Below are 57,671 nucleotides of genomic sequence, written 5' to 3'. Positions count from 1 at the left end.
TTAACGGTTGAGCCTTAGTGAACGCGCCCCGGACCCGCCCGGTGCAGTCACCGAAACCATGAAGCGGTTGGCTGGCCACGGCACCTGTCTTGTAGATTCGAACGAAAGACGAGGCTCTGAAACCTCGCGGAATTCCACCGGCAATACCAGACAGCAAAGAACGGCGGGCGAGGTCATGCGGCTCCGCGCACTCCTGGACACCCCCTCCCTGGGCCTGCGGCTGCTCGGGGGCGAGGACGAGCTGGACCGCACCGTACGCGGCGTGATGACCACCGACCTGCGCGACCCGAGCCGCTACCTCTCCGGCGGCGAACTGGTGCTGACGGGCCTGGCCTGGCGCCGCGCCCCCGAGGACTCCGAGCGGTTCGTCCGCATCCTGGCCGCCGCCGGGGTCGCCGGGCTCGCGGCGGGCGAGGCGGAGCTGGGCTCGGTCCCGGACGACCTGGTGGCGGCCTGTGTGCAGCACCGGCTGCCGCTGTTCTCGGTCGTCGAGGACGTCTCGTTCGCCTCCATCACCGAACATGTGGTCCGCCAGGTCTCCAGCGAACGGGCCGGTGACCTCGCGGCCGTGGTGGACCGTCACCGGCGGCTGATGACGTCGGGCCCCACCGGCGGCGGTCCGGAGGTGGTCCTGGACCTGCTGGGCTCCGACCTGGATCTGCGGGCCTGGGTGCTCTCCCCCACCGGACGGCAGATCGCCGGGTCGACGCTGGCCGGCACCGGGCCCGAGCTGTCCACCGAGCTGGCCGCCCGGCTCGCGGGGGAGCATCTGGCGGCCGCCCGCAGCGGCCGCCGCGGCCCGTACCGCGTCACCCTGGAGGGGGCCGGCGGCACGTTCTCGCTGTTCCCGATCCGCCACGACGGCCGTGACCTGCGCCAGACCCTGCTCAGCGACTGGCTGCTGGCCGTCGAGGCGGACGCCGGTGACTGGCCCGAGGAGCGCCTCGACCTGCTGCACGGCGTCACCCAGCTGATCGCCGTGGAACGCGACCGGCGCGACGCGGCCCGTACGGTCCGCCGCCGGCTCGCCCAGGAGGTGCTGGAGCTCGTCCAGACCGGCGCACCGCCGGCCGAGATCGCGGCCCGGCTGCGGGTGGCGGCCCCGGTGCTGCTGCCCGGACTGGGCACCGCGCCGCACTGGCAGATCGTGGTGGCCAGGGTCGAGTGGGAGGACGGCGACGTCCCCGGCGGCCCGGTGGCCCAGAGCCTGCTGGAGGAGGTGCTGGTCGACCCGGGCACCTTCGGTCCGGAGCCGTCCGACCGGATCGCCGTGGCCCACACCGGCGACGAGGCGGTGGCGCTGGTGCCGCTGCCCGTCCCGGACGAGCCCGGGGACTCCTCGGCGGCCGGTCTGCACGCCGCCGACCTGCTCGCCGTCGTCCAGGCACCGCTGGGCCGGGGCCTGGCGGACGACGGGCGGCTGACGGTCGGGGTGAGCGCCTCGGTGCACTCGGCGGAGGGGCTGCGCGGCGCGCTGGAGGAAGCCCGGCACGCCCGCCGGGTCGCCGCCGCCCGTCCGGGCCGGGTCTGCGCCGCCGGGCACGAGGAGCTGGCCTCGCATGTGCTGCTGCTGCCGTTCGTGCCGGACGACGTCCGCCGGGCCTTCACCGCCCGCCTCCTGGACCCGCTGCGCGACTACGACCGCCGCCACCGTGCCGAGCTGATCCCCACGCTGGAGGCGTTCCTGGACTGCGACGGCTCCTGGACCCGCTGCGCCGGCCGCCTCCACCTGCACGTCAACACGCTCCGCTACCGGGTGGGCCGGATCGAGCAGCTGACCGGCCGTGATCTGTCCCGCCTGGAGGACAAGCTCGACTTCTTCCTCGCACTGCGGATGAGCTGACGGCGGCGGGGCCGAACCCGTCGGCCCGGGCTGCGCCGTTCGGGGTCATCCGATCGGGCGGCATCCCGTTCGCGGCGGACGGGCGCGAGCGGGCGCAGCACCGCGCGGCGCGCCCGATCAGCGCCGCGCCCCCCGCCAGAACCGCACACCCGGTGATTGTGAAAACATTCACTCAGCCCCTTGGCCCCACGACGGAATCCGTGCTGAGATTCGCCCACGGTCTTGCAACTTCCAGCTCAATGGCGCGCTAGGGGAGGGCAATGTGGCGGATACCGCCATGTCAGGATCCGCGGATCCCGTGGATCCGGTCAGTTCAGCGGAGCCGGTACCGCTCGCGGTACCGGGACCCGCATCCGCACCGGAGGCACCGGCACACGGCACGGTCGAGGGGGACAGCCCCCTCGACCGTGCCGTTTGGCGACTGCGCTCCCGCGGCTGCTGGGACGACGCGGCCGCGCTGCTGGAACCACACTCCGTCCATCACGCCCCGTCGGCGCTCCGTCGCGCCGCGCTCCTGGTGGAGCGCTGCATGTTCACGGCCACCGGCTGGGCCGCGGCGGAGGACGCACTGCGCAGCGCCGAGGCCCTGGCGAGCGGCGACGACGAGCGCGGCGGCGCGGCCTGCGAGCGGGGCCACCTCGCGTACGCCGCCACGGTCCTGAGCGTGCGCGACCGGGCCGACGAGGCGCGTTCGGCGCTCGGCCGGGCCGCCGCGCTGCTGGCGCCCGCCGCGCCCGGCCGCCCGCTGCTGGACTTCCGCCGCGGGCTGATGGCCGAGCACGTCGCCGACAGCCCGGACTCGGCGCGCGCCGCCTACCGCCGCGCGCACGCCGGCGCCACCGCGCACGGCGACACCCTGCTGCTGTCCTTCACCTGGCGCCATCTGGCCGGGCTGGCGCTGCGCGACGGCGACGTGGCGGAGGCCCGGCACGGTTTCGCCGAGTCGCTGCGGATCCGCGAGGAGCTGGGCTTCCTCATCGGCACGGCACCGGCCCTGGCGGCGCTGGCCGACGCCGTCCCGGACACCGACGCCCCCCGGCTGCGCGCCGAGGCCGCCCGGCTCTTCCGCCTCATGGGCGGCGTCCCCACCTGGCTCGCGGACCATCTGTCCACCGCCGTCACGGCGACCTAGGGCGGCCACCGGGAAGCGCGGAGGACGGCCAACCACACGCCGAGGGCGAGCGGTTGGCCGTCCTCCGTTTGTCACCGCCCTTGCCCCTTCTTCTCACCGCCCTTGCCTCTTCACCCCCGCGCCGTCAACCCCCCGTAGTCGGCCATGCCCCCTCGCGCTGCGATTGGCCGGATCTGGACGGTCCCCGCGGCGGATCGGCCGGGGCGCGGTGGTTGCCATCCGCCCCCGCGGTCGACGAGCCAGCGGAACCATGAGGTGGGACCATGGGCGGAAGCCGGGGCCAGGGGTGTTCCATCGGGCCCCACAGGCCCCGAGAATGGCCGCAAGTCGCACTGTGAGGCGGCGGCAGGGACTTGGATGCTGGTCCGGGACCAGCTGGGGTCCCCACCCACTGGCACAGCCTTGACAGGAGGCCATAGATGACAGCAGGAGTGACGAATACGACCGCTGGAACGGACTGGGGCAAGGCAGATTTCGAGGCGATTTACAACTGCCCGGATCCCCGTCGGTACTTCACCACACTGAACCCCCTGGACTACCAGATTCCGCACCACGGCCAAGCGGTCTTCCGCGCCGTGGCCGAGACCCTCCAGCGGCACCGGAGCGACCGCCCACCGCTGAACGTCGTCGACCTCTGCTGCTCGTACGGGGTCAACGCCGCGCTGCTCAACCACCGGCTGTCCCTCTCGGACCTCTACGGCCATTACGCCGCGCCCGGCGCGGGCATGCCGACCACCCGCCAACTCCTCGAAGAAGACCGCACGTTCTTCGCCACCCGGAGAAACGCCGCGCCCTTCCGGATCACCGGCATCGACGTGGCGGACCGCGCGGTCGCCTATGCCCGGGCGGTCGGTCTGCTCGACCACGGATTCGCGGAGAACCTGGAGCTCGACGAGCCGAGCCCGGAGCTGCGGAAGGTCCTGACCGGCACCGACCTGATCACCGTCACCGGCGGCGTCGGCTACATCACCGCGCGTACCTTCGGTCATCTCTTCGACCATGTCTCCACACCGCCGTGGGTCGCCGCGTTCGTCCTGCGCACGGTCTCCTACCAGCCCGTCTCCGCACTGCTGGCCCGGGCCGGCCTGGTGACGGAGAAGCTCACCACCCGCACCTTCCGGCAGCGCCGGTTCGCCGACGGCGGCGAGCGCCAGGCAACCTTCGAGGCACTGGCCGGCCGCGGCCTGTCCACCGCGGGCAAGGAAAGCGACGGCTTCTACCACGCCGAGCTCTATCTCTCCCGGCCCGCCGCCGATGTCGCGGCGCTGCCCATGGAAGAGCTGCTCCCCGACTGAGCGGCTCTGGGACGAGACCCCCTAGTGCGGGTGCCGGGCCACCGAGACATGCTCGCGGGCGATCCGCTCGACGACCGCATACTCCTGGGCCACCAGGGCGTCGAGCAGCGCCGTGTGCTCGGAGGCGTCGGCCAGCAGCTCGGCCGTACGCAGCCGGGGGCCGCCGGCCGGCCCCTGGGCGCGGCGCAGCAGGTCGCCGGCGACCTCGGTGAGCCGGCGGTTGCCGGTGAGCGACATCAGGGCCACGTGGAAGGCGTGGTCGGCCTCGGCGTAGCCGGCCCGGTCCCCGCGGGCGGCGGCGGCCACACCCGCCACGGCGAGCGGGCGCAGCTCCTCCCAGCGCTCCGGGGGCAGCGCCCGCGCCAGCCGGACGATCGCGGGCACCTCCAGCATCCTGCGGACCTCGGCCAGCTCGGCGAGGTCGCGGGAGCTGCACTCGGCGACCCGGAAGCCGCGGTTGGGCACGACCTCGACGGCGCCCTCGCACGCAAGCTGCTGCATGGCCTCCCGGACCGGGGTCGCGGAGACGCCGTAGCGCTCGGCCAGCGCGGGGGCGGAGTAGACCTCGCCCGGGGTCAGCTCCCCACCGGCCAGCGCATGGCGCAGCGCGGCCAGCACCTGGCCGCGGACGGAGTGCCGCCGGGGCGCGGCGGGACCGGGCTGCGCGGGCACCCACGCCCGCGCGGCCGGCTCCTGTTCCGCTGTGCCCTGTTCCATGACGGATCCTCCTGACGTATCCCAGCACCATAGGCGGCGCGGGCCACAGTACAAATCCGTGCGCCGGTCCCGGAAGCTCACCGGACCGGCGGGACTGACACCGCTCGACCGCGGGTAACTTTCGAGTAAGGTAAGCCTTGCCTTCCTATCGATCCGCGATTCGGTGGTCTCCCCCATGACTTCTGTTCTCGCCGCCCCGGCCGCGACCCACCCCGTGGCCGAGGCTTACGCCCGGCTCTCCGAGGTATTTCCCGGGCTGCGGGTGACCACCTGGCACACGGCCCCGCCCAGCGGCGACGGCTGGGTCTGCGCCGCCGGGCTGGCCGCCGGCGGCGAGACCCTCGATGCCTTCCTCGCCTGGGACGCCGCCCAGATCATCCGCGACCACGGCCGCCCCGCCCGGCCGGACGTGGTCGCCAGCTTCGCGTTGCACCGCTACGCCTGGCCGGCCTGCCTCCTGATCACCGTCCCCTGGTTCCTGCACCGCCGGGTCCCGCTGCTGCCCGTCCAGGACGTCTCGATGCAGCGCGAACGGGGCCGCATGGCAGTGCGCATCAGCGCATTCGCCTGCCTCCCGGACGACCCGGCGGCGGCGCTGCCCGGCGCCCGAGTGGTACCGGACGAGGAGGCACTGCGCACGGAGGTCCGAGCCGCGGTGGCCGGCCATCTCGGGCCCGTCCTGGAGGGCTTCCGCACCCGGATGCGACGCGGGTCGCGGGCCCTCTGGGGGATGGCATCCGACGAGATCGTCGAGGGCCTCTGGCACGTGGCACAACTACTGGGCGAGGAGCCCCGGGCGCTGACCGCGCTGGAGCAACTATTGCCAGGCGCCACCGCCCCCTACGCCGGAAGCGCGGGCTTCCGCACACTGACCGGCCCCCGCGGCGAACCCCTCCCAACCCGCGACCGCGCCAGCTGCTGCATGTACTACACACTGCGCCCCGACGACACCTGCCTCACCTGCCCCCGCACCCTCGACGAGGACCGCGTCCGGCGCCTGACGGCTACCACCTGACGCCCGCTCAGTCCACGCAGGTGCGGGCCGCGGGCGAATCGGCGTCGTACGCCCCCGAAGAACTCCGCCACCGCACACAGCAGAGCTGCATCTCTCTCCCCCCGCAACGCTGCTGCCATGAGGGCGCCGGCCTCAAACACGGGTACTACGCTTCGGCCGGTGCGTGACTTCAACGGCTTCGATAAGCTTCCGGGCCGCCCAGAGGCGAACGCCAATCATGCGGGCGCGTCGCCGCACCGCTGGCGCCGAACGGGCAGCCACGAAATTGTGGGCTCTCGTGGCCAGATCCTTTCACGGTCTGTCCGCTCACCGCCTCGTCTCGCTGCCTTCGCCACTGCCAGACTGTGAAACATGACAGCCACCACCGGGATTACCGAGAATATGGATTCCATGGTGCGGAACTCTCAGTAATTTCACGGACTTACGGCTTCGCAGTAGGGGCACACGACATCATGTCGCATCCACGGATACCCTCCACTGCCTTCTCCACCTGGTGATCAATGAATTAACGAGTAATCGATATCGCCCTGACCTGGCCAGGGCGGACGCACAAACCTCAAGGAGGAACATCGTCATGGCACTTGGATGCCCGCACTGCAAAGGTGCCGATGAACGGCCGGCACAAATCATCTCGCAGCATCAGACATCTGCCGGCCTCACAGTGTGGACCCGCTGCGCATGCGGTTCACTACAGGCCCGCGTGGTCTCCTCCTCCGGAAACCGCGTGGTAGCACGCGGCCGGCCGGAACAGAACAGCTAGGTACTCAGCTGCCTCCCGGCTAGCTGGCTGAAGAATTGGGCTGCTTTGGAGACAGACCGGCCACCACAGGCCCCAGGCCCTCCCTATGCCCACAGCCGCAACGCAGAGCTTTGGCACATGCCATCCGAGGATCGGCCCGAAGCTGCCCGTTCTCCTGGCAGCGCTTGCCGCCAATGGGCAGCCCCGGGCCGATCTACTGTTGCCGAATTCAGTCGAGAGCGGCCTCGCTGAGCTGGCAGGGCTCACCCAGGTGCTCAGCCATCAGGTTCGCGAAGGATGCCCGAGGTAGTGGCGTGAAGTCACGGGCGGCGACGAATTCCGGACGCCTGTCCTGAGCAGCGATCGGCCCGGTGCATACGTTCTCAACACTGTTGAAAACGACGAACACATTGGCCCTGGGGAAGGGGGTGATGTTCCCGTTCGAGCCGTGCATGCAGTTGCAGTCGAAGACTGTTGCCGAGCCCGCCGGCCCGGTGAGAAGTTCGATTCCGTGCGTGTCCGCCAGGGTGGACAGGCTGCCGTAGTCAGGTGTGCCCACCGTCGGTTCGCGCAGCGACTCCTTGTGATAGTCCTGCGGAGTCTCTCCGGCACAGGAGACGAATGTCTTGTGAGATCCTGGCATGATCATGAGCCCGCCGTTGTGCTCATAGTTCTCCGTAAGCGCAATAGAGATACTTACGGCGCGCATACGCGGCATGCCATCTTCCGAATGCCAGGTCTCGAAGTCAGAGTGCCAGAAGAAGTCCCTCCCCTTGAACCCGGGCTTATAGTTGACCCGAGATTGGTGAACGTAGACTTCCGACCCAAGGATTTGACGAGCACGTCCGTGAACACGAGGGTCAGCGATGAGTTCCGCGAATACTTCACTGACCTTGTGGATCTCAAAGATGGATCGAACTTCATCAGAGTCTCGCTCCCTGATTGTCCGCTCGTCGCGCATGACGGTCTCATCCTGTGTCAGCCGCCAGAGCTCCGAGCGATATCGTTCCACCTCACCGGGCAGCAGGAGCTGTTCCGTCGACAGAAAGCCCTTCTGCTCGAAAAGAGATAATTCCCGTGAATCGAGCGGCCCGTGCTCCGGAGCGCCGTAGACGACCGGATCCTGCCGGCCGAGCAGGGCTGGTTCGCGTACCCGCGTCGGGTAACTGTCATCAGGACGAGAAGACGTTTCAGCGCGTACTGCCGTACTCATTTCATTCTCCTTCACGTCGAATGCGCGGCGCTACGTGACTGTGGCAGCTTGTCCGCTGATCACGACTCGTGTTCTGCAGTGGATTCAGCGGGCCGATCCGGAGAAGTACTTCGGGGTCATGGCCGGGCGGGAAGAGTTCTGGACCGAAGAGCGGCTCACGCCGGAGGGTGGCTCCTCGGGCGCGGGCGAAGGCAGACAGGAAACGATCGGATGCCATGTTGTCGGGTGTCACCGTGGCTTCAACGAATCGATAGCGATGATTGGCGAGGTGATCCACCATGCGTCGGGCGAGCCCTTGCCCTTGATGCGCCGCAGCCACTGCCGTTTGCCAGACAAAAAGTGTCTCCGGGTCACCTGGGCGCGCGAACGCCAAGGTGAATCCATGAGTGCCCTCCGCCGAACGAGCGACGACGGAACTAGCGGCGAAATCCCTGCACCATAGTGCATAAAAGTACGGCGAGTTGACGTCAAGTGTCCTTGCCTCGCGAGCCAGATTCCACAGGGCAGGACCCTCGCCTGCCCGTGGGGCGTCAAGGTGAACATGCGCAGATTTCAATTCGGGCTGATTCGCTGAATCAGGAGATTCCACTGAAGGGGCTGGGAGGGTGCGCTCTAACGACATCAGATTTCCCCCAAATGGGTCAGCACGGGCTGTCTATGTTCTGGCACTGGCATCAGAACATAGACAGCCGATGCAGCCAGGCATTTCTTAGAATGGTTCAGACCAGTCGCATGCTACGGGTCAAGCAGCCGGCCGCTCTCCCAGGATGAACGCGAACCGGTCATTGAACTCCAGTTGCGGAGTGGTATAGCGGTGCTCGATCTCCTTCAGACCTTGAGCAAGCTCATCTTCCGAAAAGTTGGAAAGAACTGACATCCAGCGATCACTGACCAGTCGAAGCCATTTGTTGCGATCGACGGATAGCGGAAATTCCTTGTAACCAATAGTTGCTTTAAGCCCACCCAACTCCAGCGCGGCTGCCACCTCCTCAGGATCAGGTTGCTCGGTGGCAAATCGGCCCAAAGCTGCTTCGAAGAGCGGATAGTCGATTTGAGGCGGAAGAGCGACGATCAGGAAGCGGCCGCCCGGCGCGAGGCGCTGGGCGAGGCCCGACAGAGTGTTCTCCAGGTCTGTGAAATGGTGAACCGCTTCCTTGATCACAATGGCGTCGAATGTGTCGTACGGTAACGACACATCTCCGGCAACTACTTCTTCCGCTGTCGCCTGGACGGCGTGGAGCCGCGGATCTTCAGGCAGTAACTCCAGGAGAGCTGCCGAAGGATCGACGCTGACCACCGGTGTCTGCGGCGTGGCATAGGGCAGGAGTCTGCTCAAGAACAGCCCCGTCCCCACTCCGATGTCGGCGATCCGTTGACCTTCCGTCACCCGGAGGTGATCCCGGATCTGCTCGGCCATCCAGTCGGGATAGTCGGGCCGGGTCTCCCACAGGTCGTTGTAGATCTCAGAAAGCTTTTCGTAGTGGAGCTCAAGACGCTTGTCCATCCATGCCTCCAGAAGTGTGTTGTTTTCCGACCCAATCGACTTGAGATCGGATCATGGTGAGCGTTCGTTACGGTCCTAATCGCGCTCACTGGACGAGGTTTGCATCCACCCAGCTCCGGAACTCGTCGATACGGTGTTCAAAGGGTGAGTAGACCTGCGAATCGTCAAAGCTCCGCGAATGGGCACCCAGCTGCACCCGTTCACACGCGTCAAAGTCCTCACGATTCGTCACGTCAAGCACTTTGACTGCGTCTTCCGGGGAGAACATGGGGTCATCGGCCACATCAGGGTGAAAGAGCCATTCTCCGACGACCCGGGTGCGATCAGGCCCCTGCGGTTCGAGCCGCATACAGAACACGTGGTCAGGAACGAAGACGATGGAAACATTCGGCCACAGCAGAATTCCGTAGAAGGTCCGTTCGTCTTCAGCGGGCACCTTGGGCAGCGTCGGTGCGACAGGTCGGCCAGACATCGAGAACCCCGTTGCTTCATCAGCGAGGGGAGCACCCAGCCCTTGCGGCCCTGTGACAGTTCCATATCCGCCGCGGAACTGCGGTACCGCTGCACACAGTTCCGGATGCATCGTGAGGCAGTGGTAACACTCGTCGAAATTCTCCCAGAGGATCTTCCAGTTTGCCCGCACATCATAAGTGATCTTGTGGGTTACCTTCAGGCGTTCGGTTTCGTAGTGGGCAATCGGATTGGTTTCCCCGAATCGATCCCGGATCAGCGGGTCAACTTGTTCCGAAAGCGGAGATGCTTTCTCGTCTAAATTTACCCAGACATAGCCCAACCATTCTGTGACCGACACGGAATGAAGGTGCCGATCGCCCGTTCCCGGCGGCAACTTGTCACGCCACGGGACTCCGACGAGTCGGCCATCAAGGCCGTACGTCCATCCGTGATAGCTGCACCGGATCGACTTCCCGAAGTCGCCCTGGTCCTCCAGACACAACTGGGCTCCACGATGCCGGCAAATATTCAGCATGCCGGCCAGAGCGCCACTTCGGTTACGCACCAGTAAGACGCTCTCTCCGCCGAGTTCGACTCGAATAAAAGATCCCGCATTCGGGATATCAGATGAATGCGCCACACACATCCATGAACGACCGAAGATGCGCTGACTCTCTAAGTCGAAGGCTTCTTGGCTGGTATACCGATCACTCGTCCATAAGGGCATTTCCCGCGTTTCCTCTCACGGCTCTGCATCCTGAAAGCGAGCCGATTCTTCGAGAATGTGACGCTACTTACGACGCACCAGAATGAGATACGTCCGGAAATCGAATCGATGAAGGAATCCCCTGCATCTCTTTCCTTGATCGCAACCGCAGAACCACCGTGACATGCTCATCAAACACGAGTCAACAAGCGACCACATTGGCTGGTCGTCCGTTATGTCGCATCGTGCCTCAGGTCGGGCCGGCGGAAGTCTGGAGGTCTGGAGGTCTGGAGACGGAATGACGCGTTCAGAGATCACGAAGTTCCTGGCTACTGGAAAGAACCGACCGGGCCGCATGCTGCGCCCCCAGTTCAAAGGAATGGTCGGGGGGTCGCGCGTGACTGGTTGGCCGAATATGAGCGCCGCAGGAGTCGGTCCCGGAGCTCTTCCGGCATACGCCAAGCCGGCATCTCCGGCGCAGTGCGGTGAGTTACACAGGGTTAAGCGCTTCACGGCCGAAGGAATGACTCACCGGCCTTAAACCACTCCACGATCTGCGGCACCGCTAATTCGGCCATTCGGATGACCGACGCGACAAAGGAAACTTTGGCTCCCACTGCGGCACACAACAGACATGATGCGCCTTCATGGGCAATACATCGTTGGAACGGCACTCCTGCCCCCAGGACACGTCCAAGCGCCGTGGGACCTACAGGTTTGCCGCTCCGTGCTGGTCGGCCGTCCGTGGGCCGTGCTCCTTGGGGGCTGCCGGTCCACGGAAGGTGCTGCGATAGGCGCTCGGCGACACTCCCAGTGCCGCTCGCAGGTGCTGGCGCAGCGAGGTCCCGGTGCCGAAGCCCGCGGTCACCGCGATCCTGTCGATCGGCAGGTCGGTGCCTTCAAGGAGCTGACGTGCGCGTTCCAGGCGCTGTTGGGTCAGCCACTGCACCGGGGTGAGGCCGACTTCCTCCCGGAAGCGGCGGGTGAGGGTACGTACGCTCATCGCCGCGTGCGCGGCCAGGTCGTCGAGCGTGAGCGGCTGGTCAAGGCGCTCCATGGCCCAGGCCCGGGCTTTGCCCGTGGACGAGGACTCCGGTTCGGGGACGGGGGTGCGGATGTACTGCGCCTGCCCGCCGTCGCGATGTGGCGGGACGATGGTGCTGCGGGCGACGTCGTTGGCGATCGCGCTGCCGTGGTCGCAGCGGATCATATGGAGGCACAGGTCGATTCCGGAGGCTTCGCCGGCCGAGGTCAGGACGTCGCCTTCGTCCGTGTAGAGGACGTCCGGGTCGAGTTCGACCTGCGGGAACAGTTCCCGGAAGTTCTGGGAGGACTTCCAATGCGTGGTGGCACGACGGCCGTTGAGAAGGCCGGCCGCCGCCAGTACGAAGGCTCCCGTGCAGATGGAGGCGATCCGGGTGCCGGGGCGGATGGCGGCGAAGGCCGCGGCGAGCGAGCTGCTGAGCCGCCCCTCGGTCTGCGTCTCGTCCTCTTCGTGCGAGGCCGGGACGATGACCGTGTCCGCCTCCCGTAGCGTCTCGGGACCGTGTGCGACGTAGATGGGGAAGTCGGCGTCGGTACGGATCTCACCCGTGGACAGGGCACAAGTGATCACTTCATACAGGGGATCGCCCTTGGCCGACCTCGTCTGGCCAAACATCTGATGGACCAGACCCAACTCCATGGGCATCAGTCCGTGGCGGACGAAGACTGCCACGTGGTGCCGACCAGGGTGTAAGAAGGTGGTCATGGCCAGATTCTTGCACGGGCTGTCTGCCTGACTGCTGCGCCGCCCACCCCTGGTCTCCCATCATGATCAGAGTGACTCAAAGCATCGAAACCCCGCCTCTTGTTCATGAACCCCGAGTGCACCGTGCCTGGTGGGTCGCCGCGGTCGCAGCTCTGGCAATCGTTGCCGCCGGCGCGTTCAGCACCATGCCGGGCTTGCTCGTGGACCCACTGCACGAGGAATTCGGCTGGTCGCACGGCGAGATCAGCTTCGCGGTCTGGGTGAACATGGCTCTGAACGGGTTAACCGCCCCGTTCGCCGCAGCTCTGATGGACCGCTTCGGCTTGCGTCGCGTTGTCGCCGGCGCGCTGGCTGTCATCGCCGCGGGCGCCGCCCTGACGACGGTGATGACGGAACCCTGGCAGCTCACCCTCTATTGGGGTGTCCTGGTGGGCCTCGGCTGCGGCTCCATGGCAATGGCGTTCGCCGCTACTGTCACCAACCGCTGGTTCGTCAAACGTCGTGGGCTGGTCACCGGCCTCCTCACAGCGGCCAGCGTCTTCGGGCAGTTCGTGTTTCTGCCCGTGCTCTCTTGGATCGTCGACCACCATCACTGGCGAGCCGGCACCGTGACCGTCGGACTGACCTCGTTGATTGTCGTGCCCTTTGTGTGGCTGCTGTTACGCAACCACCCTGCGGATGTCGGTCTCAAGCCGTACGGGTCCCACGAGTTCGTGCCGGGACCTCCCGCCGCTCCGGGCACCGGGCGCCGCACACTCAAAGTGCTCTCCGCCGTGGTCAGGACGGGGCCCTTCTGGCTGCTGGCGGCCACCTTCGCCATCTGTGGTGCGTCGACCAACGGAATCATGTGGACGCACTTCACCCCTGCTGCTCACGATCACGGCATGCCGGTCACGGTGGCCTCTTCGCTCCTGGCCATGGTCGGGATCTTCAACGTAGTGGGCACGATTTCCTCGGGCTGGCTCACCGATCGCATCAACCCCCGCTGGCTGCTGGGAAGTTACTACGCACTCCGGGGTCTGCTGTTGATGTTCCTGCCCGCCATGATGGGGCCGACCGTTCAGTTTCCGTTGGTCTCCTTCGTCGTGCTGTTCGGCGTCCTGGACGTGGCCACGGTTCCCCCCCACCATCGCGCTGTGCCGTGAGTTCTACGGAGAAGACAGCGCCATCGCCTTCGGATGGGTGCTCGCCGCCCACCAGATAGGTGCCGGCCTGGTCGCCTTCGGCAGCGGCGTGGCCCGAGACGCCCTGGGCTCCTACGACCTGGTGTGGATGGCCACCGGGGCACTCTGTTGTGCGGCGGCCATGCTCGCTGTGATCATCCGGCGGGCGGGATCCGACATGAAGCACGCCACAGCGAACGAACTCGCGAGCTCCACCGCCACAAGCCGTTGAGGCGTCGAAACGCCCCCACGAAGCGATGCGCTTCATGTGCTGCGGTCACGCTGCGACAGCCTCGGGCCGATCGACGAGGGGTCCTCTGGCTCAGATGGTCGGCCGGACAAGTCCTGGACAGCTGCCCGCCGTTGCGACCGCCGGTCCGGAAGCGGGGAGGACGCCACGGAGTTGTCACCGAAGAGAACAGCCTGGGGCAGCGCTCCGGCTGTTCGCGATATCGGAGCGTCCTGGTTGGCGGACCACTGCCCCCAAGAAGCCATTTGGCAGCTGTTGGCAGGATCAGGTCCTTCTTAGCCTGCTATACCGGGAATTTGTAACGGCGTCGGGCGAGGGGCAACGCGCGGGGCGGCCGGCTCATCTGGATAGTCGGCGAGGCGCACCGGGCGCCTTCGCGAAGGGTGGGTCTCATCAAGTGGGGGATCCACGGGAGGGAAGAAGTCCATGACCAGGACGAAGAAGACCGGGTTAAAGGCGCGGGGTGGCCGGGTGGCGGTGGTCGGTGCGCTGGGGCTGGCCACGGTGGCTCTGGCTGCCGGGCCGGCGTTCGCCAAGGGCGGCGTGGAGATCACGGCGCCGCGTACGGCGCAGGTCGGCAAGACCATCACGGTCAAGGCGCACGGCGGCGATGACAGCGCCGGCTTCCTGCATCAGTTGTGCGTGGAGGAGAAGGGCTTCGGCCAAGGGTGGCACCAGGAGAATTGCAGCGCTGTGGTGGAGGGCGATGCGCGGGTCACTACACAGGGCACGTCCGCGCGCCGCGGCAACCTGGAATTCCGTGCGGTGCTGTACGGCCTGACCAGCTCGCACGACCAGAATCCGGTGCGCTTGCACGCCTCTGACGTGGTGACGGTGCAGGTCCGCTGAGCCGGTGAGCCGCTGAGCCGGTAGCGCGGCCGTGGACAGCCGGCACGACCACTGCCCACGGCCGCGCACCGAGTCGTTTCTCGGCACGGCACGATGCACAGAAGGGAATCGACGCTCGACGTCGCGCCCCGCGCCCCCACGCCGCGCCGTGCCCCCCACGCCACCCGGCAGGAACCCGCTCTCACTCGAACTCAACTTCCCTTTACGGAACGATAGTTCGAGATCAGGGGGGCTTCTCGCCCCCCTTGGCGTTCTCTTGTACCGAATGCCTCGGTCACGGCGACGGCTTCCGCCAGGATGTCGCGGAAATCGCGTACCCGAGGCAAAGGGATCCCAGAATGAGAATGACCGATATATCGCTGGACTGGCTGGTTCCCGGCGCCCTGCTGCTCGTCGGTGTATTTGCGGCCGCGGCGCTGGTGGTGCGTGGGAAGCGTGCGGCGGCCCGGTCCGGCGGTGAGGACTCCTGGGAGCGCAGCGAGGAGCGTCGGCGCCGTAAGGAGACCGTTTTCGCGTCGGCCTCCTATCTGCTGCTGTTCTGCTGTGCGGCGGTCGCCGCCGCGCTGTCCTTCCATGGGCTGGTCGGCTTCGGTGTGCAGAATCTCAACCTCTCCGGGGGCTGGGAGTATCTGGTGCCGTTCGGGCTCGACGGTGCGGCGATGTTCTGTTCCGTGCTCGCCGTACGGGAGGCCAGTCACGGCGATGCGGCGCTCGGCTCCCGGATGCTGGTGTGGACGTTCGCCGGCGCGGCGGCGTGGTTCAACTGGGTGCATGCGCCGCGCGGCCTGGGGCACGCGGGCGCGCCGCAGTTCTTCGCCGGGATGTCGCTGTCGGCCGCGGTCCTCTTCGACCGGGCGCTCAAGCAGACCCGCCGGGCGGCGCTGCGCGAGCAGGGACTGGTGCCGCGGCCGCTGCCGCAGATCCGGATCGTCCGCTGGCTGCGCGCGCCCCGCGAGACCTTCGCGGCCTGGTCGCTGATGCTGCTGGAGGGCGTACGGACGCTGGACGAGGCCGTCGAGGAGGTCCGCGAGGACCGGCGGGAGAAGGAGCAGAACCGACACCGGCGGCGCGAGCAGGGCAAGCTCGACCGGGCGCGCATCAAGGCCATCAACCGGCAGCACCGCAGCTGGGGCAGGGCCGGCGGCCGGCAGCTGGCGGTGCCCCAGGCGGCGGCCGCGGAGGTGGCAGGCCCCGACCCCGCAATAGTGGGTACCCCTCAGCCGCTGCTCACCGGAGAGTCGCCGGTGCGCTCCCGCCCGGCTCTCAAGGCCGTGGCGGGCGCTGAGGCGGAGGGTGCCGGGGCTCCGGCCGGGCCCCCGCGGGCCGTGGATCTCACCGCCGAGGACGACACCCAGACGATTCCCCGTCTGGACTCCCTGGAGGAGAAACTCGCCGAGATCGAACGGCAATTCGGCTGACCGGTGGCGGACCGCGCCGACCGACGCCCCCGCCCATGGGTCAGGCCGGTCCGCCGCCGAGCTCGAACCACACGCTCTTCCCGAGGCTCTCGGTGCGTATCCCCCATGCGTCGGCTAAGGAACGCACCAGCATCAGCCCCCTGCCGGAGGTCTCGTCGGTGGTCGGTGGGCGCGGCTCGGGGCGTCCGGGGACGAAGTCCCGGACCTCCACCCGCAGCCGGTCGCCGACCCGGGCCGTGACGACGGCGCCGCCCTCGGCGTGCACCAGAGCATTGGTGACCAGCTCGCTGGTGAGCAGCGTGGCGACCTCCGCGAGCTCGCCGCCCCCCGGCACCGTCCAGCGGCTCAGCAGCTGGCGCAGCTCCCGCCGCACCTCACCGACCGCCTTCAGATCCGCATGCCGCACCTTCCGCTCCAGCACACGTGGCACTCGCGCGGTGGTCCCCCCGCTCCGGCCCCCCTCGGCCGTTTCCTGCCTTCTGTCCCGTTCCTCGCGCCGCACAGGCTGACGCATTTTCTCCCCCGCCCCCAACGAACCTCGGCGCTCTGCCTCGAACAGCCTCACGGTCAGCATGCCCATCGGAACTGCCGCCATGCTTCCGCGCGCCACGTCGCCGGTCCGCCGCCCGCGCGCCGGGTGGGCCGGGCCGGGCTCCAGTGGGTATGCCTGACCCCGAGCCTGTCGCGAAACCCGGCCGCGCCCGGACACGAGGGAGCACTCCCCCGGTTGCCGCCGGGGCAGCCCGCCCGCGTCCCGGGGCGTGGGGAGTACGAGCGTGAGGAGCCGCTGTGCACGACGACCGACTGCTGGTGGAGGGGCGCCTGGAGCGGGCGCTGGGGCAGTTCATCCGGCCCGCGCAGTATGCCGCGCGGGTGCCCCTGCGACTGGCCGTCTGGCACGCGCCCGGAGAACCTCTGCCGGTGGACGAGGCGCTGCGGGCCGCCTACGAGCCGTTCGCGGTCGGCGAGCCCTGGGGGCCGCCGTGGTCCACCAGCTGGTTCCGGCTGGCGGGTGAGGTGCCGCAGGAGTGGGCGGGGCGGCGGGTGGAGGCCGTCATCGATCCAGGCTTCAGTGGCGACGGGCCCGGCTTCCAGGCCGAGGGGCTGCTGTACGACGCCGACGGGGTGCCGCTCAAGGGCATCCATCCGCGCAACCGGCACCTCCCGGTCGGCGCGCCGGTCAGCGGTGGTGAGGAGGTGCGGCTGCTGCTGGAGGCCGCCGCGAACCCGGCGGTGCTGCGGGATTTCCGCCCCACCGACCTCGGCGACGTACGGACCGCGCCCGCCCGGCCGCTGTACCGCTTCGCCTCGGCGGACCTCGCGGTGCTCGACGAGACCGTCTGGCAGTTGATCCTGGACATCGAGGTGCTCTCGGAGCTGATGCACGAACTGCCCGCCGACGGCTCGCGCCGGCACGAGATCCTGCGGGCCCTGGAGGACATGCTGGATGCGCTGGATCTGCACGACGTCGGGGGCACGGCGGCCGCGGGGCGGGCCGCGCTGGCGGACGTACCGTGCCGCCCGGCCACCGCGAGCGCCCATCGCGTCTCGGCCACCGGGCATGCGCACATCGACTCGGCCTGGCTGTGGCCGCTGCGCGAGACCGTGCGCAAGGCATCCCGCACCTTCGCCAATGTCACCCAACTGGCCAAGGAATACCCGGAGTTGGTGTTCGCCTGCTCCCAGGCGCAGCAGTACGCCTGGGTCAAGGAGCACCAGCCGCACATCTGGGAGCGCATCAAGGAGGCCGTACGGGACGGCAATTGGGCGCCGGTCGGTTCGATGTGGGTGGAGTCCGACGCCAATATGCCCGGTGGTGAGGCGCTGGCCCGGCAGCTCGTGCACGGCAAGCGCTTCTTCCTGGAGGAGCTGGGGGTGGAGACCGAGGAGATCTGGCTGCCGGACTCGTTCGGCTACACCGCCGCCTTCCCGCAGCTGGCCCGGCTGGCCGGCGCGAAGTGGTTTCTCACCCAGAAGCTGTCGTGGAACCAGACCGACAAGATGCCGCACCACACCTTCTGGTGGGAGGGCATCGACGGCACCCGCGTCTTCACCCACTTCCCGCCCGTCGACACCTACAACTCCCGCTTCCACGCCCGCGAACTCGCCCACGCCGCACGCAACTTCGCCGAGAAGGGCCGCGCCACCCGCTCCCTGGTCCCCTTCGGCTGGGGGGACGGCGGCGGCGGCCCGACCCGCGAGATGCTGGAGCGGGCCCGCCGGCTGCGGTCCCTGGAGGGTTCACCACAGGTCGAGATCGAGCCGCCGGCCCGGTTCTTCGAGGCCGCCCATGAGGAGTACGGGGCGGCGGCGCCGGTCTGGTCGGGCGAGCTGTACCTGGAGTTCCACCGCGGTACGTACACCTCGCAGGCGAAGACCAAACAGGGCAACCGGCGCAGCGAACATCTGTTGCGCGAGGCGGAGTTGTGGGCGGCGACGGCGGCGGTACGGGCGGGCGCCGACGCCTCGTACGCCTACCCGTACGACGCGCTCGACCGGCTCTGGAAGACCGTACTGCTGCACCAGTTCCACGACATCCTGCCGGGCTCGTCCATCGCCTGGGTCCACCGCGAGGCCCGGGCCACGTATGCGGCGGTCGAGGCGGAGCTGACCGGGATCATCGAGACGGCGCTCGGGGCGCTGGAGCGTTCCGCGGCCGCGCCGGCCGAGGTGCCGACGGTGTTCAATGCCTCGCCGTACGCCCGGGTCGAGATCGTCGCCCTGCCGGGCCCGGGACCGGCCGGGCCGGCCGCCGTCGCGGTCCATGTCCCCGCGCTGGGCTCGGCGCCCGTCCGCCCGCCCGGCCCGGACTCCCCCACGCCACCGCCGCCGGCCGTACGGGCGGAGACCGGCGCCGAGGGCACCCTCACCCTCGACAACGGCCTGCTGCGGGTACGCGTCGACACCGACGGCCTGCTGACCTCTGTACGCGATCTGCACGCCGGACGGGAGGTGCTGGCGCCCGGCGCCCGCGGCAATCTGCTTCAGCTGCATCCCGATCACCCCACGCAGTACGACGCCTGGGACCTCGACCGGCATTACCGCCGTCGGCACACCGATCTGACCGACGCCGAGTCCGTGGAGCTGGCCACGGCCGGGCCGCTGTCCGCGACGGTCCGGGTGACCAGGGCGTTCGGCGCGTCCCGGATCACCCAGGAGCTGACCCTGCGGGCCGGCTCACACCGTCTCGACATCACCACCGACATCGACTGGCACGAGTCGGAGAAAGTCCTCAAGGCCGCCTTCCCCCTGGATGTGCACGCCGAACGGTCCACCTCCGAGGTGCAGTTCGGACACGTACACCGCCCCACCCACACCAACACCAGCTGGGACGCGGCCCGTTTCGAGATCTGTGCGCACCGCTGGCTGCGGGTCGCCGAGCCGGGCTACGGCGTCGCGCTGCTCAACGACTCGACCTACGGCCATGACGTCACCCGCACCCCGCACCCCGAGGGCCTGGGCACGACGGTACGGCTGACCCTGCTGCGCGCCCCGCACAGCCCCGACCCGGAGACCGACCAGGGCGCCCACCGCTTCACCTACGCACTGCTGCCGGGCGCCGGGGTCGGCGACGCGGTCGCCGAGGGCCTGGCCCTCAACCTGCCCCTCCGGACGGCCGACGCGCCGCCCGTACCCCCGCTGATCCGTGTCGACCATCCGGCCGTCACCGTCGAGTCGGTCAAGCTCGCCGAGGACCGCAGCGGCGATGTGGTGGTGCGGCTGTACGAGTCCCACGGCGGCCGTGCCACCGGCACCGTCTCCCCCAGCTTCCCCGTTGAACACGCCACCGTGACCGACCTGTTGGAGCGTCCCCTGCACGAGGAGGAGGAAGGCCCGACGTCCGATGTGGCGGTCGAGCTGCGCCCGTTCCAGATCCTGACCCTGCGGCTCCGGCCGCAGCATCCGCCTGCCGGATGAGCCCGGGCGTTCGGTCCGGATCGGCGGCGGACCGGACGTGCGGGAAGGGGCCGGACAACGCGCCGGCCGGGGCCCCGTGGAACGGGACCCCGGCCGTGTGCCGGTGAGCATGCGTGATCGTGGAGTGCTTCCACACCGCGTGGTGCGGGCGCTTACCGGCGTCGGCCGGGCCCGCGGCGCGGTGCACGCACGCTTGCAACGATCAGACGATCCAAGCGAGCGGCCTAGCGCTCGACGTCGACCAGGCCGCCACCGCCGGTGTGCACGCCACCGGCCGGCCGGTGGTGGTGCTTCTTGTTGTGGTGCTTCTTGACATGGTGCTTCTTCTTGGCGTGCTTGATGTGGTGGTGGTGCGTGACGTGGTGGTGACGGTGCACCTCCACCCGGCGCTCGATGTGACCGTTGATGCAGGTGTTGCCGAAGGCCGGGTTCAGCAGCGCCACGATGTTGACGGTGTTGCCGCACACATTGATCGGAATGTGGATCGGGACCTGAATCGCGTTGCCCGACACCACTCCCGGCGAATTGGCCGCGCCGCCGGCCGCGCCGGCGTCTGCGAACGCTGCCGACATGCCCCCCAGGGCGGTGCTTGCCGCAAGAGCGGCCACAGCAGTCACCCGCGTGATCCGTGACATAACAATCTCCCGATAGCTCCAAGCGGCTCACTGCCGCTTCCTGTACTTCTCCTTCGGCGCGTACGGCCCCACACTGAGAGAGTTTGCGAACATTTCACTCTTTCCGGGGATAAGTGTGGTTTAGAGATCGCGTGGTGAGGTCAAGGGCTCGGCCGAACCCCGGGCGAGGAGCGCGGAAGCGGGCAAGTGCGCCTGTTCCGGCACGGCGTTCGACGTACGCTTGCGGCGTGACGCCGCACCACATCACCGACGCAGACATCGACGCGATGACCGAGGACCTCAGGACGCTCGTCGAGGTCGAGTCCCCCTCCCGCGATCTCGACGCTTTGCGGGCGTCGGCCAAGGCCGTTGCCGCCGTCATCGAGCGCCGGCTCGGCGGGCGGGCCGTCCTCGTCGAGAGCGCAGCCGGGCCGCATGTGCACTGGTCCGGCGGTGGCGATCCGAAGGTCCTGATCCTCGGTCACCACGACACGGTGTTCCCGCTCGGCACGCTGGCGCGCCGCCCGTTCACGGTCGCGGGCGGGCGGGCGACCGGCCCCGGCGTCTTCGACATGCTCGGCGGGCTGGTGCAGGCGATCCACGGCGTGGCCATGGCCGGGGACCGCGCGGGCGTCGAGATCCTGGTGACCGCCGACGAAGAGGTCGGCTCCCACTCCTCCCGGGCTCTCATCGAGGAGCGCGCCCTCGCCTGCGGCGCCGTACTGGTGGGAGAGGGTGCCGCGGAGGGCGGGGCCCTCAAGACCGGCCGCAAGGGCTGCGGCACGTTCCAGGTCTCCATCACGGGCCGGGCGTCGCACGCGGGTCTGGAACCGGCGGCCGGGGTCAACGCCCTGGTCGAGGCGGCGCATCAGGTGCTGGATATCGCGGCGCTCGGCCGGCCCGAGATCGGCACGACCGTGACCCCGACGGTCGCCTCCGCGGGAACCCTGGACAACGTTGTGCCCGCGGAGGCGACCGTCACCGTCGATGTCCGGGTCGAGTCGGCCGGGGAGAAGGAGCGAATCGAGGCCGCCTTCGCGGCACTTGCTCCGCACCTCGACGAGGCGGAGATCGCGGTGACGGGCGCCGTCGGCCGGCCGCCGATGCCCGAGTCGGCGGCGGCCGGGCTCTTCGCGATGGCCCAGCAGCTACTTCCCGGGATCGAGGCCGTGGCCGTCGGCGGCGGAAGCGACGGCAACTTCACGGCCGCGCTGGGGGTGCCCACCCTCGATGGCCTGGGGGCGGTCGGGGGCGGTGCGCACGCCGATCACGAGTATGTGGTGATCGACGCCATGGCCGAGCGGGCGCGGCTGATCGCCGGGCTGGTGAACGCCCTTCAGCACCCGGAGGGGAACGGGACCGTCCGCGCGCGGTGAGGGAGCGGGCGGGGCCGCGGCAGCGGTCGCGTGCCGGATCTCAGCGGGCGCTGCCCATGGTGCGGTCGGCGTCGGCACCCTGGAGCATCAGGGTGGTCTCCTCGATGCGGCGGAACCGGCCGTCGGGCGCGAAGTCGGCGAACACATAGACCTCCATGCGCACGGCCGAGCCGTCCTTCTTCGTGATGTCGACGGTGTGCCGGTCGGCGTACTTGCTGCCGTCGCACAGCTCCTCGTGGACCTCGACCCGGCCGTCGGCGACGAGGGTGCGCAGGTGGGTGATGTGCTCGACGAACCCGGCGCGGTCGATCCACTCGCCGTCCGTGCGCTGACGGTACTCCGGGGCGAAGTGGCGGTCGGCGGCGTCCTGCACGGTGAGGTCGCGGGCGAAGAGCAGGTCGTTCAGGGCGGCTTCGATGCCGGTACGCGTCATGAGAGGTCCCCTCAAGGAAGAAGAAGTGCGTGCGTTGCGCACGCATCTCCTGCACTGTAGCAGCAGACGCGTGCGCAGCGCACGCTATTCTGGTGAGGTGGAGAACGAAGTAGGCCATGAGATCGCAGAAGCGCTGGGCATCCTGCTCAGGCGCACCACCCGTACGCAGCTGCACAAGCAGCTCACCGAGGGCATGGGGGAGGCGGTGGACGAACTGACGTACCCGGTCCTCAGCGCACTGGCCCGGACCGGGCCCCGCAGCGCGGCCGACCTGGCGCCCGACGCCGGGGTCGACCGCTCCGGTGTCACCCGGCGGGCCTCACGGCTGGAGGCCGCCGGGCTCGTCCGCCGCGAGGCCGATCCCGCCGACCGGCGCGCGCAGTTGCTCGTCCTCACCGAGCAGGGCCAACGCGCGGTGGCCGAACTGCGGGAGCGGCTGGCCGCCCACATCATGGCGGGCCTGTCCTCGTGGCCACCGGGTGAGGCCGAGGCGTTCGCCCGCCAACTGCGGCGGTTCACCGTCGACGGCCCGTTCGGTTAGGGCCGCGGGTCCCCGAAGGGTTGCGAGCCCCCGGCCCACACCGCCTAAGGCCGGGGAATGTTCCGCAAGTTGGAGCGGGCCATTTGCAGCATGCGGCCGACTCCGCCGTCCAGCACCATCTTTCCGGCCGACAGGGCGAAGCCGGAGACCATCTCGGCGCTGATCTTCGGCGGCATGGACAGGGCGTTGGGGTCGGTGACGATGTCGACCAGGGCCGGGCCCTTGTGGCGGAAGGCCTCGCGCAGGGCGCCGCGCAGTTGCTTGGGCTTCTCCACCCGGACGCCGTGCGCTCCGGCCGCGCGGGCGATGGCGGCGAAGTCCGGGTTCTGGTTGGTGGTGCCGTACGCCGGCAGACCGGAGACCAGCATCTCCAGCTCCACCATGCCCAGCGAGGAGTTGTTGAACAGCACCACCTTCACCGGCAGGTCGTATTGGACCAGGGTGAGGAAGTCGCCCATCAGCATGGAGAATCCGCCGTCGCCCGACATGGAGACGACCTGCCGCCGCCGGTCGATGAACTGGGCGCCGATCGCCTGCGGGAGCGCATTGGCCATCGAGCCGTGGCTGAACGAACCGATCACCCGGCGGCGGCCGTTGGGGGTGAGATAGCGGGCGGCCCAGACATTGCACATGCCGGTGTCGACGGTGAAGACGGCGTCGTCGGCGGCCTCTTCGTCCAGGACGGAGGCGACGTACTCGGGGTGGATCGGGGTGTGCTTCTCGACCTTGCGGGTGTAGGCCCTGACCACGCCTTCCAGCGCCTCGGCGTGCTTCTTCAGCATCCGGTCGAGGAACTTACGGTTCTCCTTCGGCCGGACCTTGGGGATCAGACCGCGCAGCGTCTCGCGGACATCGCCCCAGACGGCCAGGTCGAGCGTGGTGCGACGGCCCAGGTGTTCGGGCCGGACATCGACCTGGACGATCTTGACGTCATCGGGCAGGAACGCGTTGTACGGGAAGTCCGTGCCGAGCAGGATCAGCAGATCGCATTCATGGGTGGCCTCATAGGCCGCGCCGTAGCCGAGCAGTCCGCTCATGCCCACGTCATAGGGACAGTCGTACTGAATCCATTCCTTGCCGCGCAGTGCGTGTCCGACCGGGGACTTCACCCGCTCGGCGAACTCCATCACCTCGGCATGCGCGCCCGCCGTGCCGCTGCCGCAGAACAGCGTGACCTTGTCGGCCTCGTCGATCATCGTGGCCAGTGCGTCGAGTTCGGCGTCTCCGGGGCGAACCGACGGGCGCGAGGTGACCAGGGCGTGCTCGATGACGCGCTCGGGGGCCGGTTCGGCGGCGATGTCGCCGGGGAGGGAGACGACCGCGACGCCGCTCTGCCCGATGGCGTGCTGGATCGCGGTCTGGAGCACCCTCGGCATCTGCTTGGTGCTGGAGATCAGCTCGCTGTAGTGGCTGCATTCGGTGAACAGCCGGTCGGGGTGGGTCTCCTGAAAGAAGGTGGTGCCGATCTCGCTGGAGGGGATGTGGGAGGCCAGGGCGAGGACCGGGGCCATCGAACGGTGGGCGTCGAACAGGCCGTTGATGAGGTGCAGATTGCCGGGGCCGCAGGAGCCGGCGCAGGCCGCGAGGGAGCCGGTGAGCTGCGCTTCCGCCCCGGCGGCGAAGGCGGCGGTCTCCTCGTGCCGGACCTGGATCCAGTCGATCGCGGAGTTCCGGCGGATGGCGTCCACCACCGGGTTCAGACTGTCGCCGACGACGCCGTAGAGCCGTTGCACCCCGGCCCGTACGAGGATGTCCACGAACTGCTCGGCCACGGTCTGCTTCGCCATGTCGCGCTCGCTCCTTCGACGGGTGTGCGGCGGGCGGGTGACGGCCCGCTGACGCGGTGGGCCCCGTCCCGGGAACCTCCGGGGCCCTGTCCCATGTACCCATGGGGCGCCCCGCACCGCCTCCGCTGCGCGGCTCCGTCCCGCCCGCGCTCCGGGTTCGCGTCTGCCCGTCGCTACGACTCCCACACCCGACGGCCGTCGCTACGACTCCCAGACCCCGACGGCCGTACGGTCCTTCAGGTGGCCCGCCACCCGGAGTTGCGCGGCGGCGAGGAATGCCACCAGGTCCGGAGGCTCGGCGGCGGACCACTGTCCGGCCAGCCGGGCGGCGAACGCGGACTCCTGCTGGAGCGGCTCGGCGAGCCCGGCGCTGCACAGCAGCAGGGTGTCGCCCGGACGGGCGAAGGCCGTCCGGAAGAGGAACGCGTCGGACCGGTCCAGGCCGTGGGCAGCTGACCGGCCGGCCGCGGAACGCAACCGTCCGCCGGTGCCGTCCGCTCCCTCGTACCCGGTCTGGTCCGGCGCCGCGGGCTCCAAGTCCTCCCAGGCGCCGTCGCGGAGCCGGAACAGGCCGCCCGCGCCGATGCCGAAGAACACCCGGGTACGGCAGTCCGGGTCGGCGGGCAGCAACAGACAGCGCAGCGCGGGGGTGTACCGCTCCGCTGCGGCGTCCGGCTCCCGGGACCGGCCGCGCAGCCTGCCGTAACTGCGGTCGGTGAGCCGCTGAAGCCCGGACTTGAGGGCGCTGCGGTGGTCTGTACGGATGTCCTCGGCCAGTCGGGTGTAACTGCGGCCGACCGCGCCGCCGATCCGGGCGCATGCCTCGTGGGCGGCGCGATGCGCACCCTCACCGGCCGGGCGGCCGGTGGCGACGGCGACCAGGATCAGGGCGTGCCGGCCGGCCCCGAAGCGGGCGGTGAGCAGCGCGTCGCGGCGTACGTCACCGCGGTGGCGGGCGAGGTCGCCGCGCCGGGAGGCGGCGAGCAGGGTCAGCGAGCCGTACCGGGCGCCGTCCAGCGCGGTGTCCGGCACCAGTTCGTCGAGTGCGGCCGGGTCGGCGGCGGGCAGGGTGCCCAGCTCGGGCCCGGACGGCGGCGGCCGGTCGGCCGGGGGCCCGGTGGGGGCCGGTTCGGTGTCACGGGGTGCCTCGGGTGTGGGCGGGGCGGCCGGCCGGGCGGCGGATGCCGGGCGGGGGCCGGTGGCCTGGAGCGGGATCGGTGCCGACGGGGAGGACGCGGCGCGGGCCGGGGGCGGCTGGGGTGCCGGCGCCGGCCGCCGAGGTGTGGCGACCGCCCGGAGCGCCGAGGCGACCCGGTCATCGAGGGTGTCCGGGGCGTCGGACGGCCCGGCATCACGCACCGTGGCGCGTCCCGGGGCGTCGTCGCCCCCTCCCTCGCCGTACAACTGCCGCCACCAGTCGTCCTCCTGGCCGCAACCGGCCCCCTGCTGGTTCATGCGCCGTATTGTCCCTGCGCGGCCGCGCCCTCAACAGGGCGCGAAAGAGCGTCCACCGGGCGTTCGGCCTCCGAAGGGTGACCGGGCGGCAGGTTGGTGATCGGCACATGTCATGGGAGGGGCTGGGAATGGGCGGGGGTGGGCCGGGGCTCCTTGGGCGGCGGCCGGTTCGGCCTCGGGGTGATGGATACGTCCGTCATGCTCCCCGGCCCCGTGCCCCTGCCCCCGTACTCCGCCCGCCCTCCGGCAAGCGCTTCCGGGCCGCTTCCGGCACGCTGGGCCCATGAGAGTGTGCAGCGTACGAGCCGTCACGGGGCGTGCGCCCGCCGGGAGTGAGGCCGGCGCGTGAGCGAGCGGGCGACGCGGCGGGGCGACGGCGGGTGGGCCGGGCGGAATGCGGTCGGCGCATGAGTGTGTGGCAGCTGGTCGCGGCCGGTCTGGTGATGCTGCTCGGGCTGCTCGGGGTGCTGGTGCCCGGCATTCCCGGGCCGCTGATCGTCTGGGCGGGCGTCGTGTGGTGGGCGCTGTCCGAGAAGTCCGGGCTCGCCTGGGTGGTGCTGATGTCCGCCACCGCCGTGTTGCTGCTCAATCAGGTCGTCAAATGGCTGTTGCCGGCCCGCGATCTGCGGGCCGTGGGCACCCCGTACCGGGCGCTGTTCCTGGCGGGGGTGGCCGGCATCGTGGGCTTCTTCGTGATCCCGGTCATCGGGGGCCTGCTGGGCTCGGTCGGCGGTCTCTATCTGCTGGAACGCGTCCGGCTCGGCAGCCATGGCGACGCCTGGGCCTCGACCCGTACGGCCCTGCGCGCCATCGGGCTGAGCGTGCTGGTCGAGCTGTTCGCCTGTCTGCTGGTCGTCGGCGCCTGGACCGGGGCCGTAGTGGCGGGCTGAGGCGTCACCCGGCGCGGGCGGCCAGGGCGTACGGGGGTGATTCCGGCGACGCCGACGGCTCCCCTGGCGCGAGGGGCCGGCCCGACCCGGGGATCACGCCCGGCCCCGGCATCTCGCCCGCCGGCAGCAGCCCGGCCCGCCAGAGATGGTGCAGGGCATAGGCACCCCAGGGCCGCCAGGCGGCCGCGCCCGCCGGACCCGCCGTTCCGCCCCGCTCCGCATCCGCCCCCGCCGCCGTCCCCGTCCCCGTCCCCACGTCGGGGTCGCCCAGCGCCCGCATCCTGAGGTACGCGGCGGCGCGCGGGCCGATGCCGGGCAGGGCGGCCAGGGCCCGTTCGGTGGCGCCGCGGTCCGTGCCCGCGTCCAGCGTGATCGCGCCGTCGGCCAGTGCGGTGCACAGGGTGCGCACCGGCTCCGGGACCTCCGCGCCGGTCAGGTCCCCGGGCGCCGGGAAGAGGTGGGTGAGTCCGCCGTCCGGCGCGTCCAGTGGTTTGCCGTATGTCCTCACCAGTGCGGCGGCGCGTTCCGGCGGGCCGCCCAGTACTGTCCGGACCGCCAGTTCCTCGGGGTCGGCGGCGCCGGGCGACCGCAGGCCCGGCCGCTCGGCCACCAGCGGGCCGAGCAGCGGATCGGCGCCGAGCCGCTCGGCGACCGCGTACGGGTCGGCGTCCAGGTCGAACAGCCGGCGGAGGCGCTGTACGGCCGTCGACAGATCCCGCAGGTCGGTCAGCCGGAGCCGGCACTCCAGCCAGCCGCCGTCCGTACCGCGCGCCGCCGGACACACCAGGCCCGCCGGTGGCCGACGCCGCCGGCGCGGCCCGGCGGGCTCGTCGACCTCGGCGATGCCGCTGCCATGGGCGAGCCGCAGCGTACGGCGGTAGGTCCGCCCGCCGCGGGGGCCGCGGGTCTCCTCGACCCCCGGCACCGCCCGTACCTGGAGGAAGTCGAAGATCTCGGCGGCCGCGTACGGCCCGCGGTAGGCGAGCCGGAGCAGAATGCCGGTGGGCTCGGAGCGGCGCGCGGAGCCGGATTCCGGGCCGGTCGCGGTCCCCGGGCCGGTCGCGGCGGTGTGGCGGGCGGCGGCACCCCCGTTCCGGGCCGCCGCCCGCAGTTCGCTGGGCGTGCCCGCGTAGATCTCCCGGATCGTGTCGTTGAACTGCCGGATGCTGGCGAAACCGGCCGCGAACGCCAGCTCGGTGACCGGCAGCGCGGTGGTCTGGAGCAGCACCCGCGCGGTGTGCGCCCGGCGGGCCCGCGCCAGCGCCACCGGGCCCGCGCCGAGCTCCGCGGTCAGCTGCCGCTGCACCTGGCGCGGGCTGTAGCCCAGCCGGCGCGCCAGCCCTCCGACGCCCTCCCGGTCGACCACGCCGTCCCCGATCAGCCGCATGGCCCGGCCGACCAGGTCGGCGCGGACATTCCACGCCGCGGACCCCGGCACGGCGTCCGGCCGGCAGCGGCGGCAGGCCCGGAAACCGGCCGCCTGCGCGGCGGCGGCCGACGGGAAGAACCGCACATTCACCCGCTTGGGAGTGACCGCCGGGCAGCTCGGCCGGCAGTAGATTCCGGTCGTCACCACGGCGAAGAAGAATTCCCCGTCGAACCGCGCATCCCGGCTGGTCACCGCTTCGTACCTGGCCTCGTCGTCCCTCACGCCCCCCAGTGTGCGCCGGGTGCGGCGCGCCGGGCTGGCGGAAATCGGACATGGCGTTGCGGGCGGTGAGGGCGGCCCCGGGCGGCCGCCCTCCTCTCTTACCTCATCGCTGCGGACCTCGCTTCCGCTCCATCAGATGCCGGCCCAGGGCCTGCTTCTGCTTCCAGTCGCGGCGGATCTCGGCGCGCAGCCGGGCGTCCGTCTTGGCCACGATGCGCTGGTTCTCGCGCTGGAGCTTCCGGTAGCTCTCCAGCCGCCGGTCGGACAACTCCCCGCATTCGACGGCCTCTTGGACGGCGCAGCCCGGCTCCGACCGGTGGGCGCAGTCGTGGAAGCGGCACTCCTCGGCCAGCGCCTCGACCTCCGAGAACGTCCGGGCGAGCCCGGACCCGGCGTCCCACATCCCGACGCCGCGCAGGCCAGGGGTGTCGATCAGGACCCCGCCGCCGGGCAGTGGCCGCAGATCCCGGGTGGTCGTGGTGTGCCGGCCCTTGCCGTCCCGGTCCCGGATCGCCTGCACCCGTTGCAGAGGCTCCCCGAGCAGGGCGTTGACCAGCGTGGACTTGCCCGCACCGGACTGTCCGAGCAGTACGGAGGTACCGCCCGCGAGCACGGCGGCGAGCACATCGATCCCGTCGCCGGTCTCCGAGCTGACCGCCAGCACCTGCACCCCGGGCGCCGCGGCCTCGGCGTCCTCGACGAGATGCGCCAGACTGCCCGGGTCCCCGGCGAGGTCGGCCTTGGTCAGCACGACCAAGGGCTGCGCGCCGCCCTCCGTGGCCACCGGGGAGTCGTGCAGCGGTCCGGCATCGCCCGCGCCGGACATCGCCAGCGCGAGGAACCGCTCGATCCGCCCGAGGTCCAGCTGGTCCGCGAGCGAGACACAGATGACGATGTGGTCGATGTTGGTGGCCAGCACCTGGCCCTCGGACCGCTTCGACGAGGCCGACCGTACGAACGCCGTCCGGCGCGGCAGCAACGCCCGTACGACACCGTCGACATGATCGCCGCTGCGTCCGTTCTCCAGGTCGAGCACGGCCCAGTCGCCGGTGCACGGCACCCGCATCGGGTCACGGGTCGCCACCAGCGCGGTGTCGGCCAGAACGGTCCGGATGCCGTCGCCGTCCGCCACGACGGCGTCCACCCGCCCGCGGTCCACGCGGACGATACGGCCGGGCACGAGCCCCTGCCCGGCAAAGGGGGTGAAGCTCCGCGCGCATCCGTCGTCCCAGCCATAGGCGGTCAGCGGGTGCGCAGCGGAGAATTCGAGGTCAAACAACGGGATGGCCCTTCGAGAAGGAGCGGTCCCGGCCGGGCGCGCGATATCCGCGCGAAGAAGTGAGGTCGAGTCAGCCGGAGACCACAGGGAGGAAGTTGATGATCTTCTGGATGCGGGCAGCACCCTGCGCAACGACAGTCATCAGTACTCACCTCCGCGTATCTCCACAGGCCACGAGGACGGCCTCAGGCCGCTCTCCCGAACGCTGCGACTGTAGACCGGCGCCGCGCGTCGGCGCCAACCATTTTCCGGCCCGGCCTCAGGCGCCCGTGACGCCGTCGATGCGCTCCCTGAGCAGATCCGCATGCCCGTTGTGGCGTGCGTACTCCTCGATCATGTGGACCAGGATCCAGCGCAGCGAAACCCGCTGGTCCCCTACGAAGCCGGCCTCCCGCTCCGAGAGCGTGCCGGAGTCGTCGAGCGAAGCGGTGGCGATCAGCTCACGGCTCCGGGCGACCTCCGCGCGCCAGTCGGCCAGCGCCTCGTCGATCCCGCGGTCCGGGGCGAGGGTGAATCCGTCGCCCTTCTCCGCCTCGTACACCGGCGGTATGTCCTGGCCGGCGAACACCCGCTGGAACCAGTTGCGTTCGACCTCCGCCAGATGCCGGACCAGGCCCAGCAGCGTCATGGTGGACGGGGCCACCGAGGCCAGTCGGACCTGCTGGTCGTCCAGTCCCGCGCACTTCAGCGGGAGCGTGGCACGGTGAAACTCCAACCAGCTCTCCAGCATGGCGCGTTCATCGGCGTGCGGGGGCGGAACGAGCCGCCCGTCCGGTGTCATTCCCATGCTCCTCAGCCTCGCACAGGCCACTGACAACCGGCGCGGACGAGCGGCGCGGCGCGACGGCGGGGGTGCGTCGGAAGTACGGGCCGGGCCGACTGCACGCATCACCCGGCGCGCAGGGCCTTCTTGAGGATCTTGCCGGTGGGGCCCTTGGGCAGTTCGTCGACGATACGGATCTCGCGAGGGTATTTGTAGGCGGCCAGCCGTTCCTTGCAGTGGGCGGTGAGGTCCTCGGCGGTGGCGGCCGTGCCCCGTTTGAGGCTGACCACGGCGATGACCTCCTCGCCGAGCCGGTCGTCGGGCCGGCCGATGACCGCGGCCTCGGCGACGGCCGGGTGGGCGTGCAGGGCCTCCTCGACCTCGCGCGGATAGACGTTTTTTCGATCACCTGGCGCCGCACGGCCGATCACCGCACGGTGGAGCACAATGCTAAATATGGTTTATGACGGAAATTTTCGGGCGAGAAGGTGACGATTCGCCGCCGTCACCACGCTCCCCGGGAACGCGCCCGCGCGCGCCGCTGAACGGTCATCGCGCCGCGGGCCGGAGGTGCGTACGGCAGCTCGCCCGCGCGGTGCTGCTGGGGATCGTGGCCGTCCTGGCGCTCGCCTTCCAGGCCCCCGACGCGAGCGCCCGGGAGGACCGTCAGCTCTCGGCCGCCGGGGCCCAGACCTCCGCCCAGGTGCGGGAAACCCGTGCCGCCGTGCGCGCCGCCCAGCCCCCGGAGCCCCGGGAAGCGGCGGCCCCGGAGCGGGCGGACGTACCGGGGCAGGACCAGTTTCCGGTGCTGCTCGGATCCGCCGCCGGGGTCCTGCTGCTGGTGGCCGGCGGGGCGGCCGTGGTGGGCTGGCGGCTGCGGCGGCAGACGGGCGGGCTGCCGCCGGCCGAGGTGCGGCGGAGGTACGACCACCACGACGCGGTGCTGCACGCCGTACGGGAGGGCGTGCTGATCCTCGGCAGTGACGGGCGGCTGCTGCTGGCCAACGAGGAGGCCCGGCGGCTGCTCGAACTGCCCGCGGACGCGGAACGCCGCCCGGTCGCGGACCTCGGACTGGAACCGCAGCTCAGCGCGCTGCTCGCGTCGGGGCGGGAGGCGACCGACGAGGTGCTGCTGGCGGGCGACCGGCTGCTCGCGGTGAACGTCCGGCCGACCGCCCCGCGCGGCCGGCCCGCCGGGACCGTGGTGACGCTGCGGGACACCGGCGAGCTGCGCGCCCTGGCCGGCCGGGCTGGCGTGGCCCAGGAGCGGCTGAGGCTGATCTACGACGCGGGGCTGCGGATCGGCACCACACTGGACGTGGGCCGGACCGCCGAGGAGCTGGCCGCGGTCGCGGTGCCCCGGTTCGCCGATGTGGTCACCGTCGAGCTGCTGGAGCCGGTGCTGCGCGGCGACGAACCGACGACGGGGGCGAGCGCCGAACTCCAGCGGATGGCGGTCAAGGGGGTCGCCGAGGAATCGGCGATCTACCGGGTCGGCGAGGTGATCCGCTATGTGTCCGGTACGCCGATGGCGACGGGCCTGACGAGCGGCCGGCCGGTCCTCGTCGGCGACCTGCCCGCCTCGGACGCCTGGCGGCAGCAGGATCCGGACGGCACCCAACGGGTCCTGGACGCCGGTATCCGCTCGCTGATCACCACGCCGCTTCAGGCCCGCGGCGTGGTGCTGGGGCTGGCCAATTACTGGCGGACCGGCACGTCCGGCACCTTCGAGGCGGAGGATCTGGCCTTCGCCGAGGAGCTGACCGCACGGGCCGCGGTCGCGGTCGACAACGCCCGCCGCTACACCCGCGAGCACACCACCGCCGTCACCCTCCAGCGCAGCCTGCTGCCGCAGACCTTGCCCGAGCAGTCCGCGCTGGTGGTCGCCCATCGCTATCTGCCCGCGCACGCCGGGGTCGGCGGCGACTGGTTCGATGTCATCCCGCTGCCCGGTGCCCGGGTCGCGCTGGTGGTCGGCGATGTCGTCGGACACGGTCTGCACGCCGCCGCCACCATGGGCCGGCTGCGGACCGCGGTCCACAACTTCTCCGCCCTCGACCTGCCGCCCGATGAGCTGCTGAACCACCTGGACGAACTGGTCACGCACATCGACACGGACGAGGCGCGGGCGGCCGGCGTCGGGGCGGGAACCGGCATCGGGGCCGGGGCCGGGACCGGCGGAACGGGTGTCCCCGACGGCGCGGGGACGGGGCCCGGCGGCACGGACGGCGACCCCGACGGGGTGCCGGCGCACCTGGGGCGGACCGGCATCACCGGCGCGACCTGCCTGTACGCCATCTACGATCCGGTCACCGGCCGGGTCACCCTGGCCACCGCGGGGCACCCCGGCCCGGCCGTGATCCGCCCCGCCGGCACCGTCTCGTTCCCCGAGGTGTCCGTCTCGCCGCCCCTGGGACTGGGCAGCAGCGTGCCGGTGGAGACCACGGAGCTGACGCTGAGCGAGGGCTCCCGGCTGGTGCTCTACACCGACGGGCTGGTCGAGAACCGCGACCGCGATATCGCCACCGGTCTGGAGCTGCTCCGTACGGCCCTGGCGACCGGGGCGGACCGCACCCCCGAGGAGACCTGTACGGCGGTCCTCGACGCGATGCTGCCCGACCACCCCAGCGATGACATCGCCCTCCTGGTGGCCCGCACCCAGCTGCTGGACCCCACACGGGTCGCCGAATGGGAGGTGCCCTCCGACCCGGCGGCCGTCGCCCCCGTACGGGCGGCCTGTCTGCGCATGCTGGAGTCCTGGGGCCTGGCGGGGATCGACTTCACCACCGAGCTGATCCTCAGCGAACTGATCACCAACGCCATCCGCTACGGCGCCCAGCCGATCCGGGTCCGGCTGCTGTACGACCGCGCCCTGATCTGCGAGGTCTCCGACGGCACCAGCGCCTCCCCGCATCTGCGCCGCGCCGCGACCACGGACGAGGGCGGCCGCGGCCTCTTCCTCGTCGCCCAGTTCGCACACCGCTGGGGCACCCGCTACACACCGGGCGGCAAGGTCATCTGGACCGAACAGTCCCTCGACGGCGGCCGCCCGGAGCCCGGCCCCGACTCGACCGAGGACGTCCTCGACCAGTGGGACGACGTGCCGGCGCTGTGAGGGGGGAAACGGGGGGCTGGCCCACGGCTGCCGGATGCAGCCCCCGTACCCCCTGGCTAAGCTCGTTGAGGGGGCCGACGACTGATCTTGGAGGCTCCCATGGTGCAGTTGCCCGAAGCGCGTGATCTGGCTCCGCGGCTGGCCGTCGGTGCGTTCATCCTGGACTCCGGGCTGACGCTGCTGCGGGCCGACGCGGCGACCGCCGAGGGCGTGCACGGTATGGCGCAGGTGGCCTATCCGTTCCTGGACAAGATCCCCGCCGAGCAGTTCACCCGGCTGCTGGCGTGCTCCGAACTCGCGGTCGGCGGTGCGCTGCTGGCACCGTTCGTCCCCACCCGGCTGGCCGGACTCGCGCTGACCGGTTTCTCCGGCGGGCTGGTCGGGCTCTACCTGCGGACTCCCGGGATGCGGAAGCCGGGGAGCCTGCGGCCGACCCAGAACGGCACCCTGCTGGCCAAGGACGTCTGGATGCTGGGCATCGGCCTCGGCTTCCTGGGCGCGGCGAGCCGCCGACGCCGCGCCGCGGTCCGCCGGTACCGGCGCGCGGCCCTCTCCCGGCGCCACAGGTGCTGGTGCCGGGGCTGAACGGTCCCTGACCTGCGCCCGGTACGAGCCCGAGGACCGGCCGGCCCGACGGTCAGGCGCCGCCCGCCGCCCGGTCCATCAGCCAGACGCCGGCCCCGCCCGATCCATCAACCAGGCGCCGGCCCCGCCCGCTCCATCAGCCAGACGCCGGCCCCGTCCGGTCCATCAGCCAGGTGCCGGCCGCCACCCGGCCCGCCTCCCCTACTGGCGCACCAGCCAGGTCGCGATCTCCTCGACCACCGCCGGGTCCACATGTCCGGGGCGCGCGTATTCGGCCGGGGTGGGTCGGCCGCTGCCGGAAAAGAAGAGGTGGTTGACGTCCTGGTGAATCCGGATCGCCACCTCGGGCCGGTGCGAAAGGCCCTCCCGCCAGCGAGGCAGGTCGTCGGCGACGGTCACCTGGTAGTCCCGCCCGCCCTGCAGGATCAGCATCGGGCAGACCAGTCCGGCCGCTGTGGCCACCGGATCGTAGGCGCGCAGGTCGAGCCAGTAGGCAGCGGAGAAGCCCAGTGGCAGCAGCTTTGACGGGGTGTCAGGGGTGAGTTCCGGCCCGGCCACCAGCGCGGCCTGCCGTATGAGGGCCGACACCAGCTCGTCCGCGCTCGGCCCGGGGGCGAGCTCCGCGAGATGGCGAGCCACCCGGACGGCCGCCTCGTGCATCGGCTGTGTGTCCGCGGCGAGCAGGACCAGGCCCGCGATCGACGGGTCGGCGGCGGCGATCCGGGGCGCCACCTTGCCGCCCATGCTGTGGCCGAGCAGATGGGTCCGGTCCGGGGCCACCTCGGGCTGCTGCCGGAGCAGTTGGACGGCGGCGAGCGCAGCCGGCAGGTACTCGTCGGCCATGGTGAAGTCCGAGGGCAGACGGTCCGGGTGCGCGAAGGTCGCCTTGTCGAAGCGCAGTACGGCCACCTGCCGGGTGGCGAGCCCCCAGGCGAGGTCCTTGAGCGGCTTGTTCGGGCCGCTGCTCCCGTCCCGGTCGAACGCGCCGCCGCCGCTGAGCAGCACCACGGCGGGCCACGGTCCGGGGCCGACGGGCAGGCTGAGCGTGCCGGGTACGGCGAGCGGCCCCGTCCCGAGCATGACCTCCCGTTCGGTGAACCGGCCCTCGTCCGCGTAGTGCGGCGGCTGCCACTCGGCGGCATCGTGCGGATCGAGCCGCAGTCCGTGCAGCAGGCCGTCGTCGCCGACCGATGTGACCACGGTGAAGCGGCCGTTGGCGCAGGTCACCGGGGTGCGCACGCGCACCGAACCGGCTTCACCGGCCTCGCCGGCCGGCTCCTCGACCGCCCTGACCCCGCCGTGTCCGGCAGCCTCGGCCGCCCACGCGAGCCGCAGCGCCTCGGCGGAGACCGCGGCCCGCAGCGGGGGCGCGAAGAGCTCCACGGTCTCGTCGAAACGCTCTGCGCGCAGCAGCGCGGCGAGCTCGCGCGCCACTTCCAGTGCTCTGCTCTCAGCATCCGTTCTCACGATTGAGAAAGGTAGCATTCATGAGAAGGTTGAGCCATGGACTCCCTGGAACTGCTCGCCCACCCCATCCGGCTGCGGATCGTCCATGCGATGGGCGGGGGACGGCTTCAGACCACCGCTCAGCTCTGCGCACGCATCCCCGAAGCCTCCAAGGCCACCGTCTACCGGCACATCGATCTGCTGGTGGGCGGCGGGATCCTGGAGGTGGCCGAGGAGCGCAGGGTGCGCGGCGCGGTCCAGCGGCACTACCGGCTGCGACAGGACCGGGCCGTGATCGGCTCCGAGGTGGCCCGTGCGCTCACTCCCGAAGACCATCGGCAGACCTTCGCCACCGCGATGACCGCCTTGCTGGCCGAGTTCAACGCCTACCTCGACCGCGAGGGCGCCGACCCGGTGGCCGACCAGGTGGGGTACCGGCAGCATGCGCTCTGGCTCAGCCCGGCGGAGCTGACGGAGCTGATCGTCGAGCTGCGCGCGGCCATCGCACCGAGGCTGGCACACCGGCCGAGCCCCGAGCGGGCGCAGTACCTGCTCAGCCCGATCCACTTCCCTGTGGAGGACCCGCAGCGGGACGCCGAGCAGTCATCGGGCGCTGGAGACGGTCAGGAGACGGGCACCTGACCGCCGGCCCCCTCAGCCAACCCGCCTCCGCCGCACGGCCCGTACGCCGGCCGCGCAGCCCGCGCCCAAAGTGGCGGCGAGGAGGAGGATGAGCAGGCTCATCCGGTCCGGGGCGTGGAAGGCCAGTTCGGAGTGCTGGTGGAGGACGAAGCCGTCGTAGAACATCCAGGACACCAGGGCCGCGACGGGGGCCAGGGCCGGGCGGGCGCGGAGTGACACGGCCAGCGTCAGCAGGGCGAAGAGGGCCAGCGCGGCGGAGGTCTGGGCGGTCCCGCCGGTCAGCATCAGGGCGGTTACCAGCAGGGCCGCCCCTACGGCGCCGAGCGGCAGCGCGAGGTCACGGCCGAGGGTGCGGTCCGGCGGCACCCGGTGGGCCGGCTGCGTTGGCTGCGGCCTGACCTGGGGGAACTGCGTGGTGTGGGGACGGCATGGGCGGAGCGGGGGCGCCGGGCGGTGAAGGGTGGTCATGGGGAGCACCTCCTGCTGCGGCCCGTGCGGCGGACCGGTGTGGTCCCGTGGATCCGCGGTGGACCCTTGCCGCCAGATTGCGCCCCGGGGACGGTCCGGGAGCACCGTGGCGCAGTCTTTAACGCCCTGCGTACGGGCAATGGACGCTTTCTGACACGGTCTTGACGCCAGGGGGTGAACCGGTCGATGTCGCCGGACGCGGGGTGGGCCGGGGTGCCGCTCACGCGGTGATGCATACTCGCTCCTCGTTGCCCGAACCGACGACCGATGATCGGCAGGACGTACCCGCATGACCAGTGTCCAGGCGGCCCCGGAGCCTCCCCCCGCCCCAACCTCCCGACGGTGGCGCGGCTGGCTGCTGGACGGGCTGAGCAGTCAGGCCGCCCGCCACCCCGGGCCGCACGGCACCCCGCCGGCCGAGCACAAGGGGCACTCCTGGTGGCGGGTGATGTGCCTGACCGGTGTCGACTACTTCTCGACCCTGGGCTACCAGCCGGGTATCGCCGCGCTGGCGGCCGGGCTGCTGTCGCCGTTCGCCACGCTCGTGCTGATCGCGCTGACGCTGCTCGGCGCGCTGCCGGTGTACCGCCGGGTCGCCAAGGAGAGCCCGAACGGCGAGGGTTCGATCGCCATGCTGGAGCGGCTGCTGCCCTGGTGGGCGGGGAAGCTGCTGGTGCTGGTGCTGCTGGGGTTCGCCGCCACCGACTTCATCATCACGATGACGCTGTCGGCCGCGGACGCCTCGGCGCACGTCGTGGAGAACCCGTTCGCCCCTGCGCTGCTGCACGGCGCGAACCTGTGGATCACCCTGGTGCTGCTGGCCGCTCTGGGCGCGGTGTTCCTCAAGGGCTTCCGTGAGGCGATCGGCATAGCCGTCGGCCTGGTCGGCACCTATCTGGTGCTGAACGTCGTCGTCCTGGCCACCTCGGCCTGGCAGGTGCTGTCGCACCCCGTGGTGATCGACAACTGGTGGGGCGCCATGACCGCCGCGCACTCCTCGCCACTGGCGATCGTCGGGGTGGCGCTGCTGGTCTTCCCCAAGCTGGCGCTGGGCATGTCCGGCTTCGAGACGGGCGTCGCCGTCATGCCGCAGGTCCAGGGCGATGCCGCGGACACCGCGGCGCACCCGGCCGGCCGGATCCGCGGCACCCGCCGGCTGCTGACCACCGCGGCGCTGGTGATGAGCGGTTTCCTGCTGCTGTCGAGCCTGGCCACCACGCTGCTCATCCCGCAGCACGAGTTCGAGGCCGGCGGCTCCGCCAACGGGCGGGCGCTGGCCTACCTGGCGCACCAGCACCTCGGCGAGGCCTTCGGCACCGTCTACGACCTCTCCACCATCGCCATCCTCTGGTTCGCCGGTGCCTCGGCGATGGCCGGACTGCTCAACCTCGTCCCGCGCTATCTGCCGCGCTACGGCATGGCCCCGGAGTGGGCGCGGGCGGTGCGCCCGCTGGTGCTGATCTTCCTGGCCATCGCCTTCGGCATCACCGTCCTGTTCAACGCCAGCGTCGATGAGCAGAGCGGCGCGTATGCGACCGGTGTGCTGGTGCTGATGCTCTCGGCGTCCTTCGCCTCCACCGTCGCCGCCCGCCACCGCCACCACCGGGCGGGCACCATCGGATTCGGCGCCATCACCCTCGTCTTCGGCTACACCCTCGTCACCAATGTCATCGAACGGCCGGACGGCCTGAAGATCGCCCTGCTGTTCATCCTCGGCATCCTGCTGACCTCGTTCGCCTCACGGGTGCACCGGGCCTTCGAACTGCGCGCCGTACAGGTCGGTTTCGACGAGACCGCGCAGCGGCTGATCGACGCCGCGCTGGCGGCCGGGCCACTGCGGGTCATCGCCAACGAGCCCGATGAGCGGGACGAGGCGGAGTACCGGGAGAAGGAGTACAGCCAGCGCGAGGAGACCCATATCCCCGATGGGCGGCCGGTGTTGTTCCTGGAGGTCACCGTCCGGGACTCCTCGGACTTCACCACGGACCTGAACGTCCAGGGCGAGGAGCGGTACGGGGCGCAAATCCTGCGGGTGGAGGGCGCCGGTGTGGCGAACACCATCGCCGCCGTCCTGATGCAGCTGCGCGAGCACACCGGCGAGGTGCCGCACGTCTACTTCAACTGGACCGAGGGCCATCCGCTCAGTCATCTGCTGCGCTTCCTGGTCTTCGGCGACGGCGAGGTCGCGCCGGTCACCCGGGAGGTGCTGCGCCGCGCCGAGCCCGACCCGGCCCGGCGGCCCCGGGTCCACGTGGGCTGACCCGCCCCGGCCGGTCCCCGGCGACGCGGGTGGGGGCCCGGCTCCCCCGCCCGCCGGCTGTGGCAGGCTGCGCACAGATGCCCGGCCGTACCGGTCGCCGGGCCGGAGAGATCGGGAACCACCGGCCATGCACACCTCTCACCCCGCGGGCTGGGCCGTCGGTCCCGCCGAGCACCGCGCCGCCGTCGCGACCGAGACCGCCGCATTCGTGGCGGCGCTGGACGGCGCGGACCTGACCGTCCCCGTACCCGGCTGCCCGGATTGGACGCTCCGCGACCTGGTCAAGCACACCGGAAGCGTGCAGCGCATGTTCTCCGTGCTGCTGCGCCGGCTGGTCCAGGAACCGCCGCGCAGCCGGGAGGTGGAGCTGCATCTCCCGACGGCGGAGGACGGCTGGGCCGACTGGCTGTCGGCGAGTGCCGCGGAGGCCGCGGACGCTTTTGCCGGCACCGACCCGGACGCCCCGATGTGGGCATGGGGCGCCGATCAGCACGCCCGGTTCTGGATGCGGCGGATGCTGTTCGAGACCCTGGTGCACCGCACGGACGCGGAGCGCGCGCTCGGCCGTCGGCCGGTGATCGACCCCGCACTCGCGACGGACGGCGTGGACGAGTTCCTGACGAACCTCCCGTACGCCACACTCTTCGCACCCAATGTGGCCCGGCTGCGCGGCGAGGACGAAACCCTCCGCTTCCGCTGCACCGACACGGACGGCGACTGGCTGGTCCGGCTGCGGCCCGACGGCTTCGGAACCGAGCCGCGGACCGGGGACGCGGCAGCCACCCCCGCCGACGCCGCTGTCAAGGGCACCTCGGCGGATCTGCTGCTGCTCCTGTACGGGCGCCTGGACCGCGGCACGGACGCCGTCGAGACCGTGGGCAACGAGGCCCTGCTGACCCGCTGGTTCACCAACTCCGCCTTCTGAGGCGGGAGTTGCCGGTCCGCGCGTCTCCGCGGACCGGCAACTCCGCGCGGCGGGCAAGCTCACGGGCCCGCCGGCCGCCGTCAGCGGGTGGCCGGCTCCGGGTAGAACTCCCGTGGCCGGCCGCGGTGGTCCTTGAGCCGGCCGAGGAGGCTCGCCGGGTATTCGATGAGCCAGTAACTCGCCGCCGCCACGGGCACCGCGACCAGGAACACGATCAGCAGGGCCGGCAGGAAGCCCGACTGCCCGGTGGGCAGCAGGCCGGCGTTGTGGAGCTGGAGCATGACCGGCTCGTGCCAGATGAAGAGGCTGTAGCTGACGAGTCCGGCGGCGGTCAGCCAGCGGGCCGTCAACAGGCCCTGCCAGAAGGTCTGTTGATGTACGTGGGTGGTGCTGAAGATCAGCACCACCCACAGCACCGAGGCGATCGGGTGGTAGAAGGTGAAGGTGAAGTTCTCCGGGCCGGAGTCCAGGGAGAGCGCGAACAGCCCGGCCAGCGCGAGCGCGGCCAGGGGCAGTGCGGTGCGCGGCCCGAGGCGGCCCCGGTCACCGAGGGCGGCCGTCAGCACGGCCAGCCCCATCCCGGCCGCGAAGCCGCCGAAGCGGGCCTGCGGGCCGAAGTACACCACCCAGTCGGTGTGCGGCACCCCGAACCGGTAGTGGGCGACGGCGATCCAGGCGAGCGGCACGGCGTACAGGAACAGACAGCCCGCCGCGCACACCGCCGCCCTGGTACGGCGCCGGCGCAGCGGACGGCAGGCGCGGACCGCCAGCGGCCCGAGCGCCACCAGGACGAGGTAGAAGAGCACCTCCAGCGACAGCGACCAGGTGGGGCCCAGGGTGTAGAAGATCCGCTGCTGGTCGAAGACATGGGTGAAGGTGAGGTGCTCGACCAGGTCCCGCCAGTTGCCCGGCAGGGTCGGATTGCGGGTCGCCCAGACGACCAGCACCGCCAGGAAGTACAGCGGCAGGATCCGGATCGCCCGCCGGAAGAGGAACAGCCGGGCCGGCCGGGTCGAGCCCCCGTCGAGGGCGGCCCGGGCGTACGACAGCGTCAGCAGATACGCCGACAGCACGAAGAAGAGGTCGATGACTTCGAGGGAGAGGACGGCGCCGAGGGCCGGGTTGTCGACCGGGGGGTGGCTGCCCTGTGCGTCGTAGCGGAAGTACTGCTGCCAGACGTGGAAGGCGACGGTGCTGAGCGCGGCGAGTCCGCGGAAGCCGTCGATGGCGCTTGCCCGGCCGCGGGCCGGAGCGGCGTCCGTGCGGCTCATCGGCGGGCCACCGCCTTCGTGCCGGCGGTCCGCGGGGTGACCCGCCACTGCCGGTCCCCCAGCGCCTCCTTCAGATGCGCCTGCCGGGCCACCATGTTCTTGAAGTGGCTGTAGAAGAAGGTCGAGACGAACAGGTAGGACCAGAACCACCGGGCGCGGGTGCGGAGTTCGGGCGCGGCCAGCCGCCAGGCGAAGAGTGCCTGCACCGGCCCGGCGGCCATGGTGAACAGCACCGCCAGTACGCACACCGGCACCGCCCAGTCGAGCCGGTGCAGCCCGCCGGCCTTCCAGGCCGAGTACAGCAGGATGGGCAGGATCTGTAGCGTCAGCCACGGCTGGACCTCACGCCAGCCCAACAGGACGCAGAGACCCAGTTTCTGACGGGGCGTGAAGGCCGGGGAGCGCAGGCTGCGCCACAGATGGCGGAGCGAGACCTGGAGCCAGCCCTGTGCCCAGCGGGAGCGCTGGTTCCACAGCGCCTTGAGGGTGGTGGGCGCCAGTTCGCGGGAGATGAGGGTGCGGTCGACGGCGAACCGGGCGCCCTCGCCCAGGGCGCGCAGCGTGGAGTCGATGTCCTCGGTCAGCATCGAGCCGTGCATCCGGATCCGGGCGAGCAGATCCGTACGCCAGAAGCCGTTCGAGCCGCCGAACACGCCGAAGCCGTACAGCCGGGTGCGGCCCGGGTGGCTGACCGCGTAGATCGCCTCGAACTCCACCGCCACCAGCTCGGCGATCCGGGAGCTCTCGCCGTTGCGGATCACGCAGTGCCCCTGGACGACGTCATGGCCGTTGGACAGCCAGTGCCAGGCGTCCCGGAACGCGGTCCGGGCCGGGTGGTGGTCGGCGTCGAAGATGCCGACGAACTCGCCGCGGACCCGGGTGACCGCGGCGTTGATGTTCTGCGCCTTGGAGGTGCTGCCCGCGACCGGCAGCAGCACCAGCCGGGGGTCGCGGGCCGCGATCTCGCGGAGGGTGTCCTCGACGGGCAGCGGATGCGGCGTGTTGTACGCCAGCAGGATCTCCAGCTCGCCGGGGTAGTCGAGGCGGAGGAACGACTCGACGGTCTCGACGATGGTCGCGGCCTCGTTGGGCAGATACGCGGCGATGACCGCGCTGGCGGGCGGGTAGGGCGCGCCGGGTGCCCCGGGCCTGGCGGCCGCGTCGAGGGAGAAGAGGCACTCCAGGACGATCAGCAGCGCGGACAGCACCAGTCCGGCCACCACCACCCAGTACATGGCGGAGCCGAGGTCCCAGCCCAGCGCGTACGTCTGGAGGTAGAGCACGAACGGCACCGCGACGCCGAGCAGCAGCGCCAGGACCGGGGAGAGCGCCGAGAGGGCGGGCCGGACCAGCGCGCTGAACGACCGGCGGCGGTGGCGGTGCGGGGTGCCGCGCATCCAGGGCGCGTACCGCACGGGGCGCAGATCCCGGTGGCGGAGCGCCTCTTGTACCGCGTCCCGGGCCTGTCCGGCGGCCCGGCCGCCGTCCGCGCAGCCGGCCAGCGGCAGCCAGCCGATCGCCGGGGTGAGCCGGACGTTCTCGTCCGCGACGATGAACCGGGTGCCGGCCACGGTCGCGGCGAACTTCTCCAGCCCGCGGCGGGCCGTCTCCTCGTCGACCCCGGGCAGCAGCATCAGCAGCTGGCCGTCGTCGTCCCAGCCGAGCCGGTCGCAGAAGCTGCCGAGCCGCTCCGCGACGCCCGCCAGCCGCTCGGCGACCTCACGGCGTATTCGCGGTCCGAGCCGGGCCTCCAGGGCGGCCATCTCGGCCACGCCGACCACGGCGAGCACCCCGCCGTTGCGGGCGGCCTCGGGGCGCCGCAGTTCACGGTCGAGTTCGTCCAGGAAGTGCGCGTGGGAGTACAGGCCGGTGCGCGGGTCCCGCGGCAGGTTCTCGACCGGTACGGGGACGCGGCGGAGCTTGGCCTCGATACGGGCGGAGAGTTCGTCCGGGTCGGAGGCCTCCGGAACGCAGTCGTCGGCGCCGTGGCGCAGCAGGTCCGCCGCTCCGGAGGGTTCCGGGCCGGCGGTGACCATGAGCAGCGGCAGCGCCCGGCCGGCGGGGACGGTGCGGACCTCGCGGATCACGTCGAGTCCGCTGTCGTCGTGGGCGCCGGGTGCGCCCCGGTCGTCGAGGGCCACGATGGCGTCCGGGTGTGCCTGCCCCATCCGCCGGTCGACCTCGCCGGGCGGGGCGTGGCTGACCTCGTGGCCGGTGGCGCGCAGGGTCCGGGTGAGGCGCTCCAGGCGGGGTCCGGGTGCGCCGACCACGAGCACATGCCCGCCGCCGCGGGAGCCGTCGGCGGGGGTGGTGGTGGCGGCGGGGTCCGCGGCGTCGAGCAGGGCCGTGGGGGAGCCCTGGGAGGTGGTGCGGTGCGAAGTGAGCACCTCGGAATGTCCTTTCGTGCAAGGAGGCATGCGAAAGCGGGCCCGGCCGCGCCGCGTCGGCGGCAGCGGTCCGGACCTCCTAGCCGGCTGTCAGATGCATGACAGATACACGGATCGCGGTCGCTCTTCGGGTCCGTCTCCCGTCGGTACGGACCCGGGCGCGCGGGCGCACGGCTGCTAAGGCAGGCTCCAAGCCTCGGAACGCATGGGCGCGTTCCAGCACTGATCGCATATGTGGGGTCCCATCCTGATCGGATTGTGGGGGAGGACCGGATGTCGGGTGTGCCGTCGCCGGGCCCGTGCTGCGGTGCCCGTCGACGACTTCAGCCTCGACGCAAACGGTGACGCCACCCCTGCTTCTGCGTAACGCTCTGATTACGTCCCGCCGTCCGCACGGTCTCAACGCATCACTACCGCCCGGTAAGCACCGGGGCTTCGGCTATACCCAGTAAGCGAGTTGCGGTGGGAAATCGGACAGATAGCGCACATCTCCCGCGGGCTCGTCCGCACGCCCCCACCAGCCTTCGAGTCGAAGGGGAACTGTGGATTCGTACCTATCGACCATCTGTTAATCTGCCCGCTCCTGGATGTTCCTCCATGCCCTCTCCCCCCAAGCACCCCTCGTTCGCCGGGTGCAGCGAGGTGTCCCGTACGTGTACAGCACTCCCTTCTCCCCCGCCGAGGCCAGATCCGCGCGGGCCCGGGTGGGCCTGAGTACGGCTCAGGTCGCCCAGTCCATGACGGCATGCGGTACGCCGGTCCGCCCCGAGCTGGTCGAGGCATGGGAGTACGGATCCCAGATGCCGACCGAGGCGCAGCTGTTCGTCCTGGCCGATGTGCTGTGGTGCCCGCCGACGGTGCTGATGGGCGTCGAGCCGCGGACCCTGGCCGAGCACCGGATGGCCCGCCAGCTGAGCGTGGAGCGGCTGGCGCAGCTGATCGGGATGGACCCGGCCCTGTACTGGGCGGCCGAGTCGGCACGGCAGTGGAACGGCGACTACCGGCAGACCAAGGCGCTGGTGGAGGCGCTGGGACTGTCGCTGCGGAAGCTGATCGGGGTGATGGACCGGGACGAGGAGCTGTCCGGGCATCTGCGGGCGGCCATCGACGGGCGCTGGAAGTCGCATGTCGGGCCGGTCACCAAGATCACCACATTGAACAAGACGCGGGTGAGCGACGCACTGCGCACGATGCACGGGGAGTTCGCGGAGTTCTCCGAGCGCTACATGGGGCATGTGGTGGCACGCAACGACGACTCCCGGCTCAAGGAGGTCGCGGCCGAGCGCTCGGCGTATCTGCGCCGGCTGGTGGACCACTTCTGGGACCTGATCGGGGATGCGGGCGAGGCGCCGCCGTTCAACACGGTGCCGACGTACTGACGTGGACGAGGGCGGGCACCGGCGGAAAAGCGGGCGGGGAGGGAACCCGACACCGGTTCCCTTCCCGCCCGTGGTCGTTGGCGGACCGGCTCAGCGGCCGGGTATCCCCCAGTCCGGTCCGCCTTGCGGGTGCTGCGGGCCCGGAGGGTGGGGCGGGCCCGGGCGGTGGGGCGCCTGCGGGGCGTACGGGTCCGCGGGCCGCGGGGCGTACGGGTCCGCCGCCTGCGGGGCGTAGGGTTCCGCCGGAGCGGGCGCGCCGAACGGCTCGTGCGCTTCCGCCGGTTCGTCGCCCTCGATCTCGTCCCAGTCGATCTCCATCGTCTTCCGGCGGGTGAAGACGTTGAAGAAGAGGTTCAGCAGGACGGCGGTCAGACTGCCCAGCGTGATACCGCTGTTGAGGACCGCCCGGACGTCCTCCGGCATCCGCGTGAAGAACGGCTCGACCGCGCCCGGCAGGAGCGCGGCGGCGAGGCTGACCGCGAGGATCAGGGCGTTGCGCTCGTCGCGCAGATCCACCTTGCCGAGGATCTGGACGCCGACCGCGGCGACCATGCCGAACATCGCGATCGCGGCACCGCCGAGCACCGGATGCGGAATGGCGGCCACCACACTGCCCGCCTTCGGCAGCAAGCCCATGACAATCATGAAGCCGCCGGCCGCGACCACCACGAAGCGGCTCATGACCTTCGACATCCGCACCAGGCCGATGTTCTCGGCAAAGGCCACGTAGGGGAAGGAATTGAAAATTCCGCCGAGGACGGTGGCGACACCGTCGGCGCGCAGCGCATTGGCGACCGTGTCGTTGTCGACCTTTTTCCCGGTGATCTCCCCGATGGCGTAGACGTCTCCGGTGGTCTCCACCATGGTGATCAGCATGACGACGACCATGGCGATGATGGGGAACAGCTCGAACTTCGGCATTCCGTAGTGAAACGGCGTGCTGACGCCGAACCAGGCGGCACTCTTCACGCCGCCGAAATCCACATCGCCGAGGAGCCAGGCGACGCCGGTGCCGGCGACCAGGCCGAGCAGCACGGCGAGGCTGCTCAGGTACGACTTCCCGAACCGGACCACGAGCAGGACGAAGATCAGGGTGCCCAGCGCGTAGGCGAGATTCTTGGGGTCGCCGTATTCGGGGTGGCCGATCAACTGGGCACCGCCGGCCGCGTCCTTCAGCCCCTGCGGGATCAGGGTGAGGCCGATGATGGTGAGGATCGTGCCGATGACGATCGGCGGGAAGTACTTCACCAGCTTGCTGAAGAAGGGCGCGAAGAGGAAGGTCGCGATGCCCGCGGTGATCACCGCGCCGTAGACGACGAGCAGACCGGCGGTGCCGCCGCCCGCGCCCAGCCCGATGGCGATCATCGGGGAGACCGCGGTGAAGGTGACGCCCTGGACCAGCGGCAGCCTGGCACCGATCCTCCAGACGCCGAGGGCCTGGATGATCGAGGCGACACCGCAGGTCAGCAGGTCCGCGTTGATCAGATAGACGAGCTCCGTGCGGGACAGACCCAGGGCGTTCCCGAGGACGATCGGGACGACCACCGCTCCCGCGTAGAACGCGAGGACGTGCTGGAATCCGTAGAGGGTGAGTTTGCCGACGGGGAGTACTTCGTCGACGGGGTGAGGCCGCTGCTGGGAGAACTGCTCGGGGTCTTGTCGGGAGACTCGTGCCATCTCTGCCTTGCCTTCAGGAGGTAGGTGAATAAGAAGGGACCGGCCCGTCGTGTCCCGGAGGACGGACGGGCCGGCTGGGTCTTACAAAGCCGACGTTCAGCGGTGTTACCGACACCACGTAGCCCTGCACCGCACTGTGCGTCCCGGGTTCCGCAGGACTTCTTTCGACCAGCGCGGCAAATTCCGGCATTTCCATGGAATTTGCAGGGGGGGACCAATCGGAGCGTTCACCCTAGTTGACCTGTGCCGTTTCTCGCGAGTAACCGGCCGTATTCGCTCGCATAAAGGGTGATCATGCCCCGAAATACCGTTTTGGGAAGGGGACTTTGTCCGCCGCGGGCGGTCCCGTGCCGACAGGCGGAGCCCGGCTCACGGCCGTAGCATTTTGGTATGGCTGAGCGGCAGGATGCGCCCACCGCGCCGGAACTCGTCATCGAGTCCGACGGCAGCACCCAGGTGATGAGCCCCAGCCGCACCTATCACGTCGGGCGGGACCCGGCCTGCGAACTCGTGCTGCACGATGCCCGGGTCTCCTGGCATCACGCGGTGCTGCGGACCAAGTCGGGCCACTGGACGGTGGAGGACGAGGACAGCACCAACGGCACGTTCGCCGACGGACGGCGGGTGCACGAGACCGGGGTCGGGCCTGGCAGTGTGATCCGGTTCGGCAACCCCGCGGACGGACCGTGTGCGGTGCTCTCCAAGGCGTCACCACCGCCCCCGCCACCCGCCCCGCCGGCGCCCTCGGCACCGGCGTCACCGCCGACCCGGGTCGAACGGCCCTCCGCCGTCTCGCACCCCGCCGGCACCCACACCTTCCGCCAACCCAGCTCCGTACGCCCGCTGCCCGCCGCCCGGACCACCCGGATCGGCCGCGCACCCGAGAACGACCTGGTCGTCGACGACCTCTCGGTCTCCCGGCGGCACGCGGAGCTGCGGGCCGGTGCCAAGGGCTTCGAGATCGTCGACCTGGGCAGCCACAACGGCACCTACCTCAACGGCCGGCCGGTGGACCGGGCGCCGATGATCCCCGGCGATATCGTCGGCATCGGCCACTCCGCGTTCGCCCTGGTCGGCGACGAACTCCAGGAGTTCATCGACACCGGTGAGGTGTCGCTGGACGTACAGGATCTGGCCGTCCGGGTCGACAACGGCCGAAAGACGCTGATGGAGCAGGTCTCCTTCCCGGTGGGCGAGAAGACGCTGCTCGCCGTGGTCGGACCCAGCGGCGCCGGCAAGTCGACCCTGCTCAACGCGCTGACCGGGCTGCGCCCCGCGGACGACGGCACGGTGCTCTACGACGGCCGTGACCTCTACCGCGACTACGCCGAGCTGCGCCAGCGCATCGGGCTCGTACCGCAGGACGACATCCTGCACCTCCAGCTGACCGTGCGCCGGGCCCTGAGCTACGCCGCGGAGCTGCGCTTCCCCGAGGACACCGCGAAGGCCGAGCGGCAGGCGCGGGTCGACGAGGTGATCCATGAACTGGGCCTCGACCAGCGGACGACTCAGCCGATCCACAGCCTCTCGGGCGGCCAGCGCAAGCGCGTCAGCGTGGCCCTGGAGCTGCTGACCAAACCGTCGCTGCTCTTCCTCGACGAGCCGACCTCCGGTCTCGACCCCGGGATGGACCGCTCCGTGATGCATATGCTGCGCGGGCTGGCGGACGACGGCCGTACGGTCATCGTCGTCACCCACAGCGTGCTGAGCCTGGACGTCTGTGACCGGCTGCTCGTCCTGGCGCCGGGCGGCACCATCGCCTACTACGGGCCGCCGGAGGAGGCGCTGGCCTACTTCGGGTACCAGCAGTGGCCGGAGGCGTTCGAGGCCTTCGAGAACGACAAAAAGCGTGACTGGGCAGGGCAGTTCCGGGCCTCGCCCGAGCACCGGCGCTATGTCGCCGCGGACTCCCATCAGCCCACGCGCACCCCCGAGGCCCCCGCGGGCCCGGTGACCGCGCCAAAGGCGCAGAGCTGGGCCAAACAGCTGCACACGCTGGTCCGGCGCTATGCGGCGGCGCTGACCGCCGACCGGACCTTCCTGATCATCATGGTCGCGCTGCCGTTCGTGATGGGAGCGATGGCGCACGCCCTGGCCGGGTCCGCGCTCACCCAGGACTCGGCGGTCAACGCGCTGCTGATCCTGTGCGTCGGAGCGGTGCTGACCGGCGCCGCCAACGCGGTGCGGGAGCTGGTCAAGGAGCGGACCATCTATCAGCGGGAGAGAGCCGTCGGCCTGTCCCGCTCGGCGTATCTGATGTCCAAGGTGCTGGTGCTGGGCGCGATCACCATCGTCCAGGCCGTGGTGCTGACCCTGGTGGCGCTGATCGGCGTCAAGCTGAACGCGCCCGGCGGCAAAGGGGTGTTGATGCCGCCGCTGATCGAAATCACCCTCGCGGTGGCGCTGTTGGCGTTCACCGCCATGATGCTCGGCCTGTTCGTTTCCGCGCTGGTGCGGAAGGAAGAGGTCACCATGCCCCTGCTGGTCCTGATCGCGATCATCCAGGTCGTGTTCTGCGGCGCACTGCTCAAACTGAACGGGGTGCTGGTGCTGGAGCAGCTGGCCTGGCTGGTGCCGTCCCGGTGGGCGCTCGGGGCCATGGCGGGCACCATCGATCTGCACCACATCATGCCGCAGGGGACCGCGGACCCGCTGTTCCAGCACAAGCCGGGGATCTGGCTGCTGAACATGGGCATGATGATCGTGCTCTCCCTGCTCCTGGGATTCGTGGTCACCAAGCTGCTGCGGCGGCACGAGCCCGAGATCATGCGCAAGTAGTGCCGAGGAGCCACCTGTGACCTCGCCGGAATTCCTCCCCAGCCATGTCGTCCCCCCGGAGGGTATGGCGACCTGGTCGGCACCGGACACCACCCGGCCGTCCGCACCGCTCGATCCGCTGCTGCCGGTCCAGATCATCGACCGCCGCGGCGACTGGGCGCTGGCGCTGTGCTCCAACGGCTGGTCGACCTGGGTCGACGGCCGGCTGCTGCTGGCCGTCCCGCGCGAACCGCCGGCCGCCGCACAGGCCCCCGCCCGGACCGCGGACCCCCGCCCGCTGCTGGGCGCCGTGGAGGGGGAACTGAGCCGGTACCGGAAGCTGATCGAGGAGCTGGCCGCCGGGCAGCTGGACGGCGAGTCGTTCGCGCGGCGCACCCGCGGCACCCGGCTGGGGATCGTCGTGGACGGCGATGCGGTCTGGCTCTACGACGCCCGGCACGAGCGGTGGTGCTACTGCGACGGGGTGTCGCTGGAGACGTACGCGGTGACGGCGGGTCCGTCGTCGCGGTCCGGGGAGCGGCCCGGGTCGGGGACGGGCCAGGAGGCGCGGGACGAGCCGGGTCCGGTGGCGGACCCGGCGGCCCCCTCGGGCGCGGGCGGGCCCGGCCCGGCGCCGGACCCCACGGCATCAGGCCCGCCGGAAGGGCCGCCCCAGGACCCCGCCGCGACCCGCGCCCTGCACCCCGGCGAGCGGCCGCCCCCGCCGCCGAACCCCGTGGGTGAGATCCGGTGAACGGTGCGGGACCAGGCCGGTCTCACGACGGCTCCACCGCTCCCGACTCCTCCGGGCTGCGCGGGCGGCAGATCGCCGAGTATCTGCTCCAGGACGAGATCGGGCGGGGCGGGATGGCGGTGGTCTACCGCGCCGAGGACCTGCGGCTCGGCCGTACCGTGGCGCTGAAGCTGCTGGCGCCCGAGCTCGCCCGGAACGACACCTTCCGGCAGCGCTTCGCCCATGAGTCGCGGGTCGCCGCGGCGATCGACCACCCGCATATCGTGCCGGTCTTCGAGGCCGGGGAGACCGAGGGCGTGCTCTACATCGCGATGCGCTACGTCCAGGGCCGGGACCTGCGGGCGCTGCTCGACCGCGACGGGCCGCTGTCACTGGAGACCGCCTGCCGGATCGCCCTCCAGGTGGCCTCCGCGCTGGACGCCGCCCATGCGCACGACCTCGTGCACCGGGACGTCAAACCAGGCAACATCCTGATCGCCGAGGGCACCGACAGCGACCGCCCCGAGCACGCCTATCTCACCGACTTCGGGCTGACGAAGAAGTCCCTGTCGCTGACCGGGTTCACCAGTGTCGGCCAGTTCGTCGGCACGCTGGACTATGTGGCGCCCGAGCAGATCTCCGGCCGCCCGGTGGACGGCCGCTGCGATGTCTACAGCCTGGCCTGCGTGCTGTTCGAGATGCTGACGGGGGCGCCGCCGTTCCGCCGCGACGACGACATGGCGCTGCTGTGGGCGCATCAGTACGATCCGCCGCCGGCCATGACGGAACTGCGGCCCGATCTGCCGGAGACCGTCGACGCGGTGTTCGCCCAGTCCCTGGCCAAGGCACCGGAGAACCGCTACGAGACCTGCCGGGGATTCGTGGCGGCACTGCGCGCGGCCGGCCGGGCCACGGTCCCCGCGACGCCGGCCGGCACTCCGCAGACGCACCCGATGACCCAGGTCGACGCCCAGGTCGACCAGGGCGGCCGGCGCAGCGCGGCACCCCCGCCACCGCCCCGCTGGGCGACGCCGATGTTCCCGGGGCGGACGGCGGTCTAGGGGGGGCCTAACTCCCGCCCGGCTCCCGCCCGCCGTCCGGCTCCCGTCCCCCGCGCGACTCCCCCACCTCACCCGGATGCCGTACGCCGCGCGCCAGCAGGCTGCCGAGGAAGCCGGTGACCAGTCCCCAGGCGAGGCCCACGCCCACCAGCTGGAGCAGCTGCGGTTCCAGGGTGACCTCGCCGCCCAGGTCGCCGCCGAGGTCGCCGACGCCGATGACGGAGAGCCCGTAGTGGGCGGAGATGCGGGTGAGCAGCCCGACGACGAACAGGGTGAGCGCCAGTGCCACGGCCATCCCGACGGCGTGCCGCCAGGCCGGCAGCCGGGCCGGGGAGCGGACCGCCGCGGTGAAGGCGGCGGCGAGCAGCACCACGGCCGCCACCGCCACCAGCAGCCAGGCCCGGCGGTCCTGTTCGGCGAGCGCGCCGAGGTCGAGGGTCCGCTGCCCGTGGGTGCGGAGCACCTGGTCGAGGGCGTGCGGCAGGGGCAGTCCCAGGGCCTTGTCGACATGCCCCACCCAGGCGCCGCCGGTGCCGATGCCCAGCGCCATCCAGGCCACGTTCGGCAGCCCGAGGAAGATGACCGCGAGGGTCTCGGACGGGCGGCCCTTCGCGATCAGCTCGACGATGCCGACGACCAGCCCGATCACGGCGTAGGCGAGCAGCGTCAGCACCATCGCGTAGGCGGGTGGCCGTACGGAGCCCTGGTAGTGCAGCAGCCGGGGCGAGAGCGGGGCGCGCCGGGAGACGAGGAAGGTCAGCGCGAGCAGCGCCAGTACCCACAGCAGCCCGACGCCGAGCGTCGCGGGCACATCGGCGCGGAAGCCGACGGTGGGGGTGGCGCCCAGCTCGGATCCGATCTGCTCGGCGAGGTCGTTGCCCACCGAGATCCGGAAGCTGTGCCGGGCGGCGAGCGCGAGCAGCAGCAGAAGGACCAGCCAGCAGACCGCCGTTCGGGCGATCCGGGCGAGCAGCTCGCGGGTGCCGGCCACCGCCCGGTGGCGCAGCGGCAGCAGGAAGCCGAAGGCCAGCACCAGCGCTCCGGCGAGGGTGACCGACAGCGGGACGACGTCCAGGGCGGCTTTGGCCTCGGCGATGATCCCGGCGTCGCCGGACAGCCCCACCGAGCCGCCGGCCGCGACGAGCACGGTGGCCGCGACCACGGACGGGAACGCCCCGCCGGGGAGGTCGGTGGCGCCCGCCGCCCACAGCCCGATGGCGGCGACCACGATCATGGTGACCAGGGCCGCCACGGCCGCGCCGAGCGCTTGTGCCCAGGCCCGGAGGGCGGGCGGTGCGCCATGGGAACGCACCGGGCCCGGGGAACCGGCTGACGCGAGGCCTCGCATCTGGCTCAACCTCTCTTCTGCCGGGCACGGGACCGCGGTGGCCACGGTCCGCCTGGGGTGACGCATGCGCCGACGGGCGACGGAAGGTGCTTCCCAGGACCGCGGAACACGCATTTCCGTGCAATTGCCGCAGGGGCGGCATGCACGCACCACCGTAAGCACCGGCGTGCCGCCCCGCTTGCGGACGGCGCGACTCCCGGACACACAATGTCCTTGACCTAGACAAACCGGGCAAAATTCGCATAGCCGGATGGCCCACACGCGTCGGAAGAGGCACCCGTGACATCTCCACCGCCGCCTGACAGCCACCCGACAGGACCGCCGTCGGGCCCGCTCTCCGGTACGCCGTCCAGCCCCGGGCACGAGCCGACACAGGTGGGCTCATGGCCCGGGCAGGCACCGCCGGAGGAGCCCACCCAGCCCGGCTACCGCCCGCCGCCGGGCGGCCCCGGCGAGGGCGGCGGAGGCGGCGGGGGCGGGGGCGGCGGAGGCGGGCGCGGCGGCGGGGGTGCCGGAGCCGGCGGGCCCTGGTGGCGGTCCGCGCCACGGGTCGCGATCATCGCCACCGCCGTGGTCGTGGCGGTGATCCTGATCGTCGTCTTCACCCGTCCGGGGGGCGGCACCAGTGAGGTGTTCGCCGAACCGGCCGCCTCGACCGGCCAGGACCCGGTCACCCCGTCGTCGGCGAACGAGTCCTCCGCGACCTCGTCCGCCACACCGAAGAAGCCGTCCGGCGGCGGCCACAGCAAGTTCTCGGGGGCGACGCCCGGCCTCTACGGCGGGACCGAGAACAGCGCGAGCTGCGACGTCGAGAAGCAGATCAGCTATCTGACGAGCGCCCCCGCGAAGAACCAGGCGTTCGCCGGCGTCCTGGGCAAGAAGCCGGGGGACGTCCCGTCCTATCTGCGGTCGCTGACGCCCGTTCAGCTGATCTATGACACCCGGGTCACCAACCACGGCTTCAAGGACGGCAAGGCCACCACCTTCCAGTCGGTGCTCCAGTCCGGCACCGCGGTGATGGTCGACTCCTACGGGGTGCCACGGGTGCGCTGCAAGTGTGGCAACCCGCTGACGCCGCCGACCGAGCTCAAGGATGCGAAGACGGTCGGCACCAAGTGGGCCGGATACCAGTCCTCGAACGCGGTCGTCGTCAAGCCCTCGAAGCACAAGATCAAGGAATTCACCCTGCGCGACCCGAAGACGGGCAAGTGGTTCAAGCGCCCCGAGGGCACCACCGGCGCCGAGGACCGCCCGACGACCGCTCCGGCCGAGACCCCCAGCGGTCCCACCTCGTCCCAGCCCCCGCCGGGCCAGTCGCCCGGCCAGACCAGCCCCGGGTCCACCGAACAGCCCCCCGGGGACACCGGCACCCCGCCGTCGGAGACCGACAGCGGGACGGGGTCCCCCGACGGCGGGACCGACACGTCCCCCACCGATGGCAGCACCTCGACCGGTAGTGACACCTCGCCGGAGCCCGGGACGAGCGGCGAAACCACCAACGGGAGCACCACCGGCGAGAACACGACCGGAAGCACGACCGGCGGGAACAGCGGCGGTCAGTCGACCCAGGGCGGGGCCACCGGCGGCGGGTCCTCCTGACACCGGGCGACAGGGAGTAGAGACGAGGCGGCGGGCGGCCGGAAGGCCGTCCGCCGTCGCGGTTTCCCGCCCCGATATCGAACTGTGTCCTATTCCTCCGGTGTACGAGACAACCACTTCAGCGAACAGCCCCTCTGGTTATGCGGCGGGGGCATTTGGCGTCCCTTGACGGTCATCCCCTCACGGGCCCGGGCTCCGCCACTGTCAGCTGTTCTGCTTTGAAGGGACCCTCGTGCTCGCCGGACCACGTCGCCACTCCGCCCGGTTGATACCCGCCCTGACCGCGGCCGCCGCGCTGCTCACCGCGTGCGGCGGTGGTGCCGATGCGTCGAAGGCCGACCAGCCGGCCACCAAAGTGACCGTCACCCCGGCCGCCGGAAAGACCCCGGCGAAGCTCGGCTCCGAGATATCCGTACGGGCCGACGGCGGCAAGCTCACCTCGGTCGAGGTCGAGAACGACAAGGGCGGCAAGGTCTCCGGAGAACTGTCCGGCAACGGCGCGGCATGGAAGTCGGACGGCAAGGTCATGCCGGGGACCACGTACACCGTGCGGACGAAGGCCAAGTCCGACGGGGGCAAGGAGTCCTCGGCCACCTCCAAGTTCACCACGGAGAAGGCCGGCAAGGTCAACAAGCTCACCAACACCCCGTCCGGCGGGCAGACCGTGGGCACCGGAATGCCGGTCTCGATCCTCTTCGACAACCCGATAGCCAAGGACCGGCAGGCCGAGATAGAGCGGGCGCTGAAGGTCACCAGCCAGCCCAAGGTCGAGGGCTCCTGGGGCTGGGTCAAGGACTACTCCGGCAAGGACCGGATCGACTGGCGGCCCAAGGACTACTGGCCGTCCGGCACCAAGGTCTCCGTGAAGGGCGCGCTGTCCGGTATCAACTCCGGTGACGGCGGCTGGTTCGCGCGGGACTACAACTTCGGCTTCACCATCGGCGCCGACCACAAGGCCGTCATCGACGTCCCCTCGCACACCATGACGATGTACGAGAACGGCAAGAGCGTCGGCACCATCTCCGGCTCCGCGGGCTCCCCGCAGGACCCGACCCGCGGCGGGGTGCACACCGTCCGCAGCAAGAACGCGGCCGAGACCATGGACTCCGCCACCATCGGCCACGGCAGCGAGTGGATGCTGGACTCCAAGTGGGTCACCCACCTCACCGCGTCCGGGACGTTCCTGCACTCCGCCCCGTGGAACAAGTCGATCGGCGTGGAGAACAACAGCCACGGCTGCTTCGGTATGACCACCTCGGACGCCAAGAGGGCCTACGACTTCCTGACCATCGGCTCCACCGTCGAGGTCAAGAACACCACCAACACCAACAAGACCGACGTCGGCAACGGCCTGGAGGTCTGGCAGGAGAGCTGGCAGCAGTGGCAGCAGCGCAGCGCGCTGCGCTGACCCGGCCCGCGCTCCCGCGGTAGCCAAACGGACGCCGTCGCCTGACAGTTCAGGCGGCGGCGTCCGTCGTTGGCGCGTCCGGCGTTGGGGCGTCCGTATGGGTGCGTCCGGTCAGCGGATGCCGCTCACCGTACGGCGGTGGGTGGAACGCCGGTCCTCGATGTCGGCCCAGCGGTCGCCGTAGACGTTCTCGACGACGCCCGGCTGCCGCAGGAAGTCGTGCGGGAAGCCCAGCGGCACCTGGCTGGTCCGGTCGAGCCGGTCCAGCGCGTCGGCGTCCAGGGTGACGTCGACGGCGCCGAGATTGTCGCGCAGCTGGCTCTCCTTGGTGGCGGCGATGATCGGAATGATGTTGCCGGGCCGGCTGCGCAGCCAGGCCAGGGCCACCTGTGCGGGGCTCCAGCCGCCCTGCTCGGCGATCTCCAGCACCGCGGTGAGGGTCTCCTCCTCATGGTGGTTCGGGGTGGCGCCGTCGTCCACGCCGGCCAGCCGGCCGGTCTCCCCGCGGCGGTACTTGCCGGTGAGTTTGCCGGCCGCGAGCGGTGCCCAGGCCAGCACGGCCAGATCGAAGGCGCGGGCCTGCGGCAGCAGGTCCCGTTCCGGCGTCCGCTCCAGCAGGTTGTAGCGCAGCTGGGAGCCTGCGAACGCGGTCCAGCCGCGTAGTTCGGCAAGGGTGTTGGCCTGCGCGATCTCCCAGGCGGGCCAGTCGGACACCCCGATGTAGAGCACCTTTCCCGAGCGCACCACGTCGTCGAGCGCCCGCATGACCTCCTCCACGGGCGTGAAGTTGTCCCGGGCGTGCACCCACAGGACATCGAGGTGGTCGGTGCGCAGCCGGTCCAGGCTCGCCTCCACCGACCGCACCAGGTTCTTCCGGTGGTTGCCCGCCGCGTTCACATCGCCCTGGCGGGTCATACAGGTGTACTTGCTCGCCAGGACGAAGCGGTCCCGGCGGCCTTCCAGCAGCCCACCGAGGATCCGCTCGGAGGCGCCGCCGGTGTAGATGTTCGCGGTGTCGATGAAGTTGCCGCCCGCGTCCGTATAGGCGTCCAGGATCCGGCCGCTGGTGTCCTCGGCGGCGCGCTGCCCCCGGTCGTCGCCCATGGTCATGGCGCCCAGGCTCAGCTCGCTCACCCGTAGACCGGTCCTGCCGAACAGTGTGTAGCGCACGAGGTTCCCTTCGTTCAGCGACAGCGGTACGTCGTGCGCCCACGCTAGGAGCTGGAGCGCACTCGATGGCAAGCCACGGCACCGCGGGCGGGGGCGCGTTGCCTTCCCTGCGGTGGCCGATGTCACCTACGGGAGGTCCGGTGGCGGTGTCCCCTGCGGGCGGCAGCGCCTAGGCTGGCGCGTGCAGCTGGTTCGCCCTGCCCGCCAGGCAGGCGCGTCGCAAGAGGGAACCCGGTGGAATTCCGGGACTGCCCCGCAGCGGTGAGTGGGAACGACCGCCGTCATACGCACTGGGCCCGGCCGGGTCTGGGAAGCGACGGCCAGTAGATGTCCGCCTTCGGCGGATGTGCCCGCGAGTCCGAAGACCTGCCAGTGCCCCCGCGCGACCGGTGCGCGGGGTGATCTCGGTGACCTCGAGGGCGGGTCGGCGGACACATCGGGCGGGCACGGCCGGCGGAAGAGCGCCGGGTCCCGCCGGGTTTGCCGTCCCTTCGCGCCCTCGACCCGTCCCGTGGTCCATGGAGACAGACTCGCGAAGGAGAGTTCCGTGACCAGAAGGTCCGCAGCCGCGGCAGCACGAGCGACCGTGCACGGCTACCCCCGTCAGGGGCCGAACCGTGAACTCAAGAAGGCCATCGAGGGCTACTGGAAGGGCCGGGGGGGGGGGGGGGGGGGGGGGGGGGGGG

Annotated in this window: 43 protein-coding genes, 3 pseudogenes and 1 riboswitch; of the genes and pseudogenes, 23 read left to right on the top strand and 23 right to left on the bottom strand. The window is 70.9% G+C overall.

The genetic code is table 11. The features are described from left to right. The first annotated feature begins 175 nt into the window (after positions 1 to 175). The 3 genes from AC3EUV_RS31420 to AC3EUV_RS31410 all read left to right on the top strand — a co-directional run bounded on the left by AC3EUV_RS31420 (position 176) and on the right by AC3EUV_RS31410 (position 4,270). Positions 176 to 1,843, top strand: coding sequence for a PucR family transcriptional regulator (locus AC3EUV_RS31420; protein ID WP_435604406.1), 1,668 nt, complete (start codon positions 176 to 178; stop codon positions 1,841 to 1,843). Positions 1,844 to 2,120: 277 nt separating this feature from the next. After that, positions 2,121 to 2,975 (top strand): hypothetical protein, encoded by an 855-nt coding sequence (locus AC3EUV_RS31415; RefSeq protein WP_432145640.1) that lies wholly within the window; start codon positions 2,121 to 2,123, stop codon positions 2,973 to 2,975. A gap of 419 nt (positions 2,976 to 3,394) precedes the next feature. Then, positions 3,395 to 4,270 (top strand): hypothetical protein, encoded by an 876-nt coding sequence (locus tag AC3EUV_RS31410; RefSeq protein ID WP_432145639.1) that lies wholly within the window; start codon positions 3,395 to 3,397, stop codon positions 4,268 to 4,270. 21 nt (positions 4,271 to 4,291) lie between these two features. On the opposite strand, the gene AC3EUV_RS31405 is transcribed toward AC3EUV_RS31410, so the two are convergent. After that, positions 4,292 to 4,987 carry a GntR family transcriptional regulator gene (locus AC3EUV_RS31405; RefSeq protein ID WP_435604405.1) on the bottom strand — a complete coding sequence of 232 codons (696 nt, stop codon included), beginning with the start codon at positions 4,985 to 4,987 and terminating at the stop codon, positions 4,292 to 4,294. 175 nt (positions 4,988 to 5,162) lie between these two features. Here AC3EUV_RS31405 and AC3EUV_RS31400 point away from each other — a divergent pair, with 175 nt between their 5' ends. Next, positions 5,163 to 6,002, top strand: a complete 840-nt coding sequence (locus AC3EUV_RS31400; protein WP_435604404.1) for a (2Fe-2S)-binding protein — start codon at positions 5,163 to 5,165, stop codon at positions 6,000 to 6,002. Between the two features lie 968 nt (positions 6,003 to 6,970). Here AC3EUV_RS31400 and thpD read toward each other — a convergent pair. The 6 genes and pseudogenes from thpD to AC3EUV_RS31370 all read right to left on the bottom strand — a co-directional run bounded on the left by thpD (position 6,971) and on the right by AC3EUV_RS31370 (position 12,367). Beyond that, entirely contained in the window at positions 6,971 to 7,954 is a 984-nt protein-coding gene (thpD, locus tag AC3EUV_RS31395; protein ID WP_432145636.1) for an ectoine hydroxylase, read from the bottom strand. A 1-nt stretch (position 7,955) separates the two neighbouring features. After that, complete coding sequence (ectA, locus tag AC3EUV_RS31390; RefSeq protein ID WP_435604403.1) at positions 7,956 to 8,576, bottom strand: diaminobutyrate acetyltransferase; 621 nt, start codon at positions 8,574 to 8,576, stop codon at positions 7,956 to 7,958. 120 nt (positions 8,577 to 8,696) lie between these two features. After that, positions 8,697 to 9,458: a class I SAM-dependent methyltransferase gene (locus tag AC3EUV_RS31385; RefSeq protein ID WP_435604402.1), complete on the bottom strand. Its 762-nt coding sequence runs from the start codon at positions 9,456 to 9,458 to the stop codon at positions 8,697 to 8,699. Positions 9,459 to 9,543: 85 nt separating this feature from the next. Continuing rightward, the gene (locus AC3EUV_RS31380) at positions 9,544 to 10,269 is read right to left on the bottom strand and encodes an SRPBCC family protein (protein ID WP_488187988.1); all 726 of its coding nucleotides are present in this window, start codon (positions 10,267 to 10,269) and stop codon (positions 9,544 to 9,546) included. A 45-nt stretch (positions 10,270 to 10,314) separates the two neighbouring features. Beyond that, positions 10,315 to 10,557 (bottom strand): annotated as a pseudogene (locus AC3EUV_RS31375) (aromatic ring-hydroxylating oxygenase subunit alpha); the annotation flags it as partial. A 769-nt stretch (positions 10,558 to 11,326) separates the two neighbouring features. Further along, entirely contained in the window at positions 11,327 to 12,367 is a 1,041-nt protein-coding gene (locus AC3EUV_RS31370) for a GlxA family transcriptional regulator (protein ID WP_435604400.1), read from the bottom strand. Between the two features lie 62 nt (positions 12,368 to 12,429). Between AC3EUV_RS31370 and AC3EUV_RS31365 the strand changes: the two are divergent. The 3 genes and pseudogenes from AC3EUV_RS31365 to AC3EUV_RS31355 all read left to right on the top strand — a co-directional run bounded on the left by AC3EUV_RS31365 (position 12,430) and on the right by AC3EUV_RS31355 (position 16,047). After that, positions 12,430 to 13,762 (top strand): annotated as a pseudogene (locus tag AC3EUV_RS31365) (MFS transporter). A gap of 444 nt (positions 13,763 to 14,206) precedes the next feature. After that, complete coding sequence (locus AC3EUV_RS31360; RefSeq protein ID WP_432145630.1) at positions 14,207 to 14,629, top strand: hypothetical protein; 423 nt, start codon at positions 14,207 to 14,209, stop codon at positions 14,627 to 14,629. A 338-nt stretch (positions 14,630 to 14,967) separates the two neighbouring features. Then, a complete protein-coding gene (locus AC3EUV_RS31355) occupies positions 14,968 to 16,047 on the top strand; it encodes a DUF2637 domain-containing protein (RefSeq protein ID WP_432145629.1) in 1,080 nt (359 codons plus the stop codon). Positions 16,048 to 16,087: 40 nt separating this feature from the next. On the opposite strand, the gene AC3EUV_RS31350 is transcribed toward AC3EUV_RS31355, so the two are convergent. Beyond that, positions 16,088 to 16,468 (bottom strand): ATP-binding protein, encoded by a 381-nt coding sequence (locus tag AC3EUV_RS31350; RefSeq protein WP_432145664.1) that lies wholly within the window; start codon positions 16,466 to 16,468, stop codon positions 16,088 to 16,090. Between the two features lie 368 nt (positions 16,469 to 16,836). Between AC3EUV_RS31350 and AC3EUV_RS31345 the strand changes: the two genes are divergently transcribed. Continuing rightward, positions 16,837 to 19,965, top strand: a complete 3,129-nt coding sequence (locus AC3EUV_RS31345) for an alpha-mannosidase (protein ID WP_435604399.1) — start codon at positions 16,837 to 16,839, stop codon at positions 19,963 to 19,965. Between the two features lie 224 nt (positions 19,966 to 20,189). Here AC3EUV_RS31345 and AC3EUV_RS31340 read toward each other — a convergent pair whose 3' ends face one another. Beyond that, entirely contained in the window at positions 20,190 to 20,537 is a 348-nt protein-coding gene (locus AC3EUV_RS31340) for a chaplin (RefSeq protein ID WP_432145627.1), read from the bottom strand. A 329-nt stretch (positions 20,538 to 20,866) separates the two neighbouring features. Here AC3EUV_RS31340 and AC3EUV_RS31335 point away from each other — a divergent pair, with 329 nt between their 5' ends. Continuing rightward, on the top strand, positions 20,867 to 21,955 hold the full coding sequence (locus tag AC3EUV_RS31335) for a M20 family metallopeptidase (protein WP_432145663.1): 1,089 nt from the start codon (positions 20,867 to 20,869) through the stop codon (positions 21,953 to 21,955). Between the two features lie 40 nt (positions 21,956 to 21,995). Here AC3EUV_RS31335 and AC3EUV_RS31330 read toward each other — a convergent pair whose 3' ends face one another. Beyond that, positions 21,996 to 22,388 (bottom strand): nuclear transport factor 2 family protein, encoded by a 393-nt coding sequence (locus AC3EUV_RS31330; protein ID WP_432145626.1) that lies wholly within the window; start codon positions 22,386 to 22,388, stop codon positions 21,996 to 21,998. A 97-nt stretch (positions 22,389 to 22,485) separates the two neighbouring features. Between AC3EUV_RS31330 and AC3EUV_RS31325 the strand changes: the two genes are divergently transcribed. Then, the gene (locus AC3EUV_RS31325; protein ID WP_432145625.1) at positions 22,486 to 22,929 is read left to right on the top strand and encodes a MarR family winged helix-turn-helix transcriptional regulator; all 444 of its coding nucleotides are present in this window, start codon (positions 22,486 to 22,488) and stop codon (positions 22,927 to 22,929) included. A gap of 44 nt (positions 22,930 to 22,973) precedes the next feature. Here AC3EUV_RS31325 and AC3EUV_RS31320 read toward each other — a convergent pair whose 3' ends face one another. Both AC3EUV_RS31320 and AC3EUV_RS31315 read right to left on the bottom strand, forming a co-directional pair. Continuing rightward, entirely contained in the window at positions 22,974 to 24,716 is a 1,743-nt protein-coding gene (locus AC3EUV_RS31320) for a pyruvate dehydrogenase (RefSeq protein WP_435604398.1), read from the bottom strand. Between the two features lie 201 nt (positions 24,717 to 24,917). Then, positions 24,918 to 26,171 carry a protein phosphatase 2C domain-containing protein gene (locus AC3EUV_RS31315; RefSeq protein ID WP_435604397.1) on the bottom strand — a complete coding sequence of 418 codons (1,254 nt, stop codon included), beginning with the start codon at positions 26,169 to 26,171 and terminating at the stop codon, positions 24,918 to 24,920. Positions 26,172 to 26,578: 407 nt separating this feature from the next. Here AC3EUV_RS31315 and AC3EUV_RS31310 point away from each other — a divergent pair, with 407 nt between their 5' ends. After that, positions 26,579 to 27,061, top strand: a complete 483-nt coding sequence (locus AC3EUV_RS31310; protein ID WP_432145622.1) for a DUF456 domain-containing protein — start codon at positions 26,579 to 26,581, stop codon at positions 27,059 to 27,061. Between the two features lie 4 nt (positions 27,062 to 27,065). On the opposite strand, the gene AC3EUV_RS31305 is transcribed toward AC3EUV_RS31310, so the two are convergent. From AC3EUV_RS31305 to AC3EUV_RS31290, 4 genes and pseudogenes are all read right to left on the bottom strand, one after another. Further along, positions 27,066 to 28,712: a bifunctional transcriptional activator/DNA repair enzyme AdaA gene (locus AC3EUV_RS31305; RefSeq protein WP_435604396.1), complete on the bottom strand. Its 1,647-nt coding sequence runs from the start codon at positions 28,710 to 28,712 to the stop codon at positions 27,066 to 27,068. A gap of 103 nt (positions 28,713 to 28,815) precedes the next feature. Continuing rightward, entirely contained in the window at positions 28,816 to 29,991 is a 1,176-nt protein-coding gene (rsgA, locus tag AC3EUV_RS31300) for a ribosome small subunit-dependent GTPase A (RefSeq protein WP_432145620.1), read from the bottom strand. Between the two features lie 259 nt (positions 29,992 to 30,250). Next, on the bottom strand, positions 30,251 to 30,778 hold the full coding sequence (locus AC3EUV_RS31295; RefSeq protein ID WP_432145619.1) for a DinB family protein: 528 nt from the start codon (positions 30,776 to 30,778) through the stop codon (positions 30,251 to 30,253). 101 nt (positions 30,779 to 30,879) lie between these two features. After that, positions 30,880 to 31,152, bottom strand: a pseudogene (locus tag AC3EUV_RS31290) (AMP-binding enzyme); the annotation flags it as partial. Between the two features lie 65 nt (positions 31,153 to 31,217). On the opposite strand from AC3EUV_RS31290, the gene AC3EUV_RS31285 reads away from it, so the two are divergent. Both AC3EUV_RS31285 and AC3EUV_RS31280 read left to right on the top strand, forming a co-directional pair. Beyond that, positions 31,218 to 33,869, top strand: a complete 2,652-nt coding sequence (locus tag AC3EUV_RS31285) for a SpoIIE family protein phosphatase (protein WP_435604395.1) — start codon at positions 31,218 to 31,220, stop codon at positions 33,867 to 33,869. Between the two features lie 99 nt (positions 33,870 to 33,968). Then, positions 33,969 to 34,454 (top strand): hypothetical protein, encoded by a 486-nt coding sequence (locus AC3EUV_RS31280; protein WP_432145617.1) that lies wholly within the window; start codon positions 33,969 to 33,971, stop codon positions 34,452 to 34,454. Positions 34,455 to 34,655: 201 nt separating this feature from the next. Here the strand turns inward: AC3EUV_RS31280 and AC3EUV_RS31275 are convergent, their stop codons facing one another. Continuing rightward, positions 34,656 to 35,921 (bottom strand): alpha/beta hydrolase, encoded by a 1,266-nt coding sequence (locus AC3EUV_RS31275; protein WP_435604394.1) that lies wholly within the window; start codon positions 35,919 to 35,921, stop codon positions 34,656 to 34,658. 36 nt (positions 35,922 to 35,957) lie between these two features. Between AC3EUV_RS31275 and AC3EUV_RS31270 the strand changes: the two genes are divergently transcribed. Beyond that, positions 35,958 to 36,542, top strand: coding sequence for a helix-turn-helix domain-containing protein (locus AC3EUV_RS31270; RefSeq protein WP_432145615.1), 585 nt, complete (start codon positions 35,958 to 35,960; stop codon positions 36,540 to 36,542). 12 nt (positions 36,543 to 36,554) lie between these two features. Here the strand turns inward: AC3EUV_RS31270 and AC3EUV_RS31265 are convergent, their stop codons facing one another. Continuing rightward, entirely contained in the window at positions 36,555 to 37,010 is a 456-nt protein-coding gene (locus AC3EUV_RS31265; protein ID WP_435604393.1) for a DUF4118 domain-containing protein, read from the bottom strand. 289 nt (positions 37,011 to 37,299) lie between these two features. On the opposite strand from AC3EUV_RS31265, the gene AC3EUV_RS31260 reads away from it, so the two are divergent. Both AC3EUV_RS31260 and AC3EUV_RS31255 read left to right on the top strand, forming a co-directional pair. Beyond that, entirely contained in the window at positions 37,300 to 39,270 is a 1,971-nt protein-coding gene (locus tag AC3EUV_RS31260; protein WP_432145613.1) for an APC family permease, read from the top strand. A gap of 127 nt (positions 39,271 to 39,397) precedes the next feature. Further along, positions 39,398 to 40,195: a maleylpyruvate isomerase family mycothiol-dependent enzyme gene (locus AC3EUV_RS31255; protein WP_435604392.1), complete on the top strand. Its 798-nt coding sequence runs from the start codon at positions 39,398 to 39,400 to the stop codon at positions 40,193 to 40,195. An 80-nt stretch (positions 40,196 to 40,275) separates the two neighbouring features. On the opposite strand, the gene AC3EUV_RS31250 is transcribed toward AC3EUV_RS31255, so the two are convergent. Both AC3EUV_RS31250 and AC3EUV_RS31245 read right to left on the bottom strand, forming a co-directional pair. Further along, a complete protein-coding gene (locus AC3EUV_RS31250) occupies positions 40,276 to 41,466 on the bottom strand; it encodes an acyltransferase family protein (protein ID WP_435604391.1) in 1,191 nt (396 codons plus the stop codon). After that, a complete protein-coding gene (locus AC3EUV_RS31245) occupies positions 41,463 to 43,853 on the bottom strand; it encodes a glycosyltransferase (protein WP_435604390.1) in 2,391 nt (796 codons plus the stop codon). Before AC3EUV_RS31245 ends, AC3EUV_RS31250 begins: the two co-directional genes overlap by 4 nt. 653 nt (positions 43,854 to 44,506) lie before the next feature. Between AC3EUV_RS31245 and AC3EUV_RS31240 the strand changes: the two genes are divergently transcribed. Next, entirely contained in the window at positions 44,507 to 45,232 is a 726-nt protein-coding gene (locus AC3EUV_RS31240; RefSeq protein ID WP_435604389.1) for a transcriptional regulator, read from the top strand. A 90-nt stretch (positions 45,233 to 45,322) separates the two neighbouring features. Here AC3EUV_RS31240 and AC3EUV_RS31235 read toward each other — a convergent pair whose 3' ends face one another. After that, entirely contained in the window at positions 45,323 to 46,909 is a 1,587-nt protein-coding gene (locus tag AC3EUV_RS31235; RefSeq protein WP_435604388.1) for a nucleobase:cation symporter-2 family protein, read from the bottom strand. Positions 46,910 to 47,299: 390 nt separating this feature from the next. Between AC3EUV_RS31235 and AC3EUV_RS31230 the strand changes: the two genes are divergently transcribed. From AC3EUV_RS31230 to AC3EUV_RS31220, 3 genes are read left to right on the top strand one after another with little or no spacing between them, the layout of a single operon-like run. Continuing rightward, complete coding sequence (locus AC3EUV_RS31230; RefSeq protein ID WP_432145607.1) at positions 47,300 to 49,687, top strand: ABC transporter ATP-binding protein/permease; 2,388 nt, start codon at positions 47,300 to 47,302, stop codon at positions 49,685 to 49,687. A gap of 16 nt (positions 49,688 to 49,703) precedes the next feature. Beyond that, positions 49,704 to 50,420, top strand: coding sequence for a hypothetical protein (locus AC3EUV_RS31225; protein ID WP_432145606.1), 717 nt, complete (start codon positions 49,704 to 49,706; stop codon positions 50,418 to 50,420). Next, positions 50,417 to 51,460, top strand: a complete 1,044-nt coding sequence (locus tag AC3EUV_RS31220) for a serine/threonine-protein kinase (RefSeq protein WP_432145605.1) — start codon at positions 50,417 to 50,419, stop codon at positions 51,458 to 51,460. The genes AC3EUV_RS31225 and AC3EUV_RS31220 overlap by 4 nt, the downstream gene beginning before the upstream one ends. A 7-nt stretch (positions 51,461 to 51,467) precedes the next feature. Here AC3EUV_RS31220 and AC3EUV_RS31215 read toward each other — a convergent pair whose 3' ends face one another. Further along, positions 51,468 to 52,808 carry a streptophobe family protein gene (locus tag AC3EUV_RS31215; protein WP_435604387.1) on the bottom strand — a complete coding sequence of 447 codons (1,341 nt, stop codon included), beginning with the start codon at positions 52,806 to 52,808 and terminating at the stop codon, positions 51,468 to 51,470. 375 nt (positions 52,809 to 53,183) lie between these two features. On the opposite strand from AC3EUV_RS31215, the gene AC3EUV_RS31210 reads away from it, so the two are divergent. Both AC3EUV_RS31210 and AC3EUV_RS31205 read left to right on the top strand, forming a co-directional pair. Continuing rightward, positions 53,184 to 54,407: a DUF6777 domain-containing protein gene (locus tag AC3EUV_RS31210; RefSeq protein WP_432145604.1), complete on the top strand. Its 1,224-nt coding sequence runs from the start codon at positions 53,184 to 53,186 to the stop codon at positions 54,405 to 54,407. 232 nt (positions 54,408 to 54,639) lie between these two features. After that, positions 54,640 to 55,815 (top strand): L,D-transpeptidase family protein, encoded by a 1,176-nt coding sequence (locus tag AC3EUV_RS31205; RefSeq protein WP_432145603.1) that lies wholly within the window; start codon positions 54,640 to 54,642, stop codon positions 55,813 to 55,815. A gap of 111 nt (positions 55,816 to 55,926) precedes the next feature. Here AC3EUV_RS31205 and AC3EUV_RS31200 read toward each other — a convergent pair whose 3' ends face one another. Next, on the bottom strand, positions 55,927 to 56,985 hold the full coding sequence (locus tag AC3EUV_RS31200) for an aldo/keto reductase (RefSeq protein WP_432145602.1): 1,059 nt from the start codon (positions 56,983 to 56,985) through the stop codon (positions 55,927 to 55,929). Between the two features lie 170 nt (positions 56,986 to 57,155). Beyond that, positions 57,156 to 57,373: riboswitch (cobalamin riboswitch) on the top strand. A 159-nt stretch (positions 57,374 to 57,532) separates the two neighbouring features. Between AC3EUV_RS31200 and AC3EUV_RS31195 the strand changes: the two genes are divergently transcribed. Further along, positions 57,533 to 57,671 (top strand): hypothetical protein (locus AC3EUV_RS31195; protein ID WP_435604413.1); only part of this gene is annotated, 139 nt, incomplete at its 3' end.

It is taken from the genome of Streptomyces sp. bgisy130 (genome assembly GCF_057708345.1).
The sequence above is the reverse complement of the archived record's forward strand: the minus strand, read 5'-3'. Positions and strand labels throughout refer to the sequence as shown.

Excerpts from the sequence above, each read along its gene's own strand:
- AC3EUV_RS31320 (WP_435604398.1), bottom strand. The coding sequence starts at position 24,716 with ATGGCGAAGCAGACCGTGGCCGAGCAGTTCGTGGACATCCTCGTACGG.
- AC3EUV_RS31255 (WP_435604392.1), top strand. The coding sequence starts at position 39,398 with ATGCACACCTCTCACCCCGCGGGCTGGGCCGTCGGTCCCGCCGAGCAC.
- AC3EUV_RS31355 (WP_432145629.1), top strand. The coding sequence starts at position 14,968 with ATGAGAATGACCGATATATCGCTGGACTGGCTGGTTCCCGGCGCCCTG.
- AC3EUV_RS31415 (WP_432145640.1), top strand. The coding sequence starts at position 2,121 with ATGTCAGGATCCGCGGATCCCGTGGATCCGGTCAGTTCAGCGGAGCCG.
- AC3EUV_RS31385 (WP_435604402.1), bottom strand. The coding sequence starts at position 9,458 with ATGGACAAGCGTCTTGAGCTCCACTACGAAAAGCTTTCTGAGATCTAC.
- AC3EUV_RS31265 (WP_435604393.1), bottom strand. The coding sequence starts at position 37,010 with ATGACCACCCTTCACCGCCCGGCGCCCCCGCTCCGCCCATGCCGTCCC.
- AC3EUV_RS31230 (WP_432145607.1), top strand. The coding sequence starts at position 47,300 with ATGGCTGAGCGGCAGGATGCGCCCACCGCGCCGGAACTCGTCATCGAG.
- AC3EUV_RS31360 (WP_432145630.1), top strand. The coding sequence starts at position 14,207 with ATGACCAGGACGAAGAAGACCGGGTTAAAGGCGCGGGGTGGCCGGGTG.
- AC3EUV_RS31235 (WP_435604388.1), bottom strand. The coding sequence starts at position 46,909 with ATGGCACGAGTCTCCCGACAAGACCCCGAGCAGTTCTCCCAGCAGCGG.
- AC3EUV_RS31420 (WP_435604406.1), top strand. The coding sequence starts at position 176 with ATGCGGCTCCGCGCACTCCTGGACACCCCCTCCCTGGGCCTGCGGCTG.
- AC3EUV_RS31270 (WP_432145615.1), top strand. The coding sequence starts at position 35,958 with ATGGACTCCCTGGAACTGCTCGCCCACCCCATCCGGCTGCGGATCGTC.
- AC3EUV_RS31410 (WP_432145639.1), top strand. The coding sequence starts at position 3,395 with ATGACAGCAGGAGTGACGAATACGACCGCTGGAACGGACTGGGGCAAG.
- AC3EUV_RS31370 (WP_435604400.1), bottom strand. The coding sequence starts at position 12,367 with ATGACCACCTTCTTACACCCTGGTCGGCACCACGTGGCAGTCTTCGTC.
- AC3EUV_RS31250 (WP_435604391.1), bottom strand. The coding sequence starts at position 41,466 with ATGAGCCGCACGGACGCCGCTCCGGCCCGCGGCCGGGCAAGCGCCATC.
- AC3EUV_RS31335 (WP_432145663.1), top strand. The coding sequence starts at position 20,867 with ATGACCGAGGACCTCAGGACGCTCGTCGAGGTCGAGTCCCCCTCCCGC.
- AC3EUV_RS31405 (WP_435604405.1), bottom strand. The coding sequence starts at position 4,987 with ATGGAACAGGGCACAGCGGAACAGGAGCCGGCCGCGCGGGCGTGGGTG.
- thpD (WP_432145636.1), bottom strand. The coding sequence starts at position 7,954 with ATGAGTACGGCAGTACGCGCTGAAACGTCTTCTCGTCCTGATGACAGT.
- AC3EUV_RS31285 (WP_435604395.1), top strand. The coding sequence starts at position 31,218 with ATGACGGAAATTTTCGGGCGAGAAGGTGACGATTCGCCGCCGTCACCA.
- ectA (WP_435604403.1), bottom strand. The coding sequence starts at position 8,576 with ATGTCGTTAGAGCGCACCCTCCCAGCCCCTTCAGTGGAATCTCCTGAT.
- AC3EUV_RS31295 (WP_432145619.1), bottom strand. The coding sequence starts at position 30,778 with ATGGGAATGACACCGGACGGGCGGCTCGTTCCGCCCCCGCACGCCGAT.
- AC3EUV_RS31310 (WP_432145622.1), top strand. The coding sequence starts at position 26,579 with ATGAGTGTGTGGCAGCTGGTCGCGGCCGGTCTGGTGATGCTGCTCGGG.
- AC3EUV_RS31280 (WP_432145617.1), top strand. The coding sequence starts at position 33,969 with ATGGTGCAGTTGCCCGAAGCGCGTGATCTGGCTCCGCGGCTGGCCGTC.
- AC3EUV_RS31330 (WP_432145626.1), bottom strand. The coding sequence starts at position 22,388 with ATGACGCGTACCGGCATCGAAGCCGCCCTGAACGACCTGCTCTTCGCC.
- AC3EUV_RS31260 (WP_432145613.1), top strand. The coding sequence starts at position 37,300 with ATGACCAGTGTCCAGGCGGCCCCGGAGCCTCCCCCCGCCCCAACCTCC.
- AC3EUV_RS31315 (WP_435604397.1), bottom strand. The coding sequence starts at position 26,171 with ATGAACCAGCAGGGGGCCGGTTGCGGCCAGGAGGACGACTGGTGGCGG.
- AC3EUV_RS31340 (WP_432145627.1), bottom strand. The coding sequence starts at position 20,537 with ATGTCGGCAGCGTTCGCAGACGCCGGCGCGGCCGGCGGCGCGGCCAAT.
- AC3EUV_RS31215 (WP_435604387.1), bottom strand. The coding sequence starts at position 52,808 with ATGCGAGGCCTCGCGTCAGCCGGTTCCCCGGGCCCGGTGCGTTCCCAT.
- AC3EUV_RS31400 (WP_435604404.1), top strand. The coding sequence starts at position 5,163 with ATGACTTCTGTTCTCGCCGCCCCGGCCGCGACCCACCCCGTGGCCGAG.